56 protein-coding genes (2 of these 56 cut by a window edge) are annotated in these 57,671 nt (G+C 41.9%); 11 read left to right on the top strand and 45 right to left on the bottom strand.

Annotated features, from left to right (window positions below):
* From cypC to BMZ78_RS11890, 5 genes are all read right to left on the bottom strand, one after another.
* A protein-coding gene (gene cypC / locus BMZ78_RS11915; RefSeq protein ID WP_217645007.1) for a CYP152 family fatty-acid peroxygenase CypC crosses the window boundary here: on the bottom strand, positions 1-891 show its 5' portion. Its footprint begins 390 nt before the window's first position; the window shows 891 of its 1,281 coding nt (coding positions 1-891); its start codon is at positions 889-891; the stop codon falls past the left edge of the window.
* A gap of 690 nt (positions 892-1,581) precedes the next feature.
* Entirely contained in the window at positions 1,582-2,232 is a 651-nt protein-coding gene (locus BMZ78_RS11905) for a Fic/DOC family protein (protein WP_093230576.1), read from the bottom strand.
* Entirely contained in the window at positions 2,225-2,410 is a 186-nt protein-coding gene (locus BMZ78_RS11900) for an antitoxin VbhA family protein (RefSeq protein ID WP_093230575.1), read from the bottom strand. The genes BMZ78_RS11905 and BMZ78_RS11900 overlap by 8 nt, the downstream gene beginning before the upstream one ends.
* Positions 2,411-3,003: 593 nt before the next feature.
* The gene (locus tag BMZ78_RS11895; protein ID WP_093230573.1) at positions 3,004-4,068 is read right to left on the bottom strand and encodes a M42 family metallopeptidase; all 1,065 of its coding nucleotides are present in this window, start codon (positions 4,066-4,068) and stop codon (positions 3,004-3,006) included.
* A 5-nt stretch (positions 4,069-4,073) separates the two neighbouring features.
* Positions 4,074-4,736, bottom strand: a complete 663-nt coding sequence (locus tag BMZ78_RS11890; protein ID WP_093230571.1) for a YneB family resolvase-like protein — start codon at positions 4,734-4,736, stop codon at positions 4,074-4,076.
* 79 nt (positions 4,737-4,815) lie between these two features.
* On the opposite strand from BMZ78_RS11890, the gene BMZ78_RS11885 reads away from it, so the two are divergent.
* The gene (locus BMZ78_RS11885; protein ID WP_093230570.1) at positions 4,816-4,992 is read left to right on the top strand and encodes a DUF896 domain-containing protein; all 177 of its coding nucleotides are present in this window, start codon (positions 4,816-4,818) and stop codon (positions 4,990-4,992) included.
* A 503-nt stretch (positions 4,993-5,495) separates the two neighbouring features.
* Here the strand turns inward: BMZ78_RS11885 and BMZ78_RS11880 are convergent.
* The 12 genes from BMZ78_RS11880 to BMZ78_RS11825 form a co-directional block, all read right to left on the bottom strand.
* The gene (locus BMZ78_RS11880; protein WP_093230568.1) at positions 5,496-6,692 is read right to left on the bottom strand and encodes an MFS transporter; all 1,197 of its coding nucleotides are present in this window, start codon (positions 6,690-6,692) and stop codon (positions 5,496-5,498) included.
* Positions 6,693-7,000: 308 nt separating this feature from the next.
* On the bottom strand, positions 7,001-7,762 hold the full coding sequence (fabG, locus tag BMZ78_RS11875) for a 3-oxoacyl-ACP reductase FabG (protein WP_093230566.1): 762 nt from the start codon (positions 7,760-7,762) through the stop codon (positions 7,001-7,003).
* A 23-nt stretch (positions 7,763-7,785) separates the two neighbouring features.
* The gene (gene phaZ, locus BMZ78_RS11870; protein ID WP_093230565.1) at positions 7,786-8,679 is read right to left on the bottom strand and encodes an intracellular short-chain-length polyhydroxyalkanoate depolymerase; all 894 of its coding nucleotides are present in this window, start codon (positions 8,677-8,679) and stop codon (positions 7,786-7,788) included.
* A gap of 5 nt (positions 8,680-8,684) precedes the next feature.
* Complete coding sequence (locus BMZ78_RS11865; RefSeq protein ID WP_093230563.1) at positions 8,685-9,698, bottom strand: 3-oxoacyl-ACP synthase; 1,014 nt, start codon at positions 9,696-9,698, stop codon at positions 8,685-8,687.
* The gene (locus BMZ78_RS11860; RefSeq protein ID WP_093230561.1) at positions 9,677-10,654 is read right to left on the bottom strand and encodes a branched-chain amino acid ABC transporter permease; all 978 of its coding nucleotides are present in this window, start codon (positions 10,652-10,654) and stop codon (positions 9,677-9,679) included. The genes BMZ78_RS11865 and BMZ78_RS11860 overlap by 22 nt, the downstream gene beginning before the upstream one ends.
* A complete protein-coding gene (locus BMZ78_RS11855) occupies positions 10,651-11,520 on the bottom strand; it encodes a branched-chain amino acid ABC transporter permease (RefSeq protein ID WP_093230560.1) in 870 nt (289 codons plus the stop codon). The genes BMZ78_RS11860 and BMZ78_RS11855 overlap by 4 nt, the downstream gene beginning before the upstream one ends.
* 19 nt (positions 11,521-11,539) lie before the next feature.
* A complete protein-coding gene (locus BMZ78_RS11850; protein WP_175482440.1) occupies positions 11,540-12,247 on the bottom strand; it encodes an ABC transporter ATP-binding protein in 708 nt (235 codons plus the stop codon).
* The gene (locus BMZ78_RS11845; RefSeq protein ID WP_093230557.1) at positions 12,231-12,992 is read right to left on the bottom strand and encodes an ABC transporter ATP-binding protein; all 762 of its coding nucleotides are present in this window, start codon (positions 12,990-12,992) and stop codon (positions 12,231-12,233) included. Before BMZ78_RS11845 ends, BMZ78_RS11850 begins: the two co-directional genes overlap by 17 nt.
* A 107-nt stretch (positions 12,993-13,099) precedes the next feature.
* Complete coding sequence (locus BMZ78_RS11840) at positions 13,100-14,302, bottom strand: substrate-binding domain-containing protein (protein ID WP_093230555.1); 1,203 nt, start codon at positions 14,300-14,302, stop codon at positions 13,100-13,102.
* 61 nt (positions 14,303-14,363) lie between these two features.
* Positions 14,364-17,576 carry an AfsR/SARP family transcriptional regulator gene (locus tag BMZ78_RS11835; protein WP_093230554.1) on the bottom strand — a complete coding sequence of 1,071 codons (3,213 nt, stop codon included), beginning with the start codon at positions 17,574-17,576 and terminating at the stop codon, positions 14,364-14,366.
* The gene (gene menE, locus BMZ78_RS11830) at positions 17,566-19,047 is read right to left on the bottom strand and encodes an o-succinylbenzoate--CoA ligase (protein ID WP_093230552.1); all 1,482 of its coding nucleotides are present in this window, start codon (positions 19,045-19,047) and stop codon (positions 17,566-17,568) included. The genes BMZ78_RS11835 and menE overlap by 11 nt, the downstream gene beginning before the upstream one ends.
* A 147-nt stretch (positions 19,048-19,194) precedes the next feature.
* Entirely contained in the window at positions 19,195-19,899 is a 705-nt protein-coding gene (locus BMZ78_RS11825) for a Gmad2 immunoglobulin-like domain-containing protein (protein ID WP_175482437.1), read from the bottom strand.
* Positions 19,900-20,050: 151 nt separating this feature from the next.
* On the opposite strand from BMZ78_RS11825, the gene BMZ78_RS11820 reads away from it, so the two are divergent.
* A complete protein-coding gene (locus BMZ78_RS11820; protein WP_217645006.1) occupies positions 20,051-20,374 on the top strand; it encodes a winged helix-turn-helix domain-containing protein in 324 nt (107 codons plus the stop codon).
* Between the two features lie 253 nt (positions 20,375-20,627).
* Here BMZ78_RS11820 and BMZ78_RS11815 read toward each other — a convergent pair whose 3' ends face one another.
* The gene (locus BMZ78_RS11815; protein WP_245739840.1) at positions 20,628-21,302 is read right to left on the bottom strand and encodes a thermonuclease family protein; all 675 of its coding nucleotides are present in this window, start codon (positions 21,300-21,302) and stop codon (positions 20,628-20,630) included.
* A gap of 307 nt (positions 21,303-21,609) precedes the next feature.
* On the opposite strand from BMZ78_RS11815, the gene hemE reads away from it, so the two are divergent.
* From hemE to BMZ78_RS11795, 4 genes are all read left to right on the top strand, one after another.
* Positions 21,610-22,647 carry a uroporphyrinogen decarboxylase gene (gene hemE, locus BMZ78_RS11810; protein ID WP_093230546.1) on the top strand — a complete coding sequence of 346 codons (1,038 nt, stop codon included), beginning with the start codon at positions 21,610-21,612 and terminating at the stop codon, positions 22,645-22,647.
* A gap of 10 nt (positions 22,648-22,657) precedes the next feature.
* Positions 22,658-23,611: a ferrochelatase gene (hemH, locus tag BMZ78_RS11805; RefSeq protein ID WP_093230601.1), complete on the top strand. Its 954-nt coding sequence runs from the start codon at positions 22,658-22,660 to the stop codon at positions 23,609-23,611.
* The gene (gene hemY, locus BMZ78_RS11800; RefSeq protein ID WP_093230545.1) at positions 23,608-25,026 is read left to right on the top strand and encodes a protoporphyrinogen oxidase; all 1,419 of its coding nucleotides are present in this window, start codon (positions 23,608-23,610) and stop codon (positions 25,024-25,026) included. Before hemH ends, hemY begins: the two co-directional genes overlap by 4 nt.
* Positions 25,027-25,188: 162 nt before the next feature.
* Positions 25,189-25,521 (top strand): GNAT family N-acetyltransferase, encoded by a 333-nt coding sequence (locus BMZ78_RS11795; RefSeq protein ID WP_245739839.1) that lies wholly within the window; start codon positions 25,189-25,191, stop codon positions 25,519-25,521.
* 411 nt (positions 25,522-25,932) lie between these two features.
* On the opposite strand, the gene BMZ78_RS11790 is transcribed toward BMZ78_RS11795, so the two are convergent.
* The 3 genes from BMZ78_RS11790 to BMZ78_RS11780 all read right to left on the bottom strand — a co-directional run bounded on the left by BMZ78_RS11790 (position 25,933) and on the right by BMZ78_RS11780 (position 27,508).
* Positions 25,933-26,262, bottom strand: a complete 330-nt coding sequence (locus tag BMZ78_RS11790; RefSeq protein ID WP_093230543.1) for a c-type cytochrome — start codon at positions 26,260-26,262, stop codon at positions 25,933-25,935.
* Positions 26,263-26,268: 6 nt separating this feature from the next.
* The gene (locus BMZ78_RS11785; RefSeq protein ID WP_093230542.1) at positions 26,269-27,126 is read right to left on the bottom strand and encodes a cytochrome c oxidase assembly protein; all 858 of its coding nucleotides are present in this window, start codon (positions 27,124-27,126) and stop codon (positions 26,269-26,271) included.
* A 163-nt stretch (positions 27,127-27,289) separates the two neighbouring features.
* A complete protein-coding gene (locus BMZ78_RS11780; RefSeq protein ID WP_093230540.1) occupies positions 27,290-27,508 on the bottom strand; it encodes a hypothetical protein in 219 nt (72 codons plus the stop codon).
* Positions 27,509-28,031: 523 nt separating this feature from the next.
* Between BMZ78_RS11780 and coaA the strand changes: the two genes are divergently transcribed.
* Positions 28,032-28,979, top strand: a complete 948-nt coding sequence (gene coaA, locus BMZ78_RS11775; protein WP_093230539.1) for a type I pantothenate kinase — start codon at positions 28,032-28,034, stop codon at positions 28,977-28,979.
* A gap of 322 nt (positions 28,980-29,301) precedes the next feature.
* Here coaA and BMZ78_RS11770 read toward each other — a convergent pair whose 3' ends face one another.
* The 4 genes from BMZ78_RS11770 to BMZ78_RS11755 all read right to left on the bottom strand — a co-directional run bounded on the left by BMZ78_RS11770 (position 29,302) and on the right by BMZ78_RS11755 (position 31,836).
* Positions 29,302-29,697: a hypothetical protein gene (locus BMZ78_RS11770; protein ID WP_093230538.1), complete on the bottom strand. Its 396-nt coding sequence runs from the start codon at positions 29,695-29,697 to the stop codon at positions 29,302-29,304.
* Complete coding sequence (locus tag BMZ78_RS11765; protein ID WP_093230536.1) at positions 29,687-30,316, bottom strand: hypothetical protein; 630 nt, start codon at positions 30,314-30,316, stop codon at positions 29,687-29,689. Before BMZ78_RS11765 ends, BMZ78_RS11770 begins: the two co-directional genes overlap by 11 nt.
* A gap of 112 nt (positions 30,317-30,428) precedes the next feature.
* Positions 30,429-31,055 (bottom strand): FMN-dependent NADH-azoreductase, encoded by a 627-nt coding sequence (locus BMZ78_RS11760; protein ID WP_093230535.1) that lies wholly within the window; start codon positions 31,053-31,055, stop codon positions 30,429-30,431.
* A 322-nt stretch (positions 31,056-31,377) separates the two neighbouring features.
* Entirely contained in the window at positions 31,378-31,836 is a 459-nt protein-coding gene (locus BMZ78_RS11755) for a MarR family winged helix-turn-helix transcriptional regulator (protein WP_093230533.1), read from the bottom strand.
* Between the two features lie 514 nt (positions 31,837-32,350).
* Here BMZ78_RS11755 and BMZ78_RS11750 point away from each other — a divergent pair.
* Positions 32,351-33,736: a UDP-N-acetylmuramoyl-tripeptide--D-alanyl-D-alanine ligase gene (locus BMZ78_RS11750; RefSeq protein ID WP_093230532.1), complete on the top strand. Its 1,386-nt coding sequence runs from the start codon at positions 32,351-32,353 to the stop codon at positions 33,734-33,736.
* 55 nt (positions 33,737-33,791) lie between these two features.
* Here the strand turns inward: BMZ78_RS11750 and BMZ78_RS11745 are convergent, their stop codons facing one another.
* From BMZ78_RS11745 to asnS, 11 genes are all read right to left on the bottom strand, one after another.
* The gene (locus tag BMZ78_RS11745) at positions 33,792-35,402 is read right to left on the bottom strand and encodes a multicopper oxidase family protein (protein WP_245739838.1); all 1,611 of its coding nucleotides are present in this window, start codon (positions 35,400-35,402) and stop codon (positions 33,792-33,794) included.
* A gap of 54 nt (positions 35,403-35,456) precedes the next feature.
* Entirely contained in the window at positions 35,457-36,548 is a 1,092-nt protein-coding gene (locus BMZ78_RS11740) for a sensor histidine kinase (protein ID WP_093230530.1), read from the bottom strand.
* A complete protein-coding gene (locus BMZ78_RS11735) occupies positions 36,545-37,240 on the bottom strand; it encodes a response regulator transcription factor (protein ID WP_093230529.1) in 696 nt (231 codons plus the stop codon). Before BMZ78_RS11735 ends, BMZ78_RS11740 begins: the two co-directional genes overlap by 4 nt.
* A gap of 212 nt (positions 37,241-37,452) precedes the next feature.
* The gene (locus tag BMZ78_RS11730) at positions 37,453-38,286 is read right to left on the bottom strand and encodes a sugar nucleotide-binding protein (protein ID WP_093230527.1); all 834 of its coding nucleotides are present in this window, start codon (positions 38,284-38,286) and stop codon (positions 37,453-37,455) included.
* A 12-nt stretch (positions 38,287-38,298) separates the two neighbouring features.
* Positions 38,299-38,871 carry an ATP-dependent Clp endopeptidase proteolytic subunit ClpP gene (gene clpP, locus BMZ78_RS11725; RefSeq protein ID WP_093230526.1) on the bottom strand — a complete coding sequence of 191 codons (573 nt, stop codon included), beginning with the start codon at positions 38,869-38,871 and terminating at the stop codon, positions 38,299-38,301.
* Between the two features lie 180 nt (positions 38,872-39,051).
* Positions 39,052-39,294, bottom strand: a complete 243-nt coding sequence (locus BMZ78_RS11720) for a hypothetical protein (protein ID WP_093230524.1) — start codon at positions 39,292-39,294, stop codon at positions 39,052-39,054.
* Positions 39,272-39,880: a winged helix-turn-helix domain-containing protein gene (locus BMZ78_RS11715; protein WP_245739837.1), complete on the bottom strand. Its 609-nt coding sequence runs from the start codon at positions 39,878-39,880 to the stop codon at positions 39,272-39,274. The genes BMZ78_RS11720 and BMZ78_RS11715 overlap by 23 nt, the downstream gene beginning before the upstream one ends.
* A gap of 139 nt (positions 39,881-40,019) precedes the next feature.
* Positions 40,020-42,170 (bottom strand): DNA helicase RecQ, encoded by a 2,151-nt coding sequence (gene recQ / locus BMZ78_RS11710; RefSeq protein WP_093230523.1) that lies wholly within the window; start codon positions 42,168-42,170, stop codon positions 40,020-40,022.
* A gap of 286 nt (positions 42,171-42,456) precedes the next feature.
* A complete protein-coding gene (locus BMZ78_RS11705) occupies positions 42,457-42,678 on the bottom strand; it encodes a hypothetical protein (protein WP_093230521.1) in 222 nt (73 codons plus the stop codon).
* Between the two features lie 329 nt (positions 42,679-43,007).
* Positions 43,008-43,730 (bottom strand): DnaD domain-containing protein, encoded by a 723-nt coding sequence (locus tag BMZ78_RS11700; RefSeq protein ID WP_245739836.1) that lies wholly within the window; start codon positions 43,728-43,730, stop codon positions 43,008-43,010.
* Positions 43,731-43,921: 191 nt separating this feature from the next.
* Complete coding sequence (asnS, locus tag BMZ78_RS11695; RefSeq protein ID WP_093230518.1) at positions 43,922-45,229, bottom strand: asparagine--tRNA ligase; 1,308 nt, start codon at positions 45,227-45,229, stop codon at positions 43,922-43,924.
* 193 nt (positions 45,230-45,422) lie between these two features.
* Between asnS and BMZ78_RS11690 the strand changes: the two genes are divergently transcribed.
* On the top strand, positions 45,423-46,535 hold the full coding sequence (locus BMZ78_RS11690; protein WP_093230516.1) for a CapA family protein: 1,113 nt from the start codon (positions 45,423-45,425) through the stop codon (positions 46,533-46,535).
* Between the two features lie 93 nt (positions 46,536-46,628).
* On the opposite strand, the gene glnA is transcribed toward BMZ78_RS11690, so the two are convergent.
* The 6 genes from glnA to spoVK all read right to left on the bottom strand — a co-directional run bounded on the left by glnA (position 46,629) and on the right by spoVK (position 52,781).
* Complete coding sequence (gene glnA, locus BMZ78_RS11685; protein WP_093230515.1) at positions 46,629-47,966, bottom strand: type I glutamate--ammonia ligase; 1,338 nt, start codon at positions 47,964-47,966, stop codon at positions 46,629-46,631.
* A 50-nt stretch (positions 47,967-48,016) separates the two neighbouring features.
* Positions 48,017-48,415 carry a MerR family transcriptional regulator gene (locus BMZ78_RS11680; protein WP_093230513.1) on the bottom strand — a complete coding sequence of 133 codons (399 nt, stop codon included), beginning with the start codon at positions 48,413-48,415 and terminating at the stop codon, positions 48,017-48,019.
* A gap of 282 nt (positions 48,416-48,697) precedes the next feature.
* Positions 48,698-49,174: a DUF456 domain-containing protein gene (locus BMZ78_RS11675; protein WP_093230512.1), complete on the bottom strand. Its 477-nt coding sequence runs from the start codon at positions 49,172-49,174 to the stop codon at positions 48,698-48,700.
* A gap of 32 nt (positions 49,175-49,206) precedes the next feature.
* Entirely contained in the window at positions 49,207-50,475 is a 1,269-nt protein-coding gene (locus BMZ78_RS11670) for a methionine gamma-lyase family protein (RefSeq protein ID WP_093230510.1), read from the bottom strand.
* A 32-nt stretch (positions 50,476-50,507) separates the two neighbouring features.
* A complete protein-coding gene (hflX, locus tag BMZ78_RS11665) occupies positions 50,508-51,803 on the bottom strand; it encodes a GTPase HflX (RefSeq protein WP_245739834.1) in 1,296 nt (431 codons plus the stop codon).
* Between the two features lie 3 nt (positions 51,804-51,806).
* Positions 51,807-52,781, bottom strand: coding sequence for a stage V sporulation protein K (gene spoVK, locus BMZ78_RS11660; protein WP_245739833.1), 975 nt, complete (start codon positions 52,779-52,781; stop codon positions 51,807-51,809).
* A gap of 471 nt (positions 52,782-53,252) precedes the next feature.
* Between spoVK and BMZ78_RS11655 the strand changes: the two genes are divergently transcribed.
* A complete protein-coding gene (locus BMZ78_RS11655) occupies positions 53,253-54,608 on the top strand; it encodes a hypothetical protein (RefSeq protein WP_093230509.1) in 1,356 nt (451 codons plus the stop codon).
* Between the two features lie 56 nt (positions 54,609-54,664).
* Positions 54,665-56,203 carry a hypothetical protein gene (locus BMZ78_RS11650; RefSeq protein WP_093230507.1) on the top strand — a complete coding sequence of 513 codons (1,539 nt, stop codon included), beginning with the start codon at positions 54,665-54,667 and terminating at the stop codon, positions 56,201-56,203.
* A 60-nt stretch (positions 56,204-56,263) separates the two neighbouring features.
* On the opposite strand, the gene hfq is transcribed toward BMZ78_RS11650, so the two are convergent.
* The 3 genes from hfq to BMZ78_RS11635 all read right to left on the bottom strand — a co-directional run.
* Complete coding sequence (gene hfq / locus BMZ78_RS11645) at positions 56,264-56,515, bottom strand: RNA chaperone Hfq (RefSeq protein WP_093230506.1); 252 nt, start codon at positions 56,513-56,515, stop codon at positions 56,264-56,266.
* Positions 56,516-56,632: 117 nt separating this feature from the next.
* Positions 56,633-57,595 carry a tRNA (adenosine(37)-N6)-dimethylallyltransferase MiaA gene (gene miaA, locus BMZ78_RS11640; protein WP_093230505.1) on the bottom strand — a complete coding sequence of 321 codons (963 nt, stop codon included), beginning with the start codon at positions 57,593-57,595 and terminating at the stop codon, positions 56,633-56,635.
* Positions 57,559-57,671, bottom strand: the end of a protein-coding gene (locus BMZ78_RS11635) for a class I SAM-dependent methyltransferase (protein ID WP_245739843.1). Its footprint extends 667 nt past the window's final position; only the last 113 of its 780 coding nucleotides appear in the window; its start codon lies off the right edge, out of view — the gene reads right to left on this strand; its stop codon occupies positions 57,559-57,561. The genes miaA and BMZ78_RS11635 overlap by 37 nt, the downstream gene beginning before the upstream one ends.

The following is a 57,671-nucleotide window of genomic DNA, read 5'->3' as shown; positions in this document are numbered from 1 at the left end:
AACCCTTGCGCCTAGAAAAGGAGCAAACGGGTAATATCGCCGTACTTCCTGTACGAACATTTCCAAATCATGGCTGTTACCTGACCGTAGCCTTTCTTTATACTCTGGATGTTCGTGTAATGCTAGAGCTGTAAAGGTGATGAAGGTAGCGATAGCAACAATCGGTCGTAGTACATTAATAAGTTCCACCGCAGCCATTTGCGGATCGAGTAGGCGACCATCGAGCTGCCTGTGAAAAGCCATCTCATAAAGTGCTGAACCTTCCTCCGTTTTCTGCTTACCAGCACGGACATCTTCTATTACTGTTTTGATCCACTCTTCCGTGATGTTTCTTGCGATTCGTCCTTTCCAGTGCCGTGGTCCTACTGCTCCAAAGGCATCCACCATTGCATAAAAGTCTTTTGCCCGCTCTTTTACTTCTGATTCTTGCAGTGGAACTCCCGCCCAGTGGCATGCGATTTGGCATAAAATTTCTTTTGCTTCCTCAAAAAGTATGATCTGATCGGCAACTTCCCATTTGCTAATAGAAGCCTGCCACTGCTTCATAGCAAGCTCAGCTAGCCGCTTTTGATGGGGTGGAGTCATTAATGATAGAAAAAGAAGCTTTCGGTGAATATGCGCTTCTCCATCCATAGTCTGGACTGCATTCACGCCAAACAATGTTTCTTGTATCCTCTTTGGTGCGGCACCATTTCTCTGAAACCGTTCCGGATCGTAAAACACTTTTGCTGCTTCTTCTCCACTCATGCAAATTATCTTTTGTCCCAGAAAGCGCGCTTCAAATAGATCAGATTGAAAGCGATCAACCCTATTTTTGATAAACAGATACCCCTCTCGCATGAGATCGAGACTGATATCGAGGCTTTGATCCTGTGGGACTTGCTCGTTTATTGGCATTAACTATTATCCTCTCTTTAATTAAACATTAGTAACGTAAAAACAATCCACCTGTCTCTATACACTAAAGTATTAGTACGTACCTTTACTTTTAAACATAAGTTAGTGCCTCGACAAGCATCCCTCTTTTAATTCTCTTTTACCTCGATTAATATTAATTGGCGGCAGAATCCATATATGCTCCTTCTACCCTAATAGCAAAAGACCTTGGTATTCTTATACCAAGGTCTTTTGCTATCTCTATGGTCGTTTTTGGAGCTTGCCCTAAACAATTGCAACTATTCTGAGTAATATTCGTTCTTTTTATTCCGCGGCTATCAAGGGAGGCGATTAATCTTGATTAAGCGATTTTATGAATGGTTTGTACCCCGAGTACTAATAACCGAAAGCAAAACGTTTTGAAAGGTTTCTTCCGATCAAAAAATAGTTTCTTCTCTTTACTCCGCTTCATCAGATGGGATCAAAAACGAAATAAAAGTAATCGCTGTATTTTAAGTACCGATACCATTTTTCGTCTCAAGAGTAATCATCCATACTAGCCTTACAAGGATACAGATTTCCCCATTTTGATTGTATCCAATGACATTATAATGTAAATTACTTGGCAAAGTCAGTTCGGTTGTTGCCACGTATCCCTTGATACGTAACCATTTCAGTCCTAGCGCTTGAAGCGCAAGGGTCATCTTAACCGCTTCGTCCGCTTATTATGTAAAAGGCCTTTAAATCTGGATTCGGTTGACGATTGACGATGGAATCGCAAACAACATGGGCCAGATCAGTCGAATCCGTCACAGATTGGATGGAAGCATTTAACACTTTTTGTCTGTCTACTCGACTCCAGTCCAACTCATAACCCGCATGCAATGCCAAACAGCGAATAAACTCGCGATACGCACGCCCGTTTCCCTCCGGAAACGGATGGAGAACATTGATTTCCGCTAGATAATAAGCTGCGCGCTTCGCAAACTCCTCTACAGGATAACGCGTTAAGTATTTTTCTCGTGCCAACTCCATAAACAGATGCTGGGCACAGGGCTCTATATAAGGGGCCTGTGCAAAAGTAAAAAAACCTTTGGTAATGTTCTCTTCTCTGATTTTTCCGGCAAATGGATAAACATCTTGAAATATATACCGATGAATCTGTTTTAAATGTTCCAAATCAAACTGCCCATAGATCGGGCGTTCATATAATTCTGCAATCCGAACCCCTGTCACTTTGACCTCAAATAATGCCAGTTGATGTGGTTCTTTAATATTGGCCAAATTGATTAAAACCGATGTTCCTGGGTAACAATACCGTGATTGTCGATCCCAGTAACGTGTAAACTTATCCAATCTGTGTCATCTCCAACGCTCTCTTTAAGAACTCTTCTCTACTTATATCACCGCGTAATTTGGCTTTAATCAGTTCTTCATCCTGTTTGGTCATGATTAATCCTTCAATAGCCAAAGTCGCTTTGGTCTGGCGAATTATTTTTTCAAGCATTGGCTCATTGAACTTCTGATATGCCATATTTTCACTCCGTTCGTTCCATCTTTTTTTCTCTACTTTGATGATATCAATAGTGAATCATGGTTACAACTTGCTGGCGCCTTTCCAATGAACCATTTCCTGATTTTCATACCAGAGGCTCCTCCACTTTTCCTGGCTTGACAAATAACGTCCGATCATCAGATCATCTTCACAGATTGTTAACAAAAAACATGTTTTAATCAAAGGCACCTAGGGAAGTTGAAAATGAGAACATAAAAATCAAAAGGAGGTATATTTAGAGGTCTATCTTGCCAGTAATCATCAAACTATTGGCAATACACTGAAATATAGACCTTGAAAAAACGATGAAACAGGTATCTTTAGACATTTACTTTGTAGGGAAAGAAAAGCCGCTTACTTTTTCAGGCCGAGAAGCTGTTACTTTATTTGACAAGTTGAAATCAGCCGGACCGCAATCTCAGATCATTCACAGACGGAAAACACATCCTAACACACAATATCACAAAAACTCTACAACGGTGATCCCAACAGACAAAATTGTATATTATACACTGAATGAGTCCGTTGAATATAAATAAGAAATGGAGACGCGTTCTGCGTCTCCATTTCTTTTATCTTCCCAAGATCCACTCAAAGACCGAACGGCTTAGCCTTTTTACCAATGCTACCACAAATGCCTTGGCTGCCTCGATATCTTCCTTATCCACCACGGCTGTATGCGAATGGATATATCGGGCACAGATGCCAATGGCTGCGGATGGAACGCCATTTCCTGATATATGCACACGTCCAGCATCCGTTCCACCTTGAGATACAAAGAACTGATAAGGAATCTGTTCAGATTCCGCTGTATCCAGCAAGAATTCACGCATACGAGGCAGCGGAATCATGGAACGGTCAAATAAACGAATCACTACCCCTTTTCCTATTTTGCCAAATCCATCTCTAACTCCTGGAATATCACCAGCAGGTCCAGCATCAACTGCAAAAAAGACATCAGGCTCGATCAGATTGGCTGCAGCTGCCGCTCCACGTAACCCCACTTCCTCCTGAACAGTGGCTCCAGCATAGAGAATATTTGGATGGGATTCATACCGTAAGGCTTGAAGTGTTTCTACAACCAAACCGCAACCAAAGCGGTTATCCCATGCCTTGCTCATGATTCGCTTTCCGCCTTCCATTTCTGTAAAAGGCCCATATGGAATGATGGGATCTCCCAAACGAATCCCCCATTCCTCCACTTGTTCTTTACTCTCTGCCCCGACATCGATAAACATCTCGGACTGTTCAATCGGTTTTTTGCGCTTTTCAGGCGAAAGGAGATGAGGAGGAATGGAACCAATGATACCCGGAATACTCTTTCCATCATATGTATACACATGGACTCGTTGGGCAGGCATTACTTGGGACCACCAGCCACCCAATGGTTCAAACTTGATAAACCCCTGCTCTGTTATATGCTTAACCATAAAAGCGACTTCATCCATATGCCCGGCTACGAGCACTTTGGGTCCCTTGGGATTTCCGATCTTTTGACCAAAAATACCTCCCAGGCGATCCTGAATGATTTCATCTGCCACTTCCGATAAATGGGCATGCATGATTTTCCGCACTTCTCTTTCATATCCTGGAGCGCCAGGCGCTTGCGTCAGTTGCTCAAACAACGACCAATTCATCAGATCTACTCCTCCTTTTCATTTTCAGTTTGTGCTTTTTCCCATTCTTTGTAACGACGATGAACAGTCGCCCTTGAAATATCATAGCCAAATCCTTTTAGAGTTGCAGCAATTTCTTCAAATGTTAGACGTTTTTGCTTTAATGCTACAATTTGATCGATCGGAACCTCTTTGCGCTCTCGTCCACCCATGCCTTGATTTTTCAAGTTCTTCGAAGGATCATATCCCTTTTCGCGAATGGCTCGTTGCATACCCCAGCTGATTTTTTGGTTCATCATTTTTCTCTGCAGCTCTTCTACCTTTGCAATAATATGAAGTACAGTGGACTCGCCTGCATCCAGCTCCAGTACTCCTCCCTGTTGTTTGGAAAAAATGGAACAACCCATCCGGTATAACTGATGAATAATCGCCAATTTCGCTTCTCCCCTGCCCAAGCGCGTATCATCCTGGACCAGTACAACTTTGGCTCCTTTTTCTTTCAACGCATCAAACAACGCATATAAACCTTCCCTCGCCAAATCATACCCACTATGTTGTTCCGAAATCACTTCCACTACATCCAGTTTCAACTCTTTCGCCCAAGCTGAAAGTTCTTCCCTTTGTCGCTCCAAACTGCTTTCTTGCTCTTCTTTTCTTGTGCTTACCCGCGCATAAATAACCGCCTTCATCAATTCTGTTTCCTTCCTTTGAGTATTGCACCGATCTATCAAATCAGGTACATTGAAAAAGCAAAGGAGTTGATTTTGATTGATCGATCAAAAATTAATTCAACGGATTAACGAATTGGCCAGAAAGAAAAAAACAGATGGACTCACAGAAGAAGAATTAAAAGAGCAAGCAAAATTACGACAAATTTACCTAAAAGCGATTCGTGGTCAAGTAGAACAGCAACTTTCTCGTATCAAGTTTGTTGATAAAAATTAGAAATTATTTATATTATATCCAATTTCTGCAGATGATTGAAGCTGCTATTTCCATTGGCGTTCGAGAAAGGGACATTGACAAAGACAAACGTGTTGCAACAGAGGAAGGAACCCATGTAATATCATTAAGACCTGATCAATAACTTTTGACCCGTTCGTTCATTGGGCGGGTTTCTTGATTTTTCCCCCAGCTTTTATTTTTGGCGATCTCATTATTTTCAACAACTCTGTTTGCTCATACTGGTCATGTAAAGCAAATTTATTATTTCACGTGGCTTTTAACGGCCGATCTTCGTATTTTAAGTTACTTTGTTTGTATTACAAACTAATCTATGATATAAATAAAAGATAAACATTTTGATCAGTAATCCTGTATACGAGCTATTTCATTTAGAATACAATTGAATCTTGTTTCTTCGTCGCTTTTGAACGCCTTATCATATCAAATCCGATTCGGTCAACTAATCAATGGCCCGGAATCCTTTTAGGTTCCGGGCCATCTTTCTATCCTGACTCCTTATTTCTTCTCACTGGAAAACATAACCCAATCAATGTAAATGCGGCACACCCCAGGAAAATAGCCATCAAGCCAGTTCCAGACACAGAAAATGAAGAAGCAACAAACCCCATGGGTATGACGATTAAAACATCAAACAATGAATCTAATACACTAAGCAAAGATAAAGCAGTTGCTCTACTTCCTGTGGAGATATATTCATTGCTGAGTTGCGAATATAATGGATTTCGAATCGCATTCGCCAAAGGAATAAGTAGAGACACAAAAATGGCAATCCAAATATTCGGGAATAAGACAAGCAGGAGATATCCAATGAGAATGATTCCCCCAGTCAAGTACATCCAAGTCACTTCCCGTCCCTTGGAGACAATTCTTCCAAGATGTTGGGAAGCAAGAAAGGATAGAAAGTTAGCGATCGCCACAATGATCCCAATCCATGCAACTGGAAGTGAAAGCTTTTGATACCAGGGAGTTTTAAAATGATCAAAGATATAAGTGGGGATAAAAATCACGGTCACATGGACAAATAAGAGTAACAGATAAGGTGCCTGCCGAATCTCTTTCCAGCCTCTGTGCACATGTTTCCACGGATGATCACGATTGTGTTCGAATGCAGGTGGCTCTATCACTTTGGTAAGAAAACCAAGCTGAATCAGCACACAAACCTTTTGCAACAGGATGAGCAAATCAAACTGCCATTCAGTCAAATCCTTCCCGATCCATGCGCCGATGATTGCTCCTACAATTGTCGAGACCATCCGGGCTGAATAGATTTTCCCAATCTCTGTGCCCATTTCCTCTTCTCGGTCATCCCGTTTTAATGATTCATAGATGAGCGCTTCATCCGCGCCGGAAAAAAACGTAGCGGAAAGTCCAGACAAGACCTGGCTTAAATAAATGAGCCAAATATGATCTTTAGAAAACAACAAGCACGCAAGCGAAATAAACCGTACAAGGCTACCGGCATAAAATGAAGTCTTGGGACCAAAGCGATCTGCAAACGCACCTGTAGGTACTTCAAAAATCAGAATCGATACACTAAAGGTCAGTAATACAAAAAGCTGTTCCGTCCAACTTAAATTTCGATGTAAATAAAATAAGGCGAGAATCGGCGCTAAGAGATTAACATTTCCCCACACATAAGCCCAATAGAGCTTATGGATATTGTTTCTGGATATGGACATCGTTGATCATACTCCATTCTATATTCTGTTGTTTTTTCGTTCACCGAAGGTTTCATTTTCATCTGGACTCTCTGCACAATTTGCATAGATCGTCTCTCCTTTTTAATGTTTTTTAACAATTTTATATTTTTTATATTGATTCGTAAATAATTATTTTCATTAATCCCCTTACCATTTTTGAATACACTTCCCTCGCATTCCTGCGCAAAAGCTTCAACAATTCCGATACAGTAAAAAAATTCCCCATCATCTAAATGGGGCATTGGATATTTAACAATTAAGGGACATCTTTTTTCAGTTCCATATTTTTAATCCGTTGGTCCTCCTGCTACATATAACACTTGACCATTGACAAATGAAGACTCTTCTTGCGCAAAGAATAAAATCGCATGAGCAATATCTTCCGGATGGCCAACCCGCCCGACAGGGATCGATTTTTTGATTTCTTCTGCAAACTGATCAAAACTCATTCCCATTCTTTCAGCTGTTGCCCTGGTCATTTCTGTTTCCACAAATCCTGGAGCCACGGCATTGACAGTAATGCCAAACTTCCCCAGCTCAATGGCCAGTGTTTTGGTGAAGCCTTGAAGCCCTGCTTTTGCTGCGGCATAATTTGCCTGTCCACGATTGCCAAGTGCGGAAATGGAAGATAAATTGATAATTCGTCCATAATTTTGCTTAACCATCCATTTTTGTGCTGCACGACTGCAATAAAATGCTCCTTTGAGATGAACATTCATGACCGTATCCCAATCCGAATCCGTCATTTTAAACAATAAGTTATCACGAATGACACCGGCATTATTAACCAAAATATCAAGTTGTCCATAACGTTTCACTGTTTCCTCTACTGCGCTTTCTACCTGATCCTTTTGGGTGACATCCACCACCTGCGCAAATACATCAAATCCAGCTGTTGCCAGCTCTTCTGCAGTCTTCTTTACTCCCTCTTCATCGATATCCGCCAGACAAACACGCGCCCCTTCATTCACAAATAATGTCGCTGTTGCTTTTCCTATTCCCCTGCTTGCCCCTGTAATCAATGCGACTCGCCCTTCCAAACGTCCCATATCCTTTTCTCCTCTCTTTTACTTTAATCTTCTAAAAATGATTTCACATGCTTGACCAACTGCTCCAAATCATCAATCAATGGAGAATGGCCGCAATTCTGCAAAGAAACCACTTTGGCCTTCTCTCCTAAATCTTCAATTAATTCCATCGTCATCGGTTTGGTCACGACCAAGTCATTTTCTCCCCAAAGAATCAGGACAGGTGCTTGGATTTTTTCCACTTCTCCCGTTCCATTCCCCAACTCATTGGGTGTTTTACTGATATTGAAATGGTTTAAAGCGTGATACACATCAACGAGATTCCGTTGCGTGCACATATCATCCAGATAGATCTCATATTTCTCTGGTGAAGGCTGGCGCTGGGTATAAATAAGTGCATTCCATAATTGTCTTAGGAATGATTTATCTCTTTCTTGATATGCTCTGGAAATAGGAATGGAACGGAGTGGATCTTGAGCAATTTCTTCTTTTGTTTGCAATCGCTTCATGGGCTTACCGGTTTCATCAAATTGGTAAAAAGGATAACCCCGTGTCGACATGGAGCAAAGTAAAATACATTTTTCAACATACTCTGGATAATCGGCCGCAAACTGCATCGCTACTCCACCGCCCAGTGACCACCCCATCATCGCAAACTTGCGTAGCTTTAATCGGTCTACCAACAGCTTTATATCTTGGGCAAAGTCTTTTAACGACTGAATGGGTTGATGATAAGTCGAAAGTCCAAAACCACGTAAATCAATAGCGATTAACCGATATTTCGGATCGATTCGCTCCATCAACACATCCCAGTGTTGGGAAGAAGTCATATTCCCATGAATAAGTAAGAGTGTTTGCTCTCCTCCTTCCCTTTCCCGATAACCCAATGTTTCTCCATTCGCAAGTGAAATGGTCCGCTTTACGATTTTTGTCGACACCTATTTTATACCCTCCCCCAACGGATTGTTGTCGCACCCCAGGCATATCCAATTCCCGCACTTACTAACACAACGACATCACTTTCTTTGATTTTGCCTGCTTGCAAGCCAAGTTCCAATGAAAGAATTTGATCAAATTGCCCCATATGTCCGTAATGATCCAAATAGATGGTCTGTTCTGAAGATAAACCCAGTTCTTTTAAGATCGCTTCATGGGCAGAGCGTTTCATATGCAAAATCCCTAGGTAGTCGATATCTTTATCGGAAAGACCGCTTTTCTGTAAAGATTGGCGAATGGCCTCCAAGAAGTTTTGTAATGAGGCACGTTCCAATCTTTCTTTCATTCCTTTTGCATCTGGAACATCAAAATACCCCCATCGTCCGGCCTTGCCATCACAAGTGTGAGAAATCTTGGTTCCACCTGTTGGGATAATCACATCTTGGGAAAAAGAGCCATCCGTGATGATATGAGTCGCCAATACCTCATTTTGAGTCCATCCCCTGCGCAAAAGAATCGCTCCGCCTCCCGCAGAAAGATTGAACAAAAAGCGTGTGCGCGGATTTTGATAATTGACCAGATCCCCATTCCGATATCCGCCCGCCAGCAAGACGGTACGAATGGCTGGATCAGCTGTCATTAGGTCTTTAGCCAGCTTCATTCCGAGAATGGATGTACCACAGCGTAGCGCGATATCAAAAGCCCAAGCATTGACGGCTCCAATCTCTCGTTGCAAATGGATCGCGGCTGTCCAGACAGGATATTCTTTGTATTCCTCTCCGATATAAATCACTACTTCAATCTCTTCTGGTTGTATCCCTGCACGATCGATGGCTTGTTTGGCCGCACGGATCCCCATTTCACAAGGATGATCATCGAGAGCAGGAATTGTTTTTTCTTTGATCCCCATTTTTTGCTCCACTACCTCAACAGGAATACCTGATGCTGCAGCAATTTCTTGACTGCTCATGCGCTGCTCAGGCAGATATAGACCAATACTCATAATCCCAACCGATTCCATTTTTTCCACCTCTCTTTCTTCATCCACTCATTCCAGGTACCTACAATCCCTTTTGGGAAAAAGAGAACCACCAAGATATAAATCAGTCCAAACAATATAATCCAACGTTCGAACAGCCAATGCACATCTGCCAATTCCGTCAACATTTCATGCGCTGTTTCGATCAAGGCAGCCCCGATGATCGGTCCCAAGAGTGTTCCAACTCCTCCAATAATGGTCATTAACAGCACATCAAGGGTAATATCTACTGCGAAAACGGATGTATTGATAAAACGTAAACTCAGTGCATACACCATGCCACTCAGACCCGCAATGACACCAGCGATGACATTGGCCCACACTTTATAATGAACCACTTGATACCCCAATGATAATGCACGCCGCTCATTCTCCCGTATCGCTTGAAGCACTTTGCCAAATGGCGAAGAAATCAACTGATACAAAAAGAGAAAGATGATAATCATAAAGAGAAGAGAAAATAAATAGAAAATTTTTCGATCCATTAGAAATTCGGGGATATGAAAGGTAAAACCATCATTTCCTTTCGTCAAGCTACGCCATTTTTCCGCACCAACCTGAAGCAGTCCCGTGAAGGCCAAAGTCAGCATCGCATAATAATGACTTTTTAAGCGTAAAGACAACATGCCAACCACATGACTGAGCAACAAGCATAAAATCACTGTGATCCCTAATGCATACAGCAAAGCAGTCCAGGTTTCTCCATTTCGCATCAATCCAATCCCTGTACTGTAGGCCCCGATTCCAAAAAACATCGCATGTCCAAACGATATAATGCCAGTATATCCCAGCAAAAGATCATAGCTCATTGCGAAAACGGCAAAGATAAAAATTTGTGTGATTAAAATGAGTGTACTGCGTGAGTCATAAATCCAAGGCAATACAAACAAAAACAATGCGATCATTGCTCCAAAGATCCATTTTTTCTCCCATTTCATCCTTTCACCCCTTTCGTTCCAAATAGTCCCTCAGGCTTCCACAATAGCACGACCAACATGATCAACATGTTTACAGCCAGTGACAGATCCGGTAATAGATAATTGACATAAGCGCCAGACAAACCAACAATGGCAGAAGCGAAAGCAGAACCCATGACACTTCCCATTCCACCAATAATAACCACAATAAAGGCAAAGATCGCATACTCTAGTCCCATCTCCGCATAAATCACACCGGAATAAGGCCCAAACAACACTCCTGCTAGAGTGGCTAAAGCCGCGCCAATCATAAAAACACCCATAAAAACCCGTTGGATATTGACCCCTAAAGCTTGTACCATCTCACGGTTCATGACCCCTGCTCGAACAATCAAACCCATTCGTGTATGAGTAAGTAGAAAGTGAGCCAGGAGAAAGACAAGTAAGCCAACCAAAATAATGAAAAGTCGATATTTGATCAATACCACTCCGCCGATCACCCAACTTCCCGCCAGCCATTCAGGAGTAGGAGCACTGAGCTGATTGGGGCCCCAAATCACTTTAATAAATTCGCTTAAAACCAACATTACCCCCAAAGTAATCAGGATCTGTTGCATGTGATTCCCATAGACCGGTTGTATGATCCATCTTTCCATGAACCATCCCAAAATCAAGCCGACCACGACAGCAAACAACAGTCCTAATAAAAAACTTCCCGTACGGGCAAAAAGCCAGATACCAGCAAACGCTCCCCAGACAAATAAACCGCCATGTGCAAAGTTCAACACATCCATCAATCCAAAAATCAAGGTCAAGCCCACAGCCAGCAAAAAGATTAACATTCCTGTTGCCAGCCCATTCACAGTGAGATTCAGCCATATCGCCATTTCCTCTGATCCCTCCTCTCTACGAAACACCCAAATATTTTCTCTTTAACTCTTGATCTTCTTTTAATTCTTTCATAGGTCCGGCAGCAACTGTTTTTCCATCATCCAAAATATAAAATCGATCTCCTACCCAACTAGCCATCGCAAAGTTTTGCTCAACGAGCACAATGGTTGTTTTTTGTTTCATGTGCAATAAAGCTTTGGCGACCTTCTCCACCATAATGGGAGCCAATCCCTTACTCGGCTCATCAATCAAGAGTAAGGACAGATCTTGAACCAACGCACGAGCAATGGATAACATTTGCTTCTGTCCACCACTCAGATAGGCTCCCTTTTTATGCCAATCCGTTTTTAAATCTGGAAACAACTCCAATGTCCATTGCAACCGTTCCATCGCAGCGGAATCTTTATGTTTCATGGCCACTTTCAAATTTTCTTCAACAGTTAAATCACCAAAGATCCCTTGATCCTCAGGCACATAACCAATGCCTCGACGCACAATTTCATAGGGAGGAAATGCCTGGATCTCCTCACCACAAAAACGAATGGTTCCTTTCTGTGCAGGAGCAAGCCCCATAATCGAACGTAATGTAGTTGTTTTTCCTGCCCCATTTCTCCCCAATAAAACCGTAACTTCTCCAGCTGGGACAGACAGCGTAATCCCATGCAAAATATGATATTGCCCAATAAATGTCTCCATTTGTTCAATTTCAAGGAGCAAGGAAATCCCCTCCCAAATAAGCGGATTGCACAAGTTCATTTTGCATGATTTCCTCTGGTGTGCCTTGTGCCAGCAATTCGCTTTGATACAAAACCAGCACTTGATCAGACAAGTTCCGAATCATGTCCATTTTGTGCTCGATCAGCAATATGGTACGATTCTGTTCATCTTTTAATGATTGGATCAATTCCAAAATCATCGGCACTTCTTCCAATGACATGCCGGCCGTAGGCTCATCCAAGAGTAACAGTTCTGTTTCTAACGCTAACAGCATGGCGATTTCCAATTTTCTTTTTTCTCCATGTGTTAGATAGGTAGCCAACTCATTTTTTTTATGTTCGAGCAATGCCTTTTTTAGCCACTCCATCGCTTTATCTTCCAATTCTTTCATTTTTTGTTTCGGATAGAAAACATGGAAGTGTATACCAGCTCGTGCTTGTACAGCCAATCGCACATTTTCCAGTACAGTCAGATGTGGAAAGACATCGGTGATTTGAAAAGAGCGCCCAATGCCCAATCGAGTCCGAGCATCTGGAGATAGTTGAGTTACATCCTGATCTCGAAAGAAAATCCGACCTTGTGTCGGTTTTAATTGACCACTTAGCAAGTTGAAAAATGTGGTTTTTCCTGCGCCATTCGGACCAATTATGGATGTAAACCGATTACGCTGAATTGAAACATTAATCTCTTTTAAAACAATATGTCCACCAAAGGTAATCGTTAGGTTTTGGGTTTTCAAAATGGACTCCATTTCATCCCCCCCTTTTGGTCAGTCCATGGATTGGAGCCTGAAATCGGTTTCTTGGTTACGATTTCTTGACAAGAAACCGATTCCTTGGCGTTATGTTCAGAAAGAGTCTATTTCTTTTTATTTTGGATGGGTGGAGCAGTTTCGTCTGGAGACAACTCACGAATCAACTCTGGTGCTGGATAGTCTGTCCCTTTTTGCAAACGAACCGCATAGAGGGTCTGTAATGCTTGATGGTCCTCTTTACGGAAAGTCATCTTGCCTTTTGGGGTTTCAAAAGACATCCCTTCCATTGCTGAAATCAGCTTGTCCGCTGTGCTATCGCCACCTGTCTTTTTCAATGCTTCCACAGCGGCAATCGCGGCTGCCATTCCCCCAGGTGTGAACAGATCAGGTGGAGAGTGAAAGCGTTTTTTATGTTCACTGACTAACCAGTCATTCACTTTATTTTTCGGAAGTGTATGATAATAAACGGTAAACCCTTCCATCCCAACAAGCGGTTGCATCGTTTTCAGAGCAGCTATATCGGGAACCCCCGTTGATATTTTAATTCCGCGCTCAGCCAGCTTCATGTCATGAATTTGATTCCAGGGCGTATTTGCCCCAGCCCAAATGACAAATAAATAGTCCGGTTTCGCATTAACAATTTTCTGCAAATTAGCCGTAAAGTCAGTCGCTTTTGGGTCTGCATATTCTTCATGAATCACTTTGGCTCCACGTTTTTCAGCCGCTTTTTTAAAGGCGGATACCCCATCCCTTCCAAAGGCATAATCAGGTGCAAAAGTGGCGATTTTTACGCCTGGCTTCGCGATGGCCGCCGCTCCCGCTACCGCATCCTGAGAAGAACTACGGGCTGTGCGGAAAATATAGCGATTCCAATCACTTCCTGTAATACTATCCGCAACAGCTGGTTCGACAATCATCACTTTCCTGTATTCTTGCGCCAAAGGAAGAACAGCGAGAGTATCGGCTGAACTGCTTGAACCGACCAGGATATCGACCTCATCTTCCTCCAATAACTTCGTCGCTTTTTTCACGGCAACATCTGCCTTGGTTTCCGTATCTTCCACAATCACTTCAATTTTGCGTCCATTGATCTCTTTCTTTCCTTGAGTAGCATACTCCAAGCCCAGTTGAAAACCGTTCACTGTTTGTTTACCATACGACTCCAATGCTCCTGTCGTAGAAGCCAGCAATCCGATTTTGATCGGTTTGCCAGCATCAGCTCCGCCCTGCCCTGAGCAAGCGCTTACAAATAGCAGGGCACCTAATGAGAGAAAAATAAATGCACTGCGCAAATGAGAACGAATCATGCCGGATCACTCCCTTTCTTTCACTTGCTATCTATGTTAATCTGACAAAGTTGCAAATCAGTTACACTGGAAGTCGCCCCTGGACAATGAACTGGTACCATTCTTCTGTTTTTGGCATCGGAGTAATTCCCAGTTCTTTTTGCAATCGATTGCAACATCGCTGATAGATCCGGATAGATTGTGGCCGGTTATTCCTAAGATAATAAATTTTCATGAGTAAACGATAAGCCTCTTCCCAACACGGGTCTTCTTGCAAAATTCGTTCACACCAATCAATTGCTTCATCCCACATCTGTTGCTCGATCAACAACCTGGCGAGTCGTTCAGCTCCACGAATAAAAAGCGATTGTAACCGTTCTCGTTCCATCGCACTCCAATCTTCGTATCTACGCTCTGGTAAATAACTGCCATGATATAAATCAAGTCCGCTTTGCAGTTGGTTTAAATCCTCCTCTTTCATTCCCTGTTGGACCAGCTTTTCAAATTCATCCACATCCAGCTCATAACCAGCTGATCGATTCAAGCCATATAAGGCTCCTTGCCGTTGAATATAAAAAGAGGTTGATCGTGCTGAGCGATTGGGTTCCAGTGTATTATTCAAGGCATGAAGTGCCACTTTGAAATCCCGATCTGCTGCCTTCATATCTGCATCTGGCCATAAGTAAGCGCAAATCTCCTCTTTCGTTAATAAACTGTGACGTTTGGTTATCAAAAACTGAAATAATTCTTTGGCCTTACTGCGTTGCCAATCTTTGGCCTGAATTTCATCGTCGCCTAACCAAACCCGAAACGTACCCAATGTCTGGATTCTTAGGGTATAACCAGGATGCGAAGTCACATGGTGAAGCCCCATCTCTTCGAGCAAATAGGATACATAAGATTCTTCAATTTCTCTTCCCTGTGCAGTAAATAACAACTGAATCCATCTTTGGATATCACGTGGTCCAAAAAGCGTTCTTTTTTGCAACAGAAATTCATATTGTCCTTTCTGCATGGATGACAATAATTCACGCATACTCCCTGCAAAAACCGATTCATCTCCTGTGTCCAAAGCAGTGATCGCTTTCCATAATAGGGAAACAGTTAGAAAATAATGATCACCACAACGCACAAACCGGTTACAACATTCTGTAAAAATCTGTTCAGCCATGGGTAAGCGTTCACCATAAAAAGCCGCAATCCCCATCGCCAAACGAATCACGGCTGCCAACCAATGATCTTTCACCTTCTCTACTTCCGTTAATGCTTGTTGACCATAGTAACAAGCTAGATCTGTTACTCCATCCCGTCCGTACAGTAAGGTCATGCCTAACAATGGTTCCGCTTTTCCGCGTGACATACGCAGATCATCCATTAACTCAATGGCCGCTTGATAACATTCAACCGCTAATTTTTTTTCATATTTCGGCATTAATTGGACAGCATGTCCCAATCGCATCCAACCACAAGCTTCTATAAATGGAGATTGATATTCTACACCTTGCACAATGCCAATTTCCGCCATTTTTTTGGCTTGGTCAATTTCTCCGATTAAACTTTGAATAAATGATAGTAACACGTGCGTTTCCCGATGGGAACGGGGTAACAGATTTTTTCCCGCTTGCTCTTCTTCTTTTTTCTTCTTCTCCAGTATTTGCCTGGCTTGTCGTAAACGTCCTGTACGAAGTAACAGTCTCGCTTCCAACTCAGGATCAACAAACACTTCATTTCCTTCTTTCCTTTTTTCCAACCATTGATTTGCATCCCATACTCGGCCGATATTCACTTGATTTTCTGCAATCAAAAGTTGTAAACGTTCACGATCAGAATGATATGCCTCTTCCCCTTCCAGAACCTGGAGTGCTCGTAACAAAAAATACTCCGCTTTGCCTGGTTGAATGGTATCTAAATATACACGAGCCTGCCCTTCCAAACTTAAGCTCTCCCCTTGCCGATCTCCAACCATTTTCGCAAGCTTTTCCACTCGCGTATAACATTGCAACGCTTTCTCATATTGGCACCGATAACGATAAAGTTCCCCTTCATAGATCCATAAATGGTAATAATGATCTTTCCAGTCGTCTTCGAGTGGGCACAGGGAAGCTTCTACTCTGTCCAATTGTCCCTGGTTTAACCATTCTTTCGCGCATTGGAGTAACATTTCGGCAAAGGTTTGCCGATCTCCCCATTCGCGGGCATAATGTAAAGCCTGTTCATACTTTTGGCTTTGCGAATAATATTGAATCGCTTGTGGGTATAAACGTTGTTGTTCAATAGCATTCTGTTTCAACTGATACTGTAAAAAACGCTGAAACAAGGGGTGAAAGAAATAGCTCGATTCATTTCTTTTTGTCACGAATAAATGTCTTTGTTCCACTTCATTCATCGAGATCATGGGCTTTCTTTCATATGCTTCTGTATAGGTTTGATCAGAAACCATATCCAATAAACTCATTTCAAGAAGGACTTTTTGCCATATGCAGGATAAACCTTGCCAAACTTCCTCTTTAAAATACCGGAATAAATCTTGCATAAAGTCCGAATGATCTTGAAACAATGATTCCGTTCCTATTTCCCGGGAAAAATATTGCGCCAGAAGCCGAACAGCAACAGGCCAACCTCTCGTCCTGCGAAAGATGAGTTGAAGCTGTTCCTGAGAGAGCGTATGTTGATAATAGTCAGTAAAATACACCTCTATCTCTTCTTCTGACCATGCCAGGTCCAATGTCGATATTTCATATAGTTCGCCCTTCATTTTCATCGCATGTAATCCACCCCAATCACATTTCTCACGGCTCATGATTACCAGATGACAGCCTGCAGGTATATTTTTTACCCACTCTTCCATAAATGGTCGAACACCTGGAATAGACTGCACTACGTGATAATTATCAAGCACGAATACAATATTCTTGGAAAGCTTTAACCATTCACTGATCCACTTCTCTAAAAAAGTCGAGGATGGTGGATCGCCGTTCTTGGAAGTGAAAATTTCATCCATCCATGTTTCCCCAAAGTGAGGAAATAATTGGCGCATCGACAAAAACAGCTTCTGCCAAACCGATTGCTCATCCATTTCTTTCGCAGAAAAGCGAATCCAACAACTATCCATCTTGTGATCTTTTAAAAAAGAAGCAATGGCTGTCGTTTTACCATAGCCCATTGGGGCATGAAGCAGTAAAACCGGGGCATCCATTCCTTGTTTACACTTCTTTACCAAGGAGGGTCGACGAAGCAAATAAGAGGGAAGTACGGGCAGGGCAGTATTTACAATCAACCCGGCACTATAAACCATAACGATTGATCAACTCCTTCTTGTCAATTTTTCCAACTGCTGTCTTAGACAATTCATCGACAAAAACCATTTTTTTCGGAACTTTATATCCTCCCAAGCGTTTCCTGATAAAATTTTGCAACTGCTTGGCGGTCAACGTAGACCTCTCCTTAAGCACAATCACTGCTGTGACTTCTTCTCCCCACTGCTCATGTGGAATCCCGAAAACAGTTACCTCCTCTACATCTGGATGTTCTAATATAACCTGTTCCACTTCAGTCGGGTATACATTCTCTCCCCCTGTAATAATCATGTCTTTTTGTCTACCCACGATATAGTAATAACCATCCTGATCTCGCTTTCCCAAATCTCCTGTACGAAACCAACCATTCTGCAGGGCAGCCTGAGTCGCTTCGGGATTGTTCCAGTAACAGCCAAATAAATGTCCACCCCGAATCCAGATCTCTCCTACTTTCTCTGGTTCCGTCACCTCAACTCGTCCATCCATTAGCCGAATTTCATTGAAAAACATGGGCAAACCCACAGAACCCTTTTTTCTCTTGGCCACTTCAGGATCGATTTGAAAATTATTGGGTCCGGCTTCTGTCATTCCATAACCTTCCTTAAAAGAAATTCCTTTCTTTATAAAAGCATCATAAATGTTTAACGGACAGGGTGCTCCACCAGACAAAAAAACTCGCATGCTGGAGAAAGAATTGCGCTCAAACGCTGGAGATTGAATCAATCGATGATACATGGTAGGCACCATCAAGACAATCGTACATTGTTCCCGCTCGATTACCTCCATCGCCATTTCTGCTTCAAACTGATCGCCAATGACAACTGTCCCTCCCATATACCAGAGAGGTGTAGCCAGAGCATTCAATCCCCCAGTGTGAAACATCGGCAAGTAAACCAGTGTCTTGTCATCAGCTGTGAGATGCCAACTCAGAATGGTATTGATCGCATTCCAGAAGATCGCACGATGGGATAGAACTACTCCCTTCGGCTTTCCAGTCGTTCCGCCTGTATACAAAATCATCCAGGGATCTTCGATGTCAGGTTCTTCTCGTTTCCATCGCATTTCCATTCCATTTCGTTTCTTCCACTCCTGATGATCCATCTTTTTCTGGATGGGTAAACGCTTAGCCCATTCATGAAAACTGGGGTGATAGAAAAGAAGATGAGGTGTACAGTCTTCCACCACCATTTTTAATTCTTTTAGAGCCAGTCGCCAGTTTAGCGGGACAAAAATCGCACCTATTTTGGCACAGGCAAACAACAATTCAGCATAGGAAAGATGATTAGGAGCCAAAATCGCTACCCGATCTCCTTTTTTGACTCCTTCTTCTTGCAGTACGAACGCCAATTGCTCTGCATGTTGATTAAGCTCCTGGTAACTCCATCTTTTTCCTGTCTCTGCTTCCACAACCGCTATACGTTCAGGGGTTAAACGGCTGCGACTTGTCAACCAGTCCGGAATCCAACTCATCTTTATCTCTCCTAGTTTTCTTGTTTCTATTACTGTAAAAATCAAGAGTTGCAATAGAGTTACACAAGAAATCTGTGCCACTTCGCTATGCACAAAAAAAGCCGATGACTTCATGAAAGAAATCATCGGCGTATTGTTTGCCTGACACTACCAAGGAAACTGATCCAATTGTAAGGAATAGCTATGTAAGTGCGCACCCCTGCCAGACAGATCTTTCTGGTACAAAGTCAGAATGATGGAACCATTGTGAGGGAGCTTGCTCTTCTTAATAGCGATCTCTTGTTTAAATGTTCCCCAAGCAGGTGCTGCTGCTGAAGCCTGGCCACTTCCTTTAACTAATACATCGTGACCGTCTTCTACTATATAGGAATAAACCCCTTCAAATACCCGTGCTTTACCCGTAACCACATAGATCACATTGGGTTCTGCTACTTTTACATGTCGAAATGCTCGATTCTGATATTCCTTTCCAAATGGATGATTGAGAGGAATGATCAGTTGATTGACGGCTTTTCCATCTTTGGCACTTTTTTCGTACAGCTCGAGCGTTACATTTTTCTTTCCTTTGATCTGTTCTTTGGAAAGTGTGATCTTTTGCTGCCATTTACCCCATTTGGGCGCTCCAGCGGTAGCCCGTCCATGGCCTTTGACCAGCACCTGCTTTCCAGCACGCACAAGATAATGGTAGGTTCCTTCGAACACCTTTGCTTCGCCTGTTACCAGGTATTCCACTTTTGTTTCTTTTATTTTTACCTCGCGAAAAGCAAAATGTTCATCAGCAGCAAATACAGCAGTTGGAGCTAAAACAAGTACCCATACCATGCACAACATGATGGCCCAAAAACGTTTCATTTTATCCCTCCTTTTTTTCGAATATATATAATTAATCATTATTTATCAAGATTCATATTTTATACATTCTGTGACATGTTTTCCCTTTCTTTTCTTGTTCTTTTGGTTTATAATACAAACTAGTTTAATGATTTAAAAAGGAGGCATTGTTATGATGCCTTTTAAAGAAATGGCTCGATTGAACAAACTGATTCATGAACCCGCCCGATTAGCCATTATGAGTGCTCTCGCAGCATGTACAATGGCTGAATTTCTCTTTTTGCAGGAACTGACCGGGTTAACCAAAGGCAATTTATCCTGTCATCTCTCCAAGCTTGAAAAAGCAGGCTACATTGCGATTGATAAAAAATTTGTTCGCAAAAAAATTCCACATACCACTATCCGAATCACACCCGAAGGCAAAATGGCGATTGAACAATACTGGAAACAACTGGATCACATTCGCGAGGTAACCAAACAATGGGAGAAAAACTAGGCTTTTTTCCAAGGTAAACAAAAAAACAGCGAACCCTCGCTGTAAACTCGTTGACAACATCTTCATTACGCTTTGGAATTGGTTCCTTTCCATGTCACATCTCCTGCCACTTGAAAATAAGTCATGTCAAGGGACCAATTCCTTCAAAAACCTAAAACCTCAATAACGGCAACACATTTTCAGGATCATTCTATAAAACAAAGACCATGACATACTTAACATCGTTTGCACAGACCCAATACATTCTCCCATCTTATGAATCCATCTTTTTATATCCTGCTTTTTTCGCGTCTTCCTCTTTCAGAAAAAAGATCCTCTTTTCTATCGGGATGCTTTTATATTGATCTGGCGGTACATATTGCCTGGTATCATAATTCCCTACATACTTGTCCTGTACCTGCCCCGAAACTTGATCACGAAACTCAAACGGTAATGCGGAAATGGGCTGATCTGGATTCCACATTCCCTTCCCTTCTCTTTTGGATCGTAGATAAGCGGATTGGTATTCCTCAAAGTATTTCATATTTGGATCAATATAATAGGTTACTGCATGTCCATGGCGGATTAACTCTTTGTTGACATCTGTGTCTCCTTTCCAAACATGGGCCAACAAACGACCATAGCGGTCTTTGGCTTCTTGATCCCATTCCAGATCAATTCTCGTTCCTGCCGGCAATAAATCCATCAAAAAATTTTTCGCTTTTTCTCCCCATGGATGTTGTGCCTGGCCTTGATAATTGGTTTCCGGTGCATCGACCGAGACCAATCGCACTTTTTTGGTTCCCATTACAGGTTCGGTCAAGTGAATGGTATCCCCGTCTATGACCTTTTCTACATAAGCGGTTTTCCTGTTCATTTCAAAATGACAGCTCGTTGCAAGCAGCAGACAACTTGTCAAGATCCCTACATAAACCATCCATTGTTTCATACTCATCCTTCCTCCTTTTCTTATTTTTATGAATACTAAAGCGAAAAAGCATCGACGCATTCCCAACTCTCAAAGTTTTTATTCATCTCCATGAAAGATAGAAAATTTGATGACATTTTATCCAAACCCCTATCTCCATTAACAATAAAAGGATATGGTAATAATATAAAAGAACCATATTTTAAGCTTGTTGCATCCATTGCGTGATCAGCGATTCAGAAACGCTATCAATTGATTGGATTATGCAACATTCTTATATAGACTTGGATAGAAAGCAAGACGAAACGAAATTGAAAGGTGTGTCTGAATGGCCAGTCAGAGCTTTAACGATACCTTCTTAAGAGCATGCCGCCAGGAACCGACTGAATACATACCCGTTTGGTACATGCGTCAGGCAGGACGTTACCAACCTGAATACCGTAATATCCGTAAAAAATATTCTTTCTTTGAGATGAGCGAAATTCCTGAAGTATGTGTAGAGGTAACAAGCCTCCCTGTCAAGCAATTAGGCGTAGATGCAGCCATTTTGTTTGCCGATATTATGACACCACTGAAACCGATTGGTGTTGACGTGGAGATTCGCTCAGGCGTCGGGCCTGTCATTTCCAATCCTGTTCGCTCCATCCAGGATGTATCTCGCCTGGGTGAATTGGAACCGGAAAAAGATGTTCCATTTGTAATCGAAGCAGTAAAAATGTTAACCCAACAACTTTCCGTACCTTTAATCGGTTTTGCTGGTGCTCCTTTTACTTTGGCGAGCTACATCATTGAAGGTGGACCATCCAAAAACTATTATAAAACCAAAGGTTTTATGTACAGTAACACCAAAGCATGGCATGCGCTAATGGAAAAATTGGGTTCCATGACGATTACATACCTGCAGGCACAGATTCGTGCCGGTGCTCATGCCATTCAAGTGTTTGATTCATGGGTCGGGGCTCTTAACCAGGAAGATTACCGGGAATATGTTGCTCCCATCATGCAAAAAATCTTCTCTACCTTAAAACAAACCTCAGATGTCCCCATCATCTATTTTGGGATTGGAGCGGGTCATCTGCTTCAGGAATGGGACAAACTGCCTGTAGATGTCATTGGATTAGATTGGCGTACATCCATCCAATCCGCACGTCAACAGGGGATTACGAAAACGCTGCAAGGAAATCTCGATCCTTCACTATTACTGGCACCTTGGGAGGTTATCGAGAAAAAAGCCAAAGAAATCCTCGACCAAGGAATGGAGCACCCCGGGTATATCTTTAACCTGGGACATGGAATCTTTCCAGAAGTACAAGTGGAAACCTTACAGCGTTTGACTGATCTTGTTCACCATTACACAAAAAAGTGAGGGAACCTGGATGTCAAGTAAAAAAAGAATGGGTATCCTATTGATGGCTTATGGCACCCCACGAAAACCCGAAGATCTGGAGCCATACTATACCCATATTCGGCGTGGACGGAAGCCATCTCCTGAGCTTCTCGAAGATTTGAAAGCTCGCTATGAAGCGATCGGCGGAATCTCCCCACTCGCCCGGATTACGGAAGAACAGGTGGCAAAGGTCGAACATCGATTAAACGAGGTACAAAACGATATCGAGTTTCGTGCCTATCTGGGATTAAAGCATATCGATCCCTTCATCGAAGATGCTGTCTCACAAATGCATCAAGAGGGAATCGAGGAAGCGATTAGCTTGGTTCTCGCTCCTCATTATTCCACATTCAGCGTCAAATCTTATAATGGGCGTGCCCAGGAAAAGGCGGCCCAATTAGGCGGACTTCATATTGAGTCTATCGATAGCTGGTACAAGGAACCCAAATTTATCGAGTATTGGGTTCAGCAACTGCAGCAAACCTTCGCACAAATTCCAGCAGACAAACATGAAAAAACAGTCGTTATTTTTTCTGCCCACAGTTTACCAGAAAAAATATTGCAGCTAGGCGATCCGTATCCACAGCAATTACAGGAAACAGCCGATCTGGTCGCACAAGCAGCAGGAATCAGGCATTATGCAGTCGGCTGGCAAAGTGCTGGAAATACACCTGATCCCTGGCTTGGTCCTGATGTACAAGACCTAACCCGTCAACTGCATCAAGAAAAGGGCTATACCTCCTTTGTATATTGTCCACTGGGCTTTGTTGCAGATCATCTGGAAGTTCTATATGACAACGATATTGAATGTAAAATGGTTTGCGATGAGCTTGGAGCGGATTATTACCGTCCAGAAATGCCAAACGCCAAACCTGAATTTATCGATTGTCTTGTCACGGTGATCCTCAAACAATTAAAGAAAAAGGCAAGTGTCAGAGTATGAGCGAGTATCAGATTGTGATCATTGGCGGTGGAATCACAGGCCTCTCCGCCGCCTACTACCTCTACAAAACAGCCAAAGAACAAAAAACATCCGTTCACATTACTTTGTTGGAAGAGCAACAGCGTTTGGGTGGAAAAATCTGGACTGAACGTTGGAATGGCTTTGTCATGGAAAAAGGACCTGATTCGTTTTTAGAACGCAAAGCCAGTGCCAAACAGTTAGCCCTTGACCTGGGACTTGAAGACCAACTGGTTCGGAATCGGACAGGGCAAGCTTATATCTTGCACAAAGGAAAACTCCATCCGATTCCGGAAGGAGCTGTCATGGGGGTTCCTACCCAGATCTCTCCGTTCATTGCTACCCGGCTTTTTTCCATTTCCGGAAAAATGCGTGCTTCGCTTGATCTATTCTTACCACGCCAATCGATTGAAGGTGACATATCTGTCGGTGAATTTTTCCGCAGGCGGCTAGGAAATGAAGTTGTTGATCATCTGATTGAACCCCTTTTATCCGGAATCTATGCTGGCAATCTTGATCGACTGAGTTTAAAAGCAACCTTTCCCCAATTTGCACAGATGGAAGAAAAATATCGCAGTTTAATTCTGGGCATGAAAAAAACGAGACCAGCCAAGAAACTCCCTGGGGAAGAAAAAGGACAGTTTCTTACACTAAAAAATGGATTATCTACCCTCGTGGAAGCAATCGGAAAGGAACTTCCACCCGAGACCATTCATCTTGGATGTAAGATCAAGGAAATCCAGCGAGAAAATCACAGGTATCAACTCTCATGTGAAAACGGTCACACATTTCTGGCAGATGCAGTCATTGTAACAACACCTTTTCCTAGCCTGCAAAAGATGATGCCATCTTTTACTCATCCTCAACCGGTTCAATCGGTTCCAGCTACATCGGTAGCGACGGTTATTCTCGGTTTTGATTCACAAGATGTACAAATTCCTTACGAAGGAACAGGCTTTGTCGTACCCCGAACCGAAAACACAACCATTACTGCCTGCACTTGGACCAACAAAAAATGGCCCCATACCACTCCTGAAGGAAAAATACTCATGCGCTGCTATGTAGGCAGAAGTGGAGATGAAGCCATCGTCGACGAGCCTGATGAAATCATTCTCCAGCGAGTTCGACAAGACCTCGCCAAAGTCATGCATATAGAGAAAGAACCTCTTTTCTATCGGGTTACCCGCTGGCATCGTTCCATGCCACAATATACGGTTGGACATGCCGATTGGGTAAAACAGCTGGAAGAAACTTTGCACCATCATTTTCCTGGCCTGTTTTTTGCTGGTGCCTCCTATCATGGTGTTGGCATTCCGGACTGCATCGATCAAGGAAAGCGTGCTGTCGAAGAAGTCCTTCAATATATTCACACCCATAGCCATACAACGAACGGATAACAAGAAATCCGTTGTTCCTGAAGGGGAGCAACGGATTTTTTATCAGAAAAACTCCATGATCCTCATCACTGATCTGATCACAGATTTTCACTTAATAGATAGAATCTTTTTTATTAATATGAGATAATAAAGGTTGTTTCTATCGAAGAAAGGAGCTCAAACATGATAGTCCCCCTGGATGTCAGCCAACGGGAAGTCGCCGAACAAATCCTGGCTGTACAAATTCCTGCATACCAAGTAGAAGCCGAATGGATCGGATTTCAAGGCATCCCCCACTTGCATGAAACCATCACTTCGCTTATGCAAAGCAACCTTACCTTTTATGGTTACAGGAAAGACGGATGCATCGCAGGAGTCATTGCCTATGAAAAAAAACAACGAGTATTGGAGATCGATCGTCTCGTCGTCCATCCCCAATATTTCCGCCAAGGGATCGGTCAATGCCTCATCCAATTTGTTCTTGATAACGAGACAGATGTAGATAAATATACATAAGCACAGGTGCCGCCAATTTTCCCGCATTGAAACTGTATCAGAAACTGGGCTTTACGGAAGTGAAACAACTCGAAATTGCTCCGGGTGTCTGTTTAACTTTCATGGAAAAACCAGTTTCCATTTAGGATTGTTTGCAGAAATTTCACAATAATCTATTTCCATTCAATTTGAATCCATTAATAAACAGGCCAGCCATCTACTGAACGAAACTCCAACAAAAAAGATCGCACCCTGTTAAGATGCGATCTCAGCTTGTTGACAAAGTTCTCGTTATATGCCGGTTTTCCTTTTCCGTTTCACTCCCGTTGCTTAAATACGAGCAAGAAGTCGTTCAACTGGAAAAGGAAAACCGGGTTTGTCAACGGCCTCAGATCGCACCCTGTTAGATGCGATCTGGCAAATGTTCATTGGCTACTTTTGATTCGCTAACCATTTCGCTAGCTGAAGTTGTTCTTCTTTGGGAATATAGTTTTGTGCTGGCATTTTGCCCATTCCTTTTTCGATAATGGTTTGAATCTCTTTTTCTGTATACTTCCGTCCCACTTTTTGCAGGCCAGGGCCATAACCGCCACGCAGCTGTTCACCATGGCAATTTAAACAGTAATTTTGGTACAGCTTTTCCTCAGCTGATTGCTTTTCTTGTACAAAAGTCGTATCTTTTTCCTGTGGTTTTTCCGGACTGCAACCAAACAACAAACCTGTACCGATCAGTGCTGTCCCCAAATACTTTACTACTTTCATCCCGGATCACTCTTGCGGAGTTGGTATATTCTTCTGTTTAAAGTATGCTTCCAGCTCTTGCTTGTCTTTGGCTCGCTGTTCACGAAGCCATCGTACAAAGACAAAACCGATCGCCGTAATATAAACCACTTCTTGAACAATTTTCATGATGATACCACCCAGTTGCTGATCATCAATTGGATTCATAACGGGTGCCAATTCGGACATCTTCGCATATGCGTCAAACAGCACATGATCCGCAAATATAATCAGTGCACATGCTGGTGTCAGCAGAATACCATTTGCGAAGATATAAGCCAGCTTCATCAGTGGTTTCACCCGATCCAACTCCGGTACCGGAGCAATAATCGGCCACCACATACATAAAGCTGTAAACATTAAAATGGCATGGGAAACAAAATGCAACAACATGCTGTTCATGATGGCATCAAAAATGTAAGGGAAGTGATACAACGAAAGCAAACCGTTAAATACAAATAAAATAATCAATGGACGTGTAAAAAAGCGCCCAATCGCTCGAATCCAACGAATCTTGATCAACGGTCGAAACATCCATGCAGGTACACCCAGCAGCAACAAGGGCGGAAGCACAATATACAACAAAGACATTTGTAACATGTGCATGCTGAACAGCTCGTGAGCCAACAAATCCAATGGGCTGCCCAAAGTAAAATAGTAAACAATCAAGCCCATTAAAAAGAAAAATTTCTGTGACTCTTTTACAGGTTCAGCACCAGCAAACCGATGGCGCATGGGTCCTACCAGCAAAAGGTAAATGACCGCAATTCCTATAAATAAAAGATTTAATGGCAAATTCCAGTTCGCTGTATACGTAAACAGCTCGAAAAATTCTTTTGCGGACATGGAAAATTCCTCCAGTCTTTGGAACACTCTCTCGTCCTTCATTCTAACACAAGTTTACCCTTATTCCACATAAATAAAATGAAGGGGATGTGAAACTTTTCTCAAACAAAAACTGGCATCAAGGACACTGCTGTGTTTGCTTGATGCCAGTCTCTTCGATATACTATAATTCGTAGTCTCTTAACATCCGAATCTGGTGGGGTTGATCTTCATCGATCACCCACCCTATTTTATGCAAAGCGGTTTCAATTTTTTGCCTGTTTTCTATTTGATTGCTTCCACTCATGTCAAAATAAGACTTTTTTAATGCTGAAACAATTTGCCCCAGCTCGTCCTCAGTAAAAATCTGATCCAACGTATCTTGAATTTGACCTGGTTCCATTCCACTTCCTCCTTTCCATACATCATTTCAGTAGTCAGTATAAACACCGAGGCAGTTTTTCATCCAGCCTGAAGTGAATGGATCAGGTACAGGATCAGCAAACGCAGGACGACCTATTTGTATTTTTATTTTGAATATTCTTTTATTTGTCGAACAACTCATGATAAATAATCTTATGAACCACTTGTCTGGCCACTTCCTGAGAGATCATGGGTCAAAGCTGAAGATCCACCTATATATGTTCACCTTTTGTCTTGCAAAAATATTTTCCTTCTCTTACTATTTTAGGAAAAGAGACTGGTATTCATTTTGTCGTTGATTTACGATGAAATGGTTGAGTCTATTTTGCGCCATAGAGCCAAAACGGAAACCATTAATCAGATATGGCGAATGAAAATAGGATCAGATTGACTTGAACAGTCCCTTGGCCTTCACTTTTGTAGATTTTTATATATACACAACAAAAAATTAGATAAAATAGGAACGGAAATGTAATCCCAGTCCGAACTCGAGGTGAACTTTGATGACCGATAATGAACTACTATCTCCATATATCACGTTTACTCGCAGAGATTGGAAACAACTGCGTGCTTCTGTTCCACTACCGCTTACTGAAGAAGAACTGGAAAAATTACGTGGAATTAACGAGCGCATCTCTCTTAATGAAGTCAGTGACATTTATCTTCCGCTTACTCGTCTCTTAAATATTCATGTTGCCAACAGCCAAGATACATACAAAGCGGTCAATCTGTTTTTGGGGCAATTAACCCCCAAGGTTCCCTATATTATTGGAATTGCTGGAAGTGTAGCTGTAGGCAAAAGTACAACTGCCCGGATCCTGCAAGCATTGCTTACCCGTTGGCCCAATCATCCCAAAGTGGATCTTGTAACAACAGACGGTTTTTTATATCCCAATCGCATATTGGAACAAAGAGGCCTGATGAAACGAAAAGGCTTTCCTGAGAGTTATGATTTGCAAAAACTGATTCATTTTTTAATTGATGTCAAGGCTGGCAAGTCTGAAGTAACAGCTCCTGTATATTCCCACCTTGAATATGATATTTTACCTAATCAAGTACAAACGATTCGACAACCTGATATTTTAATTATTGAAGGTTTGAATATTCTACAGACTCCCAAACCGAAAAAAGCCAACAAACCGAGACTGGCTGTCTCTGATTTTATCGACTTTTCAATCTATGTCGATGCAGAAGAACAAGATATCAGACAGTGGTATGTGGATCGCTTTCATATCTTGTGTCGAACGGCGTTCCAAAATCCCAACTCTTATTTCCACCGTTACGCCAATCTGTCTGAAGAAGAAGCAACGGAAACAGCTACACAAATCTGGAGCGAAATAAACGCTGTCAATTTGGAGAAAAATATTCTCCCCACCCGATATCGTGCAAATCTCATCTTAAAAAAGGGAGCTAACCACAAAATCCAGGAAATCAAACTGCGAAAATTGTAAAAAAAGAGGAGATGCAATACCCCAAGCGACCTATAAGGAACCATTCCTCTGCAAGTTTGTCCTCATTCTTTGGAGAAGAATCTCCCAGGTCTCTGGGAGATAGGGGCTTTCTTTTTCTTGTTATCGCTGAATGACATCGAACATTAGCCGTTGAACCAAAAAAGGAGCCCCTTTGTTGATCAAAAATCCAGAAAAAACAGAGTTTTTTGAAACTGTTGACAAACCCGGTCTTCCTTTTCCAATGGAATAACTTTTGCTCGTATTTATTGAGCGGGAGTGAAATGGAAAAGGAAAACCGGCGCTGAAATAACAAACTTTTTTCTTATTTGGTTACCAGATCAATCAAGGCGATAATCGCGCTGGCAATCCCGGCTACGGAAGAAACTTTTACCAAAGAGGACTGCCGCAAATCATCAGAAAATTGATTCATCGTGCCGCGATCCGGTTGCGTTTTGTCCAGCTCCCGTTTAACAGCCGGAATGGCCTGTACCATTCGTTCTTTCTCCTGTTGTTGTTGTTGACTCAGCCCAGGCCCCAGTTGATTCAGCACCTGCTCCAATTGGTTTATATATTCCTTCAAGTCTTGACGGATTATGATGTTGGATTTTTTCTCACCGATAAAGATCTGTGCTTCATCTTGAGCGATCATTAAATCACTCACTTGATTCATGTTCCAAACATTTTTCGCTTGATAATACTCTTTGTTTTCATCTGCCATGATCTACCGCTCCTTTCGTTTTTTGCCTTAACCATTGCCAGATTTGGTCTGGATCTTTGACATTCACTATTTTTTTCAGACCGAATATTTTGAAATGGAGAGACAAACTATATAGATAAACCACCACGGCTCCAACGAAAATCAAGGCAAAAGGCAGGTGGATAGTGGCAAGAAGCAAAAAGACAGTGGCTGCCCATGCAAATCCCATCATCAGACTATACAGGTAGACGCCCGGACGTGATGTTAAACAAGCGATCAGGAAACAGGTCAGCAAGAAAAAGGCAACCTGAAGCCAGGCGAAAGAGTCAGAGCCCATATCCAAATCTGTGATAAAACTGGAAAACAACGTAAGCACAAATCGTTCCGTCTCCAGATACACAAGTGCAATATACGGCAAACAAATACAAACCAAATACTCGATCAAAAGAATGGACAATGTCTTGGCACTTACCGGCTCATTACCACTTGTATAAATAAAATTTTGAAAAAAGCCGCCATAATAGATTTGGGATCGATCTTGCCCGATCACCACATTGGAAGAATCTTTAAAGTGAAACTCATTTTTTGACTGACCTGATGGAATTGAAGCATTTGTCTGATCGTATTTTGGCTGATCCATATTCATCATCCTCCTTTTATATCCATATTTATGTAAATTTTACAATAATTAGTCGTTTGTTTCAATCAAAAATGGGGCTGACTCTTAACCTTTTGAGTCAGCCCCATTTTATTTAAAACTCGGCTGCCAATTTTTTTGCTTTTTCAATTCCTTCTTGAATAATCGCTTCACTTCGTTCTGGATATTGATTATGCCCTTCCACAATGACAGATTGAACCTCTTGCACACCCAAGAAGTTCATGATCTGTGTGACATAATTCGCTGCCATTTCTCTAGAGGCCATCGGTTCTTCTGAGTACACGCCCCCTCTGGCATGAAGGATGGCCACTTTTTTATCTGCAAGCAAGCCAACAGGTCCTTCAGGTGTATAACGGAACGTTTTACCTGCTTGGCACAAATAGTCCAGGTAGTTATGCAAAACGGCTGGAATGGTAAAATTCCACATAGGGAAAGCAAAAACGACTTTATCTGCTGCCAAAAACTGATTTAGATACGTTTGCACAAGATCCGCTGCTTTCTCTTCTTCAGGAGACAGTTCCAGGCCATTCGCCAGTTTATACATACCATTAATCATATCCAAATCATAATAAGGGAGTTTTTCTGCAAAAAGATCCAGCTCTACGATTTCATCTTCTGGATGAACATTTTTATATGCATCCAAAAAAGCATCATATAACTTTACACTAACTGCTTGTTCGAACGGACGAGGATTTGCTTTAACGAATAAAACGGTACTCATTGCGATTCCTCCATTTACTGTTTTAGTTATGGTTGCATCGAGTGGTGAAGAAACCCTTTTTTTTACATTGCAAAAATCTCTACATTAAGAGAAATGAAGTAATAAATATTGGACCGAGATATCCTTCACCAATTAGTTTAAATTTGTTTATCTTTAATTTAAGATAATGGAATAAAAAGAATAAGTCAAGACTTAGTTTTAAACCTTCGATTGTTTAATAATTCCATCTACCTTCATTTGAGCTATGGATGAACTATCAGATGACTCCTTTTCCAGTGAGCAAAAATGAGGACAATATGGAAAAGGAGCCTTGGGTACACCGTCAACATTCTGAATGATAACTCTTTTGTGCTGCATATCCCAATTTCTTTAACAAATCTGTAACCACTTCTTTCTCCTGTTCATCCAATCCGCTTACTGCTTGTTGGATCACTGCTTTATGCTTGGGAAAAACACTGGCAAAAAACGATTTGCCTTTCTCGGTTAATTCCGCATAGATCACACGTCGATCCTTGAGACAAGGTTTTCGCACAAGCAAACATTTTTTCTCCAATTTATCTACCACATACGTAATATTTCCACTGGATATTAAAATCTTTTCCCCGATTTGTTGGAGAGGTTGCGGACCTTTATGATACAACAAATCCAATACACCAAACTCTGTCGGATTTAATCCATAACGCCTGATATCACGTGTGACATGAGCATTAACCCAGTTATAGGCTCGTGCCAACACAATAAATAACTCAAGCGAACAATCTTTTTCATGGATCTCAGACATGGAGTTCAACTCCTTGCTCTTACTATTACCTGATGTATCTTAAATTTAAGGTAATAGGAGAAGACTGTCAAACAAATACTCCCTTCTCAGTCATAACACTAATTATTGGCTATTTACTTCAAGTGATTCGAACACATACTAAGATCCAAAAGAGGCATCAACAATTGAATCAAGGAAGGGAGGTTTACAGGAATTAACTTTTCCTGTTTATAACATGAGTACATGGACGAGTTATTTTTGGATATTCATTTTTATTGTTCCTATTGCAGTTGTAGCCTTATACCATTTTCTTACCGCTAAAAGCAAAAATAAATGAAAAAAATCCAAAGGCTGACCCAAAAGCGTACCGATTCATAATGAGATCCCAAAAAATGGCCCGTATCCCCATCAAAGTGGTACGGGCCATAAAATTAGGCCCTTACCTAATCCCCTTTTCCAATCAACTGAATATGATAACACAGACATCAACTCAAGCCCTTTGATTGGTTGATCCAGCCGTTGGGGAGGTACACACATGAAAGCCATCACTCTTGGAAAATTAGCACAAATAATAGAGGGGCAAATCCTCTCCGGACGTCGGACACTTCTGGTTCATTCAGTTAATTTTGCCAAACCCAAACGATTAAAAAAAGAGCAGGTTTACTTCTATTCCAAAAAAGTAAACTGGTCCAGACAGCTCAAAGCAATCCGCCAGATAAAACCGCTCGCGGTAGTCCTCCCTCTCGAAGCATCTGCATCAAGCATTCCGCATGGCATCGGTATCATTAAAGTAAGAGATCCATTTGCTGCTTATTGGAAATTAGCTCACTGGAATTGGCGTCAACACGCAGTCAAAGTAATCGGAATTACCGGAAGTGCAGGTAAGTCTACAACAACAGCAATGGTCTCATCCATTTTGCGTTCCAGATGGTCTATGGTAAAAACGGAAGGGAATTTAAATACATTTACCTTCTTACCAGATTACTTGATCCAGTTAAAACCTCATCACAAGCTTCTCTTACTGGAAATGGGTATGAAATCATTAAATAACATTAAAAAGCAATGTCTTATTGTAAAACCTCACATTGGTGTCGTTACCAACGTCGGAGAAGCACATGTCGGAAGCTTGGGAAATTTAGATATTGTCGTCAAAGCGAAACAAGAGATCATTGATGGAATGAGATCCGGAGGAATTCTATTTTTAAATGCTGATGATCAACGCTCCCGGAAGCTAAATGTACAGAATTTTATGGGCCAAGTGAGAACATTTGGCATCCAACATCGTGCACACATCCAAGGGACAAATGTCCGATTTGCCAAAAATGGAATGAAGTTTGAGGCATTGATCAAAGGTAAACGATATCCTTTCTTTATCCCCACATTCGGAATCCATAATGTATATAACGCTTTAGCTGCCATTGGTGTAGCAAGAGCGATGGGAATGTCTATTGGAGAAATACAAAAAGGCCTTGCCCAGTTTCGCACTCCTAAAATGAGACTGCAACTCCTTCGCAGCCAGTCCAATCGTCTGATCATTAATGACGCATGGAATGCCAATCCGACCGCGATGATTGCAGGACTTCAGGTCTTGAGGCATCTGACTCGTCAACGACCTGCTGTCGCAGTATTAGGCGATATGCTTGAATTAGGACGTTTAACTTATCCTTCACATAAACGTGTAGGGAAATATGCAAGTCAACTCAAGTTAGAACAGCTGATTACCATCGGGAAAAATGCCCGCATTATTGCAAAAACAGCGATCGCTAACGGAATGGACAAAAACAAGGTCAAAATTTGCTCTTCACATGGTGAGGTCGTCCGCCATCTCCTACGTGCACCTAAAAATGCCATTATTTACTTTAAAGGTTCCCGTAAGTTGCATTTAGAAAAAATAGTAAAAAGATTGAAGAACCATGCTTAATAATAAAAGCCGACTTACCAGGAATGGAAATCGGCTTTTATTCTTTCATGCTTATCTATTCAGATGTTTTGTTCCGGTCCGCACGATAGGAACCTTTATAATCTTGATAATTTACATCTGTCATCATCCCTGAAGCAGCATGATGCAAGTCATGACAATGGAACATCCAATGACCAGGATTATCAGCTACAAACATAATCTCGTACTTTTCCCCAGGTTTAAGAACGAGTGTATCTTTTTTGATTTGTCCTGTTACTGGCTTTCCATTCTTCGCTAATACATCAAAGAAATGCCCATGCAGATGCATCGGATGATCTGATTTTCCTTCATTGATCAAGGTTACTTTTACTTTTTCGCCTTTTTTCACAGGGATGGGATCTGTATTGGGCCATGTTTTTCCGTTAATGGTATAGACTTGTTCTCCATTTTGTATTGTTGAATTCAGACGCAGAGTATAAGAAGAATCAAAAGAAGCTGTTTTCTCTTTTTCTGCTACATAGTTAGCCATATTGAGTACAGGCAATGGATGATGATCTGCCTGTTGTTTGGAAGATGTACTGCCTTCTACCTGAACGGGAATCACCAGGGATTTTGCTCCGGCTGTTTTTTCATGAAAATCTATCGCAAAACTTTTGTTACCGGCTACAAAGCCCAGATCGTATCTTTCTCCAGCTCCGATGGAAACGAGTTGGTCTTTCACTGTTTTTGCATTCTTAATGGCATTTCCGTCTGTAGAAAGTACACGGAAGGATTGATCTTGCAAATGCATGTCGTGTGTCAAATAGCCTGCATTGATGATGCGCAATCGAACTTTTTCCCCTTTTTTCACTTTGAGTGGTTGAACCAGTGAGCCGGATTTGCCATTCACTGAATAGACATTGTACATTTGTTTCATCATTTCATCATGATCCATATTGGGCATTTTGTTATGTGATTCTGAGTGATTTTGGCTGGAACTCGAGTGGTTGTTCATATTCATTTCAGAATGATTCTTACTCGTGTTCATCTGAGAATGATCCATCTGGGAGTGGTTCATCTGAGAGTGGTCCATGGTTTGATTCCCTTTTCCTTGCCATTCATCCAAAATCAGAGTATATTCACGGTCAAATTTTTCATCCTCTTGCTTGGGCAACACAACAAAAGCTCCATATAATCCTTGATCTACTTGGTTGGAACTATCGAAGTGAGAGTGATACCAAAAGGTTCCCGGAACAGTTGCTTCAAATTCATAAGTAAAAGACTTGCCAGGTTCAACAGGATCTTGGGTCATACCAGGAACTCCATCCATCGTATTGGGAACCGGATATCCATGCCAGTGAATGGAAACAGGCTTTTTCAACTGATTTTTTAAATGGACCCGAACTTTATCACCTTGTTCCACTTGAATGGTTTTCCCTGGAACGCTTCCATCATAGGTCAATGCATTTACTTGCAAACCATCAGAAATCTGCCACTTTGTTTCCTTAGCGGTAACCGTAAATTCTTTTACGGTCTTTCCGTCTTTATCTTTCATCACTTTAGGAGTCTTCAGCATATTCTCTTCTACCTGACCCATATGCTGTGTGTGTTCACCAGGAGAAGTATTTGTCGCACTACAGCCCGCAATCGCCAAAGTGGATATGAGTAGCCAGGCACTATTCTTCATCATGCGCTTCCATTTCTTCATCTCAATTCCTCCTCGAACAACTTCATCTTGATCATAAGGAGGAATTGTGAAGATCTAATGAAGATGATCATGAAAACTTTTTGGAAACTGGATCGTCACTCTGGTCCCTTTATTTTCCTCACTTTCAATCCAAATGGTTCCCTGATGTGCTTCCACTAGCTTTTTTACGATCGTCAAACCAATGCCAGCTCCCCCGAGACGGCGGCTTCGCGATTTGTCCACGCGATAGAACCGTTCAAATACTTTGGACAAATCCGTTCTTGGAATACCGATCCCAGTATCCTCCACGACAAGGAAAATGTGCTCTTCTTTTTCCTGGATTCGGACGGTTACACAACCTCCCTTAGGAGTGAATTTAAGCGCATTTGATAAGAGATTCATGACAATCTGCACCATTCGTTCCGGATCCGCTTCCATCCAAAGGGGTTGATTGGTATCGATTCGAAGCGATACACCTTTTTGTAAATAAGCTGCTTCCATTTGATTGACACTTCTTTGGACCATTTTCAAAAGATTGATCTTTGAGATGGATAGTTGAAATTCAGGGGATTCAAGTCGAGTCAACTGATGCAAATCATCCACCAAATGAATTAACCGTTCAATTTCTTCATAGCATGAATGAATACGCTCTGGTGTGGGTTCCCAAATCCCATCCTCAAATGCTTCCATATGGCTTTTGAGCGTGGTCAGTGGAGTGCGAAGTTCATGAGCAACATCAGCCGTCAAATTTTTACGCAACAGTTCTTGCTGTTCCAACTGCTCCGTCAGGTGATTTAAAGCTCTTCCCAAATCAGCCAGCTCATCTCGCCCCTGAATTTGCACACGTTGTTTCACATTTCCTTGTCTGATTTCTTCAGCCACCCTTCTCATTTCAATGAGCGGTGCTGTAATTCGTTTGGCAATATAAAAACTGACGGTCACCGCCAGGATCAACGAACCAGCCGTTGTCCAGATAATGGATTGGATCAGCGCCATTTCAAAATGATGATTAAGGGCCACCATCTGTGAATCCAATATGGGTGCCTGTTCTTGATATTGCAAAAAATGATAATGCGTTTCGATCATCAAGACAATCGCGGCAATGAAGATCACAACAGAAACCATGCCGATAAATGTAAAGGCCAAACGTGCATATAATCCCCTCATTTGGCGTCCTCTCCATGAAATCGGTAACCAAACCCATATACGGTTTGAATGTATGCAGGATGTTTTGAATCGGTTTCAATTTTGGCTCGTAAATTTTTCATATGCTGATCAATGGTTCGTATATCGCCCTCAAAGTCAAAACCAAACGCTTTTTCAATCAATTCTTCTCGCGAAAAAGCTCGCTCTGGATGCCGGGCCAAAATGGACAGCAATCGATACTCCATCGGCGTTACACTGACTGATTTCCCTTGTTTCCAAACTTGACGTTTTAACGTATCAATGACCAAATCACCCTGATTGAAAGAAAGATAATCAGCCAACAGTTCATCGGAACTCGAGCGACGAAGAACGGCTTTGACACGGGCCATCAATTCCCGTGGACTGAACGGTTTCACTACATAATCATCGGCTCCCAGAGACAGCCCTTGCACCCTGTTTTCTTCATCCACTTTGGCAGTCAGCATGATAATAGGTACAGACGAGAGCTGGCGAACTTTCTTACATACCTCTTCTCCGGATAAATCAGGTAACATCAGATCTAATATGATGAGATCAAATGGTGAGCGACGAATCCATTCCAAAGCCTGTTGGCCTGAAGCAGCTTCTTGTGTTTGATATCCTTCTTTCTGCAAATAGGATAAAACCACTTCTCGAATCTTCTTTTCATCATCAACGACAAGAATTGACTTCATCTCATTTACACCTCTTCTCTTGTTCATCCATCTGTTTGGACCAATAACGAAACGGACTTCCAGCACAACTTCGGATTTTCCATATCTTCTTTTATATCAAAAGAAAAAGGCGGTACCCTAATGGTATTCGCCTAAATTCGCTTACGCATCTATTTTTTTATTGTATCAAATGATCATGCTGAACATGTAAACGATCGTCTTAACGTGACGCATTATTTTTGGCTTCCTGCTATATATTGAAATACATCCAGACAGGTCATTTCCCAGTTGATCCGCTTTGGCAAAAGAGCAAAATAAGCAGTTTTATTCTTTGACTCCGGAAAAGGAACTGTACAAAGTTTGCTATTTTCCGGACTATATATTTGTAATATTTGTTCAATCAATTTACTGTGCGAAATCCAATCAGTTGTAGCGACATGGTATACACCATAAAAATCTTCATCTGGCTTCATGAGCATTTGTACAACAAACTTGGCAATGGTCTCATCCGTAATCATGTTTACATATAGATTATGAAATCCAAGAAATTTCCCATCCTCGCAATTTTGCAAACAAATCCTCATCATTTTTTCTGGATCAGGGGTCATTACAAATGGAAGACGCAAAATGACCAGCTGTCGATCTAACAATTGCGAAAGTTCACGCTCACAATCTGCTTTAAAACGGCCATACTCACTCTGCGCTTTTACGGGATCAGATTCAGCATGTGGTTGACTGAAATCATCATCAAATACATTCCCTGTTGAACAAAAGATCAATTTTCTGCCTTTTTCTTTTACATATCGAGCCAATCGCTGATGCGCATTCATTTGCTGTCCGAAGTCCCCTCGGAGGGCTGAAAATACAATATCCGGCTCCACCTGTTGCAAAATGGCACCTAAGCGTTCCATTTCTCCGACATTCCATTCAAAACAATGGGTTACCGGCAGATCACAGCCATGGGATTGATAAGTACCATACACCTCAAAGCGGCCATCATCCGAACAAATCTCGGCCATCTTCTTCCCAACAGTACCACTTATCCCTAAAATCAGTATCTTCTTCATATTCTTTCTCCGTTATAGCACCTGATCAATGAGTCCATACGCTTTGGCTTCTTCAGCGGATAAGAAAAAGTCCCGTTCTGTATCCTTTGCCACTTTTTCAATGGATTGCCCTGTATGTTTGGCGATCAGTTCATGAATCATTTCCTTCGTTTGCAGCATACGCCTGGTTTGAATCTCAATGTCGGTTGCTTGCCCTTTGCATCCTCCCCATGGTTGATGAATCATTACCTCGGCGTGTTTTAAAGCGAGCCTTTTTCCAGGTGTTCCACCCGTCAATAGAATTGCTCCCATCGAAGCGGCCATTCCCACACAAATGGTAGATACATCTGGGGAGATATATTGCATGGTGTCATAGATCGCCATTCCAGCAGTGGTTGAACCGCCTGGTGAATTGATATACAGATAAATATCCTTTTTAGGATCCTCAGCAGCTAAAAATAACAACTGTGCCACAATCAAATTGGCCATATCATCTTCAATGGAACCGCTGACAAAGACAATGCGATCCTTTAGTAGGCGTGAATAAAGATCATAAGCCCGTTCGCCACGATCCGTCTGTTCCAATACAGTCGGAACCAATTTCATATGAAACGCTCCTTTTTTATATGAAATTCAAGTTCATCATACAGCTTGTTGACAAAGTTTCTGTTATATGCTGGTTTGTCAACAGCCTCATCATATCTATTGTAAAATCGGCATATTCCTCCAGTTTTCTATTCATGATCCCAAAAAGAAACCGACTCCAGCTTGCCTGATTCTTGAATACTATGAAGCCAAAACCATTGCTTCCCCATTCATCATCGCCCGAACCCGACCAAATCCAGAAGAAACCTGCGTTATTTTCACAGGTAAGTGATTTTCCTTCACTTCTACGGTCCATGTCGAACGAACCGGCAGTTCTTTCGTATCCATTTTGGGATGAAAAGGAATGACATTACTTGCCGGTCTGTTTTCGCCTGAATTCTTTTGCAACCGTTGATCCTTTTTACTTTGCCTTTCTCGAGCCATCTTTCTCTTCCTTTCCAGGATGGGGATAAACAGCCAATACCACCTGATAAGCGTTGCTCGCTTCAGAAGACTGATATTTTGCAGCCAGCTGCTTCAACATGGCTACATACTCCTGAACAAACGCCTCACGTTCATCTTCATTTCGCAAATATACCTGGGTTTGCAAGGTAGCACTAGGAATGGTTTCCCCTTCATCCGACTGATCCATGAGCGCTAAGGCATCTTTCCTGATCTGCTCACTCGTATAAATCAGATGGGCAAGCGCATGCTGATCTTTCACTTGCTGAATGGCTTCAGGATGAATACCCAGTGAATCTGACAAAATAAAGGCACGCGCCACCGCCTGATACAAAACTTCAACCAGGTTTTTTACCTGTCTGGTTCCTACTTTCTTCACCAACCCTACTTTTTCCAATATTTTCAAGTGATAGTTAATGCGTTGCGGTTTCTCATTCATTCGGCGTGCCACTTCTGCTGCAGATGCTGGTTCGCTCAATTGCGACAAAATTTCTCCCCGGATGGGATGGAGGACAGCAGAGGCCTGTTCAGGCAATTGGACAAGATAGGCTTCCATGATTTCTGTCACTCGATATCACTCCATAAAAAAAATAACTATCGTACAAATATATTATTACGTAATTTTTTTGTTGTCAATAATTCCTTTTATCTAAATAAAAGTAAAAAAACACCCTATCCATCAGGGTGTAAATTTCGCATGATGCCGTTCACTTTTTGGCTACCATCTGCTGTCTGCGGGCAATAACCGCTTTAATGGCAAAATAACTGACTTCTTCCGGCAATGCTTCTTTAATGGGTTTCAGTTTATGTGCACCCAGTTTATCAATGGCTTGTTCAATCATTTCTTCATATTGGGGAGGGATATACTCATCCCATCGAATCGGAAATCCTTCCACATCACAGCGAAAGAGATGGTCTTGGATTGTGTGGATATGGAGCTGCCTTTCATTCGCTATTTCCTCCAATGTTTTTCCTTGTTGCAACATCTGGTAAGTAATGATGTGGCTTGCCATATTTTCTTTCTGCCCGGACTGGGCAGGGACTAATTGAAATTTCTGTACATATTCCTGAATCACTGGCAAAAAGTGTTTGCCATACCGTTCATACTTATGAGTTCCCATTCCTTTGACTTTGAGCATTTCCTGCCTGTTTTGCGGCAGCAGCTCACACATCACTTTGAGGGTACTGTCATGAAAGATCATATAAGGGGGCACTTGTTCCTGTTGCGAAATCTCTTGCCTTAACTTGCGTAACGCCTCAAACAACTCTTCGCGCGGGGATTGGGTACCGAGTGCAACTTCTTTTGTTTTCAATCGGCGATGGATTACTTTTCTTTGCCCTTTGAGCACTTCTATCGCTTTTTCTGTTAGTTTGGCAACTGGATATGCAGAAGAAGAATATACAGTTTGGATATAACCTTCTGCGGCCAATACCTGACACAATTGATAAATCTCTTTTTCTGTATGCTCTTTCATCAAACCATATGTGGGCAGACGGTCAAAACCAAACTGTTTCACCTTTTGCGATTTGGACCCTTTTAAAACTCGAGCTACGAGTGACAATCCAAACTTTTCACGCATGCGTTTGATACAGGAGAAAATTTTCTGCGCTTCTGTCGTCAGATCGATCATCTCTACTTGTGCATCCTGACGATATTTTTGACAATTACTGCATTTGCCACACGTTTCTTCACTTTGATCATCAAAATAATGAACAATGGTCTGCTGCAAACATTGTTGGGTCAGGCAGTAATTTTTCATCTCCTGTAATTTCTTCAGCTCGTATTGCTTACGTTCTGGAATTAAATCCGATTGTTCGATCAAATAGCGCTGGATATGAACATCTTGGGGATGGTAAAGCAAAATACATTCGCTCTCTTCCCCGTCCCGACCGGCCCGTCCTGCCTCTTGATAGTAATTTTCCAGGTTTTTGGGCATATTGTAGTGAATCACAAAACGAACATTGGATTTATCAATACCCATGCCAAAGGCATTGGTGGCGACCATCACTGAAATCCGATCAAAAGAAAACTGTTCCTGTATTTGGTCCCGTTCCCTTTCGTCCATTCCAGCATGATATCTTCCGATACAAAAGTCCAGATTGGAAAGATATGTATACAATTGATCTACATCTTTTCGGGTGGCACAATAAATGATCCCAGCTTGGTTCGGATGCTGACGCAGATAATTTACAATATAATCCCGCTTGTCCAAACCATGCAGAACGGTAAAACGTAAATTCGGCCGTTGAAAACTCGTAATTAAAACATGGGATGGAGGGATCGACAAGTTGTCCAAAATATCTTGTCGTACCAGCTGGGTAGCGGTAGCGGTAAGTGCCACAACAATGGGTCGTTTCGGAAGCTGATCAATCATTTTTCCTATATGTAAATAACTTGGGCGAAAATCATGCCCCCACTGTGAAATGCAATGCGCTTCATCCACAGCTACCAATGATACCTGAATCGATTGGAGTAATGAAAGAAACGAATCTGATTCCAAACGTTCGGGTGCGATATACAGGATTTTAACCTTTTCTTCTTTGGTCTTGCGAATCCGTCGCTGAATCTCTTCGAAGCTCAGAGAGCTATTGATATAGGTAGCAGGAATTCCCAGCTGTTTCAGAGCATCCACTTGATCTTTCATCAACGAAATCAAGGGAGAAATGACAATGGTAACCCCGTCTAACATCAATGCCGGAATCTGATAACAGATCGATTTTCCCCCACCCGTTGGTAAAATTCCCAGCATATCCTTTCCTTGCAGAATCGACTCAATGAGTTGCCGTTGACCATGCCGAAATGAAGAATAGCCATAAATCTGCTTCAACAGCCTCTCCGCATCTTTGATTGCAGCCAATCTGTTACACCTCTTTCACCCCAACCTTCTTTTTCTATCATATTGGATCTTCTATCATTTTTCGAGAAAAACTATTTCCTCAGTCTGTTGACAAAGTTTCATTATATGCCGGTTTTCCTTTTCCGTTTCACTCCCGTTGCTTAAAAACGAGCAAGAAGTCGTTCAACTGGAAAAGGAAAACCGGGTTTATAGAGCGGCCTCAATTCCCCTTTTTTTGTCATAAACACACAAAAAAATCGACTTGCCTTCGGTGAGCAAGCCGAATTCCATTGAGAAGCCTATCACTTCAATAAACCTGGCCACAGCATTCGCAGCGACGAGGTGCCCCCAACATGGAAAAAGGGCTGTTACTCCATTGGATTTTTTCTTGCTGATCCTGAGCACCGGTCCCCACCAGTGACCAATCAAAACCAAAATTTTCACCCGGCCGAGAATGGAGCCATCCACAGCCCGTTTTCTCATCGTCTTTAGGATGAAACCAGCCGAATCCCCATAAAGTCGGTTTCATGTGATCACCCCGCCCCCTTTATAAAAAATCCATTTTGACACCCATAATTTATACATATGTATCATCAGAGAAATCATGTCAAAATCAATCCATATTTCTATCAGCTTGTTGACAAAGTTTCCGTTATATGCCGATTTTCCTTTTCCGTTTCACTCCCGCTCTATAAATACGAGCAAGAAGTCGTTCAACTGGAAAAGGAAAACCGGGTTCAACTTTACTGTGGCTTACATATCCTATCTCATCGGATGATGATCTTGATAGACAATATAATCAATAAAAAAACCCTAGCAATCATACTGCTAGGATCTATGTGTTCATTCTATGAAAAATCACTCTTGATTTACCCAGTTATAAAAAGAGAATGCTGGCTTCGCACGCTGGCTCTTCTCTGTTGACTGGTATAACATTCCCCTTTGTCTAAATTTTCTAGAATATTCGATCGCTTGCTCGACGGTTTCAATCTGGTTTTGTTGCCATTCTAATAGAATGCGATCAATATAGCGAATACTCATTTTCCCGCAAAAAATGGCTTCTCTTAGAGCCGCTTCAATCAATTCCTCTTTATAACCGTCTACATCAATCCATTGAGCTAATGTTTCACACTCCCACGGAGAAAGCGGACGACCAAACTCCTGTTCAAACAGATGGAAAATGTTTTCATAACTGTTTTCCTGTTTCTCCTCGGTTTCATTTTGTCTTTCCATATAGGAGATAGCCAACCGTTCGAACAAAGGGGTTAAACAGTAACGCTCTGAGTGAAGACCGCTTTCATTCACTTCCTCTTCAATTTCCAACAATCCACTACGGACCAATCTTTCGATGAGCTGAATCAGCTCATCCGCTGTTACATTCATCCGTTCTTCCAGTTCGTTGATCGTCGGAAATGTTTTATGTTCTTTTTCCTGATACAAATAAAGATGAATGAGTAGCATCACTTCTTTTTCGGAAAGACCCAAACGCTTGTATTCCTTAAACAGTACAACCGGCAATGCAATGGAACCCTCTTGGAGGAGATGAACCAGTCTAGTTTGCACTACTTTATTCTGTTCCATGTTCATCCTCCTTTCTCAATCTATAACTATATCATTGATTGCCTGTTTAGAAACAGACTTGAAAAATAAAAAAGCATGAGAATTAACTCTCCGGTTTGTTGACAAAGATTGCGTAAAAAAGAGACATGCATTTGCATGCCTCCAAAAACAGATCAAGGAATGGTCAATCTTTCCCCTTAAATCATCAACGATTATGGGTACAATCGGTTCAACATGCGTGGGAATGGAATGGTTTCACGTACGTGTTCCAGTCCACAAATCCATGCAACCGTTCTTTCCAAACCAAGTCCGAAGCCAGAGTGTGGCACCGAGCCATATTTGCGCAAATCCAGATACCATGCATAAGCTTCTTTTGGCAAGCGATGGACTTCAAAACGCTCTGCCAATAACTCTGGGTCATCAATCCGCTGGCTTCCTCCGATAATTTCACCATATCCCTCTGGAGCAATTAAGTCTGCACATAAAACCACCTCGGGACGGTTGGGGTCCGGTTTCATATAAAAAGCCTTGACTTCGGTCGGATAATGGGTAATGAATACAGGACGGTCAAAGCTTTCAGCGATTTTGGTTTCATGTGGTGCGCCAAAATCATCTCCCCACTGAAAATCGGAGAAACCTTCCCTATGTAACAGCTCAACAGCTTCATCATACGTAATGCGTGGGAATGGTGCTTTTACCTTTTCCAAGGCGCTGAGATCCCGACCGAGTGTTTTTAATTCTGCCTGACAATGATTCAATACATGATCTACAATATGAGCCACTAACTGTTCCTGGATTTCCAGATTTCCTTCATGATCGACAAAAGCCATTTCCGGTTCAATCATCCAGAACTCGATGAGATGACGACGGGTTTTGGATTTTTCTGCCCGGAATGTAGGGCCAAACGAATACACCCGGTTCAATGCCATCGCTGCTGCTTCCATATACAACTGTCCACTTTGGGTTAAATAAGCATCTTCATCAAAATATTTGGTGTGGAATAAATTGGTTGTCCCTTCACAGGCTGATGGAGTCAAAATGGGCGGATCAACCAATGTAAACCCTTGTTGATTCAAGTGATCCTGAATCGCACGGATAATCTCGGCACGAATCTTCAAAATAGCCCGCTGTCTGGGTGAACGAATCCATAAATGGCGATGATCCATCAGGAAATCGACACCATGCTCTTTTTTCTGAATGGGATACTCTTCGGCTAACTGAATAATCTCCACCTTGGTTACATCCAGCTCATAACCACTGGGAGCCCGTTCATCGGCCCGCACTACACCCCAAACATAGAGCGAGCTTTCCTGTGTCAATTGTTTGGCTGTTTCCCACACTTCCGGCTCTACCTGATTTTTCACCAATACTCCCTGGACAAATCCAGTACCATCTCTTAACTGTAAAAACTGGATTTTTCCACTGGAACGCTTGTTGTATAACCATCCGCCAATTTTGATCTCTTGACCGACATGTTCAGAAATACGATCAATTCTTACCAACACGTGTGTAACCCCCATCCAAAAATCAAGCTAAATTTGATTATACCGTCATCATTCAAAATGAGTCAATTCTAGTAACAATCTCGAAAAAGATAGCCATGACAAACAAAAATATTCTATGATATTTAGGAAGCAAATAATATAAAAAAATTTTATTTATTATGGGAGATGATCTGTTCTGAAAAAACTATGGATCACGATACCGTTCATTATGGTACTCACCCTGGTTGCCTGGTTTTTCGACTTCTTTGGCCTGTTTCAAACCAAACCGGTGAAGCAAGAGCCGAAAACTTCACCAAAGCAAACAGGACCCAGTCGGGTACAGATAGCAGCTTTTGGCGATATCATGATGCATGACTGGCAAATCAAAGATGGGGAAAAAGAAGATGGCTCCTATGATTTTCACCAGTTCTTCACCAAAATCAAACCTTATCTTACTTCACCCGATCTGGCAGTGGGGAATCTAGAGTTTACCTTGCGTGGAAAAAAGCCATATACCGGTTATCCGCACTTCAATGCTCCTGACGAGATCGTGGACGCATTAAAGGATGCCGGAGTCGATGTGGTCAGTACCGCAAACAATCATGCCATGGACACAGGTGCGGCCGGTGTCAAACGTACATACAAAGTAGTCAATGAAAAAGGAATCAAAACAGCGGGAACTGCTCCATCTGCTGAACAAAGGAAACCGACGATCGTAGAAAAAAATGGCATTCGCTTTGCATTTTTAGCCTACACAGAGACAACCAACGGCATTCCTGTTCCTGAAGATTATCTGGTCAATCGAATCGACTTAAAGCAAATCAGGAAAGACATTCAAGAGGCTAAAAAACAGGGAGCCGAGTTTGTGGCTGTCTCCCTTCATTTTGGTGAAGAATATCAAAGAAAACCAAATGAATATCAAAGAAAAGTAGCCAATCAAGTGCTAAAAGACGGAGCCGATGTCATTTTGGGCAACCATCCACATGTTTTACAACGGGTAGAAAAAGTGAAAATGGACGGGAAAGAGAAACTCATTATTTATTCCATGGGGAATTTCATTTCCTATCAAGTGAAAGAACATACCGATGAAAGCGCGATCATTTACTTTGATGTCGTAAAAGATCCAGCAGCCAAAAAAGTACAAATCACCCATGTTTCTTTCTTGCCTATCTATACTTACAAAAAAGGATATCATGTCGAAGTTGTACCGATGCCTTCCGAAACGCCAGCGTCATTGGATGGCTATGAGGGACTGACAGAAAAGAAATGGAAAAACGCATATGAAAATATTGTTGAAGTGATCAATGAGAAGCAAAACTTCCCGATTTATGAAAAAAAATAACGGACAAGCCCAGAAATGGAAAAACCCCCTCCGGCTAACTGTGTCAGTTACACAGCTAACCTCGAGGGGTTGTCCAATTTTAACAGACTCATATTAATACAATGACATGTATTGTTCACGTTCCCATGGATGAACCTGTGTACGGAACATATCCCATTCAATTTCTTTCGCTTCGATGAAGTGAGCCAATGCATGTTCGCCCAATGCCTCAGAAATAACGGGGTTGTTCTTCAGTTCTTCAAGGGCCTCAGCCAAGTTGGCTGGCAAGTTTTCAATACCCGCATCTCTGCGTTCTGTTTCATCCATCACATAGATGTTACGATCCGTTTGTTTAGGCAGTGGCAATTTATTCTTGATTCCATCCAAACCAGCTTTCAACATAACAGCAAGCGCCAGATATGGGTTGGCAGATGGATCGGGACTACGTACTTCAATCCGTGTGCTCAGTCCACGAGAAGCAGGAACTCGCACCAATGGACTACGGTTTTTTGGAGACCATGCAACATAACAGGGTGCTTCATATCCTGGTACCAAACGTTTATAGGAGTTAATAGTTGGGTTGGTTACCGCTGTAAATGAACGTGCATGTTTTAAAATTCCAGCCAGGAAATGACGAGCCGTTTCGCTTAAGCCCAATTCATCATTTTCATCATAGAAAGCATTCACATTTCCTTTGAAGAGAGACATATGACAGTGCATGCCAGAACCGTTCACACCAAACAGCGGTTTTGGCATAAAGGTTGCGTGTAAACCATAGTTGCGGGCAACGTTTTTCACAACCAGCTTAAAGGTTTGAATATTATCCGCTGTGGTAATCGCATCTGCATATTTAAAATCGATTTCATGCTGGCCAGGCGCAACCTCATGATGGGATGCTTCTACTTCAAAGCCCATTTTATCCAGCGTCAAAACAATATCACGTCGGCAGTTTTCACCTAAATCAAGAGGTGCCAAGTCAAAATATCCACCTTGGTCATTGAGATTCAGGGTTGGCTCGCCGTTTTCATCTGTCTTGAACAGGAAGAACTCTGGCTCAGTTCCAACATTGAATGCGGTAAAGCCCATATCTTTTGCTTCTTTCAATACTTTTTTCAGAATGCCACGTGGATCCCCTTCAAATGGTGTACCATCCGGATTATAAATGTCACAGGTGATACCTGCTACTTTTCCCAAATCATTGGACCAAGGATAAATGACCCAAGTATCGAGGTCAGGATATAAGTACATATCGGATTCTTCAATGCGTACAAAACCTTCAATCGAAGAACCATCAAACATTATTTTGTTATCCAATGCTTTTTCCAATTGGCTACGTGGGATCTCAACGTTTTTAATGGTGCCCAGCAAATCGGTAAACTGAAGACGGATATACTGAACATTTTCCTGTTCGGCAATACGCAGGATATCTTCTTTCGTCAGCTTTTTTGGCATTTGATGCTCTCCCCTTTACTCCAATTTCTTTAAGCCATTGCCGTTCACACCTAGTGCCGGAAGAAGCGTGAAAGCTCTCCATGAATCAGATGCGTTTGTCCTGGGCGGGATGGAATGATCAATTGTTGCTTCAACATACGACGCAACTCTTGCTCGGACATCTCCTGTTTGACTTTCTCCACTTCTTTTTTCGCCTCTAGCACCTGCTGCGATTTTAACAATACCTCTTTAACCCCGGCGATATTTACACCTTTTTCCATTAACGACTTGATTTCCAGTAATCGATCCACGTCATTAAAGGAAAAAAGCCGTTGATTCCCACTCGTCCGCGATGGACTGATAAGTCCTTGTTGTTCATAATAACGAATCTGACGCGGGGTCAGCTCCGTCAACTTGGTCACGATCCGCATGGGAAATAAAGGCATATTTCGCCGGATCTGGTCTCGCATCGCAGCTCTCTCCTTCCTCTTACTCAGAATGGCTTACTTGCTCTTATTATATACATATGTCACATTTCATGTCAAGCGATGTTAAGAAAGATGACATAAAAAATGAAATGGTATTGGGTAGACTAAAAGACGTTTATTTACCCTCCAAAAATATCGAATCGAAACCAAATCCGGATATTGTCAGCGTTTTCATTTTGCATTTATCATGTTTCATTTTTCCGAGATCACATAAAAAAAGAGTTTATTCTCCGGTCACTTATCCGAAGAATAAACTCCATTCATTTACACCACTTTCCATGCAAACCAGATCAATACGCCTGTAACGACGACCAATTTGAATAACGTACTGAAGATCAAGGTAAAAATACTGCTCAAACTGATTTTAAAAGCTTCTTTTGCTGTTTTGTTCAAAAGCATTTCAATCACAAAAATCAAAGCCATCGGAACCAAGACAATCGCAATGGGACCAAACGGGATCGAGACAATCATCCCGATGATGGAAGCCCAGACAGATATATTGGAGCCACCATACTTTTTGGTCAGGTATCCCTGAATCACAAAGTCACCAAGAATAAACAGTAACGTCATACTATGTACGGTGATCCAAAATCCCCAGCCCAAATCGACTTTATCGATGAAAAAGTGATAAATGACAAACCCTGCCCAAAAAAACGGCATATCTGGCAACACAGGCAAAATAATCCCAATATATCCAAGCACAAACAAGGCAATGACGATGATCCACCAAATCGTTTCCACCCGATTCCTCTTCCTTTCCTCTCCCCAACTGATTATCTATCAATTTTTCCTGTCTCTATCATGCGATCAACAGCCTGAATCAGGGCAATTTTTACATGGGAATAGGTTAGCCCACCTTGCAAATAAGCAATGTACGGCGGCCGAAGTGGTCCATCCGCAGATAATTCGATACTTGCTCCCTGAACAAATGTACCTGCTGCCATAATGACAGGATCTTTGTAACCCGGCATCGGGGCAGGAACAGGTGCAATATGAGCATCCACAGGTGAACCTGCTTGAATTCCTTGACAAAATGCCACTAAAAGGTCTGGGTTACCCAAGCGAACCTGTTGAATGATATCGGTTCGAACTTCATTCCATTTGGGTGTCGTATCAAAGCCGATCTCTTCCAAAAGAGCAGCAGCAAATACAGCACCCTTCAATGCCTCGCCGACCACATGAGGAGCAAGAAAAAGACCCTGGTAATAATCTCGCAAATATCCAAAAGTGGCGCCGCCTTCCAAACCGATTCCAGGCGCGACCAGGCGCGCTGCCGCCTTTTTCACCCATTTTTCTTTACCAGCGATATATCCTCCTGATTTGGCCAGTCCACCACCTGGATTTTTAATCAGAGAACCAGCAATGAGATCTGCACCTACATGAGTTGGCTCTTTATCTTCAACAAATTCGCCATAACAGTTATCGACAAATACGACAAGATCCGAACGAATTTCACGGATTTGTCCAATCATCTCGGCAATCTGGCTGATGGTAAAAGAAGGCCGATCGGCATAGCCACGTGACCGTTGAATGCCCACTACCTTCGTTCGATCCGTCAAGAGAGATTGAAACGTGGCAAAATCGACGGAACCATCAGGCAATAGCGGAATTTCTTTATAGCGAATGCCATAATCCATAAGAGATCCTGATCCGTCTGATTCCGTTCCAATCACTTGCTGCAGGGTATCGTAGGGCTTTCCACTAAGATAAATCAGTTCATCTCCAGGACGCAGCACACCATACAAACAGGCTGCTATCGCATGAGTACCCGAAATGATATGGGGGCGAACCAAGGCGAGTTCCGCCCCAAACAGGTCCGCAAAGATCCTCTCAAATACTTCTCTACCTACATCATCATAACCATAGCCTGTGGACGATTGCAAATGATATTCGCTGACTCCATGCTGGCGAAAAAAGTGCAAAACTCTCCACTGATGCTCATCCACTTGCTGTTCAATGCGCCGAATTTCGGGTGCGATTCTCTGTTCGATTTTTTCCACTTTCTCTTTAATCCACAAAGGGTGGTTCAACTGCTTGTACACTTTGTAACACCATTTCTACGATTGAAGTTTGATTAATAATGCCTCTGAATACATGCTTTTAACTCAGGCGACAACCTTTCATAATTTTCTACAGAAAGCCGTAACTGCAGTTGCATCGTGAGTCCTGTTACTTTGGAACTGAGTACTTCTGCTGACTGATAAAGGGTCGAAATCCAGTCCCCTTTTTCCACCGGGATTTCTGCCTGTCCCCACAATTCCTCTTTTGTTAACATCTGTCCCAGTTTTTCTTTGAGTAACATGAGATCCTCATCATTCCAGGCAGAAATCATCAGTTTTTCCTGTTGAGAATACAGCTGGACAAAATGGGCATCGGACGATTCGATCAAGTCCTTTTTATTGAATACAACAAGGACAGGCAGATGGGCTGCTCCCAAGTCGCTTAAAACTCTTTCGACCGTTTCCATCTGCTCGCTCGCTTCTGGATGGCTTGCATCTACCACATGGATCAACAAATCGGCTTCTTTCACTTCTTCCAAAGTAGAGCGAAATGCCGCTACCAAGTCATGTGGCAGATGGCGAATAAAACCAACTGTATCGGTCAACAGTACCTGCTTGCCCCCTGGCAACTCCAACAAACGTGAAGTGGGATCCAAAGTGGCAAACAATTGGTCTTCACTTAGCACATTGGCTCCTGTCAAACGATTTAATAAAGTCGATTTTCCAGCATTGGTATAACCAACCAGAGCTACTTGTGTCAGGTTATTTTTCTTCCTTCTCGCCCGGTATAAAGCCCGATGCCGCTTGATTTCAGCCAATTCTTTCTTTAATATTCGGATTTGGCGTCGAATGTGTCGACGATCTGTCTCCAATTTTTTCTCTCCAGGTCCACGGGTTCCGATTCCGCCACCAAGTCGGGATAAATCTTTTCCACGTCCCGTTAAACGAGGCAGTAGATATTCCAATTGTGCCAACTCTACTTGCAAGCGTCCCTCTTTTGTTTGGGCACGCTGCGCAAATATATCCAAAATCAACTGCGTTCGATCAATGACTTTGCAAGGCATGATTTTTTCTAGATGATTGACTTGAGCTGGAGATAATTCCTGATCAAAAATAATCAGGTCGACTTCATGCTCAGTGGCAAGCCGAGCCACTTCTTCCGCTTTTCCTTTTCCAATAAACCATGCCGGGTCATTCCGGTCACGAAATTGGAGAACAGTATCTACAACCATCGCTTGTGAAGTTTCCGCAAGTCGCTGAAGTTCAGCCAATGACGAACGCAATTCCCATTCATTTCTCTTTGATCCACATCCTACCAATATGGCCTTTTCTCTCAATCCGTTCGTTTCGATGTTGGACCATCCTTTCAAATTTTATCCTTTCTCATTATACCATGAATAAATTCTTTGTTTCTCTTCGTGATGATGAAATCTCAAGTCTTCGCCACGAATGGTCATTAATTCCTCCTTGGATGTATAACGCATATGTAGCAATCGAACAGCCTGGTTTCGAATCGCCTGTTCCACGATATTTCGAATATACCGGGCATTGCCAAATGGCTGATCCTGAACAGCCAACTGTTTTGACAAATGATGTCTGAGTTTTTCCTGTGCTGTCAAAGACAAACGATATTGCCGTTCCTGTAACATATTTTCTGCAATAACCATTAACTCATCAAGAGAAAAATCTGTAAAGTGAAGCCGGATCGGAAAACGGGAAGGTAAACCGGGATTCGTGTGCAAAAAATGCTCCATCTCCTCCACATATCCAGCCAAAATCAAGATAAAATCATTACAATAGTCTTCCATCGATTTAACCATGGTATCAATCGCTTCTTTACCAAAATCCTTTTCACCACCACGTGCCAGTGAATAGGCTTCATCAATAAATAAAATCCCACCCAAAGCCTTTTTTACATGCTCTCTGGTCTTTTGCGCTGTATGACCAATATATTCGCCCACCAAATCTGCCCGCTCCACTTCCACCAAATGCCCTTTCGACAAAACTCCCATTTCACGAAAAAGCTCAGCCAAAATACGGGCCACGGTTGTTTTTCCAGTTCCGGGGTTTCCTGTGAACATCATGTGCAAAACCTGTTGATCCGCACTGAGACCCACTGCACGCCGACGCTTGTTAATCTCTAGCCAGGCATAAATCTCCTTTACAAACTCTTTTACTCCATTTAAACCGACCAAATGATCCAATTTATCCAAACAGGCACGTAAAGGCCCAGGCTCATCGATACAAGACAAGGCTGGCACTTGCTCCATCCCTGATCTGCAGTGTTCCCTTTCAAACACCACATGAATGCGATTCTTTGCCTCTTGCATCAGAACGCGTTTGCTCATCAAACTCCCCCTTGGTACTAACTCCTTGCTAAAGTATACGCAACCGCCCAAAAGATGGTGTCTTTTTCCCGCAGATTGTTAACAAAGTTTCGGTATTGTTTTGGAACCGTTTTCTTTCTCTGTACCAGCTTTTTTACCAAGATGATTGTTCGAACGTTAATTTCTTTGCAAAGATCATTCAAATTTTTCCTAAAAAAAGGCCTTACTCCAAAAAAACATTAGAATTATAGATATTTTTACATTTTAGTACTTGCATTGACCCATTGATCGGCTTATAATGATTATAGAATTTTGTTAATATATGATTAGTTATCTTAATTCCCTATAGTCTCTATTTATCCAAGTAAATGACTCTCTTTTAATTTTTTTCCAAGAAGCAAGTGGATTAGTTATTGGATCCGCTTTTCTTCTTGTGGATTTTTTTATTAATATTCTGAATAAAACCGTTTATATCCATCGAGGGGGAAAACCATGGATAAAAAATCACCTTATGAGTTGCTCGAATTTTTCCGAACAGATTCTGGACACCCCCTGCAAGTTGGTTCCACTGAAGGTTCACCCATCGACTATAAGAAACTGGCCAAAAAGATCGGTGCAACCGTGATGGTATCAGCTTTATCTGCTGGTGTACTTGCAGGATGTGTTAATGATGTCAATGTTACGGAAGGCGTTAAACAGTTTGACCAATTGACGATTCCTGCTTCCGTTCAGCAAGAAGCAACTGCTCCTGTTGCCAGTACAAAAAAAGTGGAAATCAATCTGTCCAAAGAGCAGTTCCGTGAAGTGGTGAATGCCGTCGTTAAAGCTTTTGAACAGAAACAAATCCAAAACGTACAACAAGTCCTTGCAAAAGACAAACAACCCAAGGTCGAGGTAAAATCGGTCGATGACCTCGCCAAACTAAGTCCATTCTTTACAAATATCAAAGATAAATCCAGTTTGTTAGATATTCATGTCAAACTTCCAGAAGAAAAGCCAAAAGCATCTGTTAAAAAAGATAAAGACAACGATAAGGGATCTGTCATTCTCGCCAGTAAAGCTCCGATCCTTCCAAAAAATAAACAGGATAAAGATGACGAGGACAGATACATTCCAAAAATCACAGCCAAAAAAGCCGATGATAAATCAAAAGATAAGGAGCCGGTTTTTGGAATTGCACGAATGGCTACAAATCAGGGATCGGATAAGAATGATGGCCCATTATCAAAGCAAAATAAGCGTAAAACCACACAAAAATTGGCCATTGTTGATGACTTCGGAAAACTAATGGGTTATAAATATTTCTACTCAGATGGTTCTAGCAAATTAAAGCCGAAGAAAGGTTATACGATCAACGATCTCATTGATCATGTCAAAGGCGACAACAAGCTGGATCATAAAGGAAAAGATGACAACCAGGATCTGATCAAGAAAGGGAATAAAGGACTAGTTGATACAAAATTGGAACCTAATCCGACGAATCCATCTCAGCCGGTGTTCATATCGGAACCACACATTCCAGTGGATATCGCTGGTAAGGTAGTCGTAACCAATCCATCGAAAGCAACCGGTATCAAAGTGACAGACCAACAAACGAAAAAACAGTCCAAGCAAGCTCACAAACAGGATCAAGTCAAAAAAGTAAAGAAAAAATCATACAAACTGGCTAAACACAAATCACCCATTAGCAAAAAGCTCAAGAAAAAAGGCCTGAAATATGATGGTTCCGGTAAAAAAGTGAAATTCAAAAAATCAAAAACATATCTCACGAAGAAAAAAGGCAAAAAAAGCAAAGTTACTGAAGTTAAACTGAAAAAGTCTTTTAAAAAGAAAGCCAATGTTCTATAAATAAAAGGGGTGGCATGATCCACCCCTATTCTTTATGAGATTGGGGGGATTCGCCTTTGAAAAGTATTTCCTATGATTTGAGTGGCGGCACACTCACCCATGATTTACATACCAATCAAATGACTTATGTGGTCCAGCTATTAAAAAAAGATGTAGAACCAGAAACCTTATTTGATTTGGTTGACTTGTATGATCTGGGTATTTCGTGTGATTTGGAAATGGAGACGGATCATGAAAATCAATCTCTGGTCATACGTTATCAACTGGAACCTGGATATTTTCCTCTCACTTTTATCAAAGATCGACTGACCATGGAAGCGAAACTGGAAATAGCCAAACAACTTATTTCGATTGGAAAATTTTTCGAAAAACATAATGAATATCTATTGGTTATGGATCCTGTCAATATCATTATCCATGTAGAAGAACTGGAAACACGGATGATCTACGTTGGACTGCGTGGTGTTATGCCTATAACGGAAGAATTTGAGGGAATCCCCATTGATCAAATCAAAAATATGTTTGACTATCTGTTTCGCTATGATGAAGAATTGTTCCATTCCCTTCCACCTCAAGAACAGGTAGCCAATATTCAATTTTTTGAAGAGGTAACCAAAGCCCGTCTTTTGACAGAATTAGAAGAAATCATTGAACACGAAAAAGAATCATTGCCAAAAAGACTGGAAGCCCTGCATCAATGGCATCAAGCAGCCCAAGAACAGCAAGAAAATGAAGAATTCATTCATGAGTCATCACAACCGGAAGAAAAACATCCGTCCAGTTCCGTTGAACAATCCCATAGCCAAAACCCATCCCTTTCTCCCGATTCGATCAAGGCTCATCCAGCGCCTGGTTCAAAGGCTAAAAAATCACCAAAAACATTTCTCATTGGCCTGGCGACCATTGTGATTGGCGGGATCGGTTTCTTTTTATTCAAGTCCGCCAACTCCGAGGCAGATCCACATAAGTTCAATTTAGAAAAAGGGAAAAATCTTGCTGCCATGCAACGTTTTGAAGAGGCTACCAAATATTTTGATAAAATTGATTATAAAAGATTAAGTAATGAAGATACTCAAATTGTGTTATCCAGTTATCTAAGCGCGAAGCAGCCACAGAAAATTCTTGATCTTCAACCAGCATTTACAGAAGAAGTAGTAAATACCTATGTAAAAATAGGAGACTTTGACACGATTAAAAAATTAAAACCCACTCATCCGATCATTCAATTTGAACAGGCTTTGATCAAGAATGATAAAAAGACCATCATCGCTTTAAAAGATAAAATCCCTCTCGATGAACGACGGATCTTTTCTATCGTTTTCGCTTATATGCAACAGCAAGACTTTCAACAAGCTCTGGCATTTGCCAAAAAGCACAAGCAAAAAAATCTGGAGACCATTCTTGAATATATCCAAAAAAATGACTATACCCAAGCTTACAATCTCGCCAAACGACAAAACTCAAAAATTCTTATGCGTATTGTTAGAGAAAAAGAAATGGAATATATATCCAAATCAAACTTGTCCGATGATGAGAAACGAAACAAGCTCAAAGCCATCCAACAGGAAATTGATTCACTTAAAAAAAGCAATTAGAAAAAGATAGAAAAAACCCCGCTTCCTGACAAAATCGTTGGAAGCGGGATTTTTCATGATTCATCTGCTTACATTTTCCTTGTTCTCCTCTGAAGACATCAGAGAAACGGGGCGTGCAGGTGTGAAGGTTGAGATGGCATGTTTATATACCATTTGCTGCTTACCTTCACTATCAATAATGATAGTGAAATTATCAAAGCCTTTGACTACACCACGCAGTTGATAGCCATTGACTAGATAGATGGTAACTGGTACTGATTCTTTGCGAATTTGATTGAGGAATGTATCTTGAATATTAATCGTCTGTTTCAATGTCTGTACCTGCCTTTCAACTTATATTTTCATCAAATTGGAAAACGCACACATGACCTGGCTTTGTAACTATTTTTCTGTTGTAACTCCTCCTATGTATTTTTACATTACTTAAGTTTATTCTCTATAGCACGGAAACTTTCCTGCTACCAGTTGCTGAATTTGAGCATATACTTGGTCATGTGTGACATCAAACCAGTGTATCTCGGGAATCCGTCGAAACCAAGACAGCTGACGTTTGGCAAATTTCCTTGTTCCTTTTTTGATCAGATCTACAGCCTCCTCCAATGTCATTTCGCCATCAAGGTAGCTTATTATTTCTTTATACCCGATAGCCTGCATTGAAGTCAAACCACGGTGATAACCTTTTTCCTTTAACTTTCGCACCTCATCGACCAACCCTTTGGCCATCATTTGATCCACTCTTTCATTGATCCGTTGATATAACAAGGGGCGTGGCATCGTTAATCCGATCCACAACAGGCGATAAGGAGATGGTTCCTTCTTCTTCAGTTCAGAAAACCGCTTTCCCGTTTCATTATATACTTCCAATGCCCGAATAATCCGCCTTCGATCATTGGGATGCAGGCGACTGGCCGTCTCGGGATCCACTTCCTGAAGCCGACGATGCAAAGCCTCATTTCCTTCCTTCTCGGCCAAGGCTGCCAGCTTTGCCCGATATTCGCGATTTTCCGGTACACGCGGCATGTGGTAACCGTGTGTAATCGACTCTACATATAACCCTGTTCCTCCTACTAGCATGGGAAGATGTCCACGCAAATAAACCTCTAAAATAGACTTCTGTGCCAATTGTTGAAACTCCTGCACCGAAAAAGAAGTATCCGGATCAATCAAGTCGATCATATGATGTGGTACTTCTTTTCTCTCCTCGACAGTCGCCTTCGCTGTACCAATATCCATTTGACGATATACCTGCATCGAGTCTCCCGAAATGATTTCACCTGAAAACTCTTTTGCCAGCTTCAAACTAAGTGCTGTTTTTCCTACAGCTGTGGGTCCCACAATGACAAGTAAATCTTGATTCACTTCCCCCCCTCCTCTGGTGTGATGATTCCCCATGCATAATGAGCCGCTTTTTTAATAACAGTAAAGCCCAGCCGTTCGAATTCACCACTCATCACACGCTCTTTTAAAA

The organism is Thermoflavimicrobium dichotomicum, from assembly GCF_900114055.1.
GTDB lineage: Bacteria > Bacillota > Bacilli > Thermoactinomycetales > Thermoactinomycetaceae > Thermoflavimicrobium > Thermoflavimicrobium dichotomicum.
This window is presented reverse-complemented; position numbering and strand designations above follow the sequence as displayed.

Excerpts from the sequence above, each read along its gene's own strand:
- BMZ78_RS11900 (WP_093230575.1), bottom strand. The coding sequence starts at position 2,410 with ATGGCATATCAGAAGTTCAATGAGCCAATGCTTGAAAAAATAATTCGC.
- BMZ78_RS11895 (WP_093230573.1), bottom strand. The coding sequence starts at position 4,068 with ATGAATTGGTCGTTGTTTGAGCAACTGACGCAAGCGCCTGGCGCTCCA.
- BMZ78_RS11890 (WP_093230571.1), bottom strand. The coding sequence starts at position 4,736 with ATGAAGGCGGTTATTTATGCGCGGGTAAGCACAAGAAAAGAAGAGCAA.
- BMZ78_RS11880 (WP_093230568.1), bottom strand. The coding sequence starts at position 6,692 with ATGTCCATATCCAGAAACAATATCCATAAGCTCTATTGGGCTTATGTG.
- fabG (WP_093230566.1), bottom strand. The coding sequence starts at position 7,762 with ATGGGACGTTTGGAAGGGCGAGTCGCATTGATTACAGGGGCAAGCAGG.
- BMZ78_RS11865 (WP_093230563.1), bottom strand. The coding sequence starts at position 9,698 with ATGGAATCGGTTGGGATTATGAGTATTGGTCTATATCTGCCTGAGCAG.
- BMZ78_RS11860 (WP_093230561.1), bottom strand. The coding sequence starts at position 10,654 with ATGAAATGGGAGAAAAAATGGATCTTTGGAGCAATGATCGCATTGTTT.
- BMZ78_RS11855 (WP_093230560.1), bottom strand. The coding sequence starts at position 11,520 with ATGGCGATATGGCTGAATCTCACTGTGAATGGGCTGGCAACAGGAATG.
- BMZ78_RS11845 (WP_093230557.1), bottom strand. The coding sequence starts at position 12,992 with ATGGAGTCCATTTTGAAAACCCAAAACCTAACGATTACCTTTGGTGGA.
- BMZ78_RS11840 (WP_093230555.1), bottom strand. The coding sequence starts at position 14,302 with ATGATTCGTTCTCATTTGCGCAGTGCATTTATTTTTCTCTCATTAGGT.
- BMZ78_RS11835 (WP_093230554.1), bottom strand. The coding sequence starts at position 17,576 with ATGGTTTATAGTGCCGGGTTGATTGTAAATACTGCCCTGCCCGTACTT.
- menE (WP_093230552.1), bottom strand. The coding sequence starts at position 19,047 with ATGAGTTGGATTCCGGACTGGTTGACAAGTCGCAGCCGTTTAACCCCT.
- BMZ78_RS11825 (WP_175482437.1), bottom strand. The coding sequence starts at position 19,899 with ATGAAACGTTTTTGGGCCATCATGTTGTGCATGGTATGGGTACTTGTT.
- BMZ78_RS11820 (WP_217645006.1), top strand. The coding sequence starts at position 20,051 with ATGATGCCTTTTAAAGAAATGGCTCGATTGAACAAACTGATTCATGAA.
- BMZ78_RS11815 (WP_245739840.1), bottom strand. The coding sequence starts at position 21,302 with ATGAAACAATGGATGGTTTATGTAGGGATCTTGACAAGTTGTCTGCTG.
- hemE (WP_093230546.1), top strand. The coding sequence starts at position 21,610 with ATGGCCAGTCAGAGCTTTAACGATACCTTCTTAAGAGCATGCCGCCAG.
- hemH (WP_093230601.1), top strand. The coding sequence starts at position 22,658 with ATGTCAAGTAAAAAAAGAATGGGTATCCTATTGATGGCTTATGGCACC.
- hemY (WP_093230545.1), top strand. The coding sequence starts at position 23,608 with ATGAGCGAGTATCAGATTGTGATCATTGGCGGTGGAATCACAGGCCTC.
- BMZ78_RS11795 (WP_245739839.1), top strand. The coding sequence starts at position 25,189 with ATGATAGTCCCCCTGGATGTCAGCCAACGGGAAGTCGCCGAACAAATC.
- BMZ78_RS11790 (WP_093230543.1), bottom strand. The coding sequence starts at position 26,262 with ATGAAAGTAGTAAAGTATTTGGGGACAGCACTGATCGGTACAGGTTTG.
- BMZ78_RS11785 (WP_093230542.1), bottom strand. The coding sequence starts at position 27,126 with ATGTCCGCAAAAGAATTTTTCGAGCTGTTTACGTATACAGCGAACTGG.
- BMZ78_RS11780 (WP_093230540.1), bottom strand. The coding sequence starts at position 27,508 with ATGGAACCAGGTCAAATTCAAGATACGTTGGATCAGATTTTTACTGAG.
- coaA (WP_093230539.1), top strand. The coding sequence starts at position 28,032 with ATGACCGATAATGAACTACTATCTCCATATATCACGTTTACTCGCAGA.
- BMZ78_RS11770 (WP_093230538.1), bottom strand. The coding sequence starts at position 29,697 with ATGGCAGATGAAAACAAAGAGTATTATCAAGCGAAAAATGTTTGGAAC.
- BMZ78_RS11765 (WP_093230536.1), bottom strand. The coding sequence starts at position 30,316 with ATGGATCAGCCAAAATACGATCAGACAAATGCTTCAATTCCATCAGGT.
- BMZ78_RS11760 (WP_093230535.1), bottom strand. The coding sequence starts at position 31,055 with ATGAGTACCGTTTTATTCGTTAAAGCAAATCCTCGTCCGTTCGAACAA.
- BMZ78_RS11755 (WP_093230533.1), bottom strand. The coding sequence starts at position 31,836 with ATGTCTGAGATCCATGAAAAAGATTGTTCGCTTGAGTTATTTATTGTG.
- BMZ78_RS11750 (WP_093230532.1), top strand. The coding sequence starts at position 32,351 with ATGAAAGCCATCACTCTTGGAAAATTAGCACAAATAATAGAGGGGCAA.
- BMZ78_RS11745 (WP_245739838.1), bottom strand. The coding sequence starts at position 35,402 with ATGAAGAAATGGAAGCGCATGATGAAGAATAGTGCCTGGCTACTCATA.
- BMZ78_RS11740 (WP_093230530.1), bottom strand. The coding sequence starts at position 36,548 with ATGAGGGGATTATATGCACGTTTGGCCTTTACATTTATCGGCATGGTT.
- BMZ78_RS11735 (WP_093230529.1), bottom strand. The coding sequence starts at position 37,240 with ATGAAGTCAATTCTTGTCGTTGATGATGAAAAGAAGATTCGAGAAGTG.
- BMZ78_RS11730 (WP_093230527.1), bottom strand. The coding sequence starts at position 38,286 with ATGAAGAAGATACTGATTTTAGGGATAAGTGGTACTGTTGGGAAGAAG.
- clpP (WP_093230526.1), bottom strand. The coding sequence starts at position 38,871 with ATGAAATTGGTTCCGACTGTATTGGAACAGACGGATCGTGGCGAACGG.
- BMZ78_RS11720 (WP_093230524.1), bottom strand. The coding sequence starts at position 39,294 with ATGGCTCGAGAAAGGCAAAGTAAAAAGGATCAACGGTTGCAAAAGAAT.
- BMZ78_RS11705 (WP_093230521.1), bottom strand. The coding sequence starts at position 42,678 with ATGAAACCGACTTTATGGGGATTCGGCTGGTTTCATCCTAAAGACGAT.
- BMZ78_RS11700 (WP_245739836.1), bottom strand. The coding sequence starts at position 43,730 with ATGGAACAGAATAAAGTAGTGCAAACTAGACTGGTTCATCTCCTCCAA.
- asnS (WP_093230518.1), bottom strand. The coding sequence starts at position 45,229 with ATGGGGGTTACACACGTGTTGGTAAGAATTGATCGTATTTCTGAACAT.
- BMZ78_RS11690 (WP_093230516.1), top strand. The coding sequence starts at position 45,423 with ATGGTACTCACCCTGGTTGCCTGGTTTTTCGACTTCTTTGGCCTGTTT.
- glnA (WP_093230515.1), bottom strand. The coding sequence starts at position 47,966 with ATGCCAAAAAAGCTGACGAAAGAAGATATCCTGCGTATTGCCGAACAG.
- BMZ78_RS11680 (WP_093230513.1), bottom strand. The coding sequence starts at position 48,415 with ATGCGAGACCAGATCCGGCGAAATATGCCTTTATTTCCCATGCGGATC.
- spoVK (WP_245739833.1), bottom strand. The coding sequence starts at position 52,781 with ATGAGCAAACGCGTTCTGATGCAAGAGGCAAAGAATCGCATTCATGTG.
- BMZ78_RS11655 (WP_093230509.1), top strand. The coding sequence starts at position 53,253 with ATGGATAAAAAATCACCTTATGAGTTGCTCGAATTTTTCCGAACAGAT.
- miaA (WP_093230505.1), bottom strand. The coding sequence starts at position 57,595 with ATGGGGAATCATCACACCAGAGGAGGGGGGGAAGTGAATCAAGATTTA.